General features: G+C 56.3%; 39 protein-coding genes and 1 pseudogene (1 of these 40 cut by a window edge). 19 read left to right on the top strand and 21 right to left on the bottom strand.

Features of this window, described 5'->3' with window-relative positions; translation table 11 throughout:
• On the bottom strand, positions 1-1,338 hold the 5' end (the start) of the coding sequence (locus tag OSO_RS0130495) for an efflux RND transporter permease subunit (protein WP_010586723.1). It extends 2,010 nt beyond the left edge of the window; only the first 1,338 of its 3,348 coding nucleotides appear in the window; its start codon is at positions 1,336-1,338; the stop codon falls past the left edge of the window.
• 276 nt (positions 1,339-1,614) lie between these two features.
• On the opposite strand from OSO_RS0130495, the gene OSO_RS0130490 reads away from it, so the two are divergent.
• Entirely contained in the window at positions 1,615-2,865 is a 1,251-nt protein-coding gene (locus OSO_RS0130490) for a bifunctional 3,4-dihydroxy-2-butanone-4-phosphate synthase/GTP cyclohydrolase II (RefSeq protein ID WP_010586722.1), read from the top strand.
• A gap of 166 nt (positions 2,866-3,031) precedes the next feature.
• Here OSO_RS0130490 and OSO_RS0130485 read toward each other — a convergent pair whose 3' ends face one another.
• The gene (locus OSO_RS0130485) at positions 3,032-4,213 is read right to left on the bottom strand and encodes a DUF6666 family protein (RefSeq protein ID WP_010586721.1); all 1,182 of its coding nucleotides are present in this window, start codon (positions 4,211-4,213) and stop codon (positions 3,032-3,034) included.
• A 407-nt stretch (positions 4,214-4,620) separates the two neighbouring features.
• Between OSO_RS0130485 and OSO_RS0130475 the strand changes: the two genes are divergently transcribed.
• Both OSO_RS0130475 and OSO_RS45825 read left to right on the top strand, forming a co-directional pair.
• Positions 4,621-7,482, top strand: coding sequence for a protein kinase domain-containing protein (locus OSO_RS0130475; RefSeq protein ID WP_010586720.1), 2,862 nt, complete (start codon positions 4,621-4,623; stop codon positions 7,480-7,482).
• A 40-nt stretch (positions 7,483-7,522) separates the two neighbouring features.
• Positions 7,523-8,623 (top strand): EAL domain-containing protein, encoded by a 1,101-nt coding sequence (locus tag OSO_RS45825; protein ID WP_010586719.1) that lies wholly within the window; start codon positions 7,523-7,525, stop codon positions 8,621-8,623.
• Positions 8,624-8,729: 106 nt separating this feature from the next.
• Here the strand turns inward: OSO_RS45825 and OSO_RS45820 are convergent, their stop codons facing one another.
• From OSO_RS45820 to mnmG, 4 genes are all read right to left on the bottom strand, one after another.
• Positions 8,730-9,752 (bottom strand): dihydrodipicolinate synthase family protein, encoded by a 1,023-nt coding sequence (locus OSO_RS45820; protein WP_010586718.1) that lies wholly within the window; start codon positions 9,750-9,752, stop codon positions 8,730-8,732.
• A gap of 186 nt (positions 9,753-9,938) precedes the next feature.
• On the bottom strand, positions 9,939-10,661 hold the full coding sequence (locus OSO_RS0130460; RefSeq protein ID WP_162130572.1) for a sensor histidine kinase: 723 nt from the start codon (positions 10,659-10,661) through the stop codon (positions 9,939-9,941).
• Between the two features lie 108 nt (positions 10,662-10,769).
• Positions 10,770-11,348 carry a response regulator gene (locus OSO_RS0130455; protein ID WP_010586716.1) on the bottom strand — a complete coding sequence of 193 codons (579 nt, stop codon included), beginning with the start codon at positions 11,346-11,348 and terminating at the stop codon, positions 10,770-10,772.
• A gap of 391 nt (positions 11,349-11,739) precedes the next feature.
• Positions 11,740-13,641 carry a tRNA uridine-5-carboxymethylaminomethyl(34) synthesis enzyme MnmG gene (gene mnmG / locus OSO_RS0130450; protein ID WP_010586715.1) on the bottom strand — a complete coding sequence of 634 codons (1,902 nt, stop codon included), beginning with the start codon at positions 13,639-13,641 and terminating at the stop codon, positions 11,740-11,742.
• 403 nt (positions 13,642-14,044) lie between these two features.
• Here mnmG and OSO_RS0130445 point away from each other — a divergent pair, with 403 nt between their 5' ends.
• Positions 14,045-14,557, top strand: coding sequence for a hypothetical protein (locus OSO_RS0130445; RefSeq protein ID WP_157605540.1), 513 nt, complete (start codon positions 14,045-14,047; stop codon positions 14,555-14,557).
• Positions 14,558-14,796: 239 nt separating this feature from the next.
• Here the strand turns inward: OSO_RS0130445 and OSO_RS0130440 are convergent, their stop codons facing one another.
• The 3 genes from OSO_RS0130440 to recQ all read right to left on the bottom strand — a co-directional run bounded on the left by OSO_RS0130440 (position 14,797) and on the right by recQ (position 19,735).
• Entirely contained in the window at positions 14,797-16,923 is a 2,127-nt protein-coding gene (locus OSO_RS0130440; protein ID WP_010586713.1) for a M56 family metallopeptidase, read from the bottom strand.
• Positions 16,924-17,110: 187 nt separating this feature from the next.
• A complete protein-coding gene (locus OSO_RS45815; RefSeq protein WP_010586712.1) occupies positions 17,111-17,500 on the bottom strand; it encodes a BlaI/MecI/CopY family transcriptional regulator in 390 nt (129 codons plus the stop codon).
• A gap of 381 nt (positions 17,501-17,881) precedes the next feature.
• A complete protein-coding gene (gene recQ, locus OSO_RS0130420; protein WP_010586711.1) occupies positions 17,882-19,735 on the bottom strand; it encodes a DNA helicase RecQ in 1,854 nt (617 codons plus the stop codon).
• Positions 19,736-20,081: 346 nt separating this feature from the next.
• Between recQ and OSO_RS0130415 the strand changes: the two genes are divergently transcribed.
• The 4 genes from OSO_RS0130415 (at position 20,082) to OSO_RS0130400 (ending at position 24,973) form a co-directional block, all read left to right on the top strand.
• Entirely contained in the window at positions 20,082-20,606 is a 525-nt protein-coding gene (locus tag OSO_RS0130415; RefSeq protein ID WP_010586710.1) for a GNAT family N-acetyltransferase, read from the top strand.
• A gap of 112 nt (positions 20,607-20,718) precedes the next feature.
• Positions 20,719-22,704: an alpha/beta hydrolase family protein gene (locus tag OSO_RS45810; RefSeq protein ID WP_010586709.1), complete on the top strand. Its 1,986-nt coding sequence runs from the start codon at positions 20,719-20,721 to the stop codon at positions 22,702-22,704.
• An 81-nt stretch (positions 22,705-22,785) separates the two neighbouring features.
• A complete protein-coding gene (locus tag OSO_RS0130405) occupies positions 22,786-24,075 on the top strand; it encodes a PQQ-binding-like beta-propeller repeat protein (protein WP_040593406.1) in 1,290 nt (429 codons plus the stop codon).
• 10 nt (positions 24,076-24,085) lie between these two features.
• Entirely contained in the window at positions 24,086-24,973 is an 888-nt protein-coding gene (locus OSO_RS0130400) for a bestrophin family protein (RefSeq protein WP_010586707.1), read from the top strand.
• 109 nt (positions 24,974-25,082) lie between these two features.
• Here the strand turns inward: OSO_RS0130400 and OSO_RS0130395 are convergent, their stop codons facing one another.
• Complete coding sequence (locus OSO_RS0130395) at positions 25,083-26,525, bottom strand: DUF1501 domain-containing protein (RefSeq protein ID WP_010586706.1); 1,443 nt, start codon at positions 26,523-26,525, stop codon at positions 25,083-25,085.
• 56 nt (positions 26,526-26,581) lie between these two features.
• Entirely contained in the window at positions 26,582-30,037 is a 3,456-nt protein-coding gene (locus OSO_RS0130390) for a PSD1 and planctomycete cytochrome C domain-containing protein (protein ID WP_010586705.1), read from the bottom strand.
• Positions 30,038-30,558: 521 nt separating this feature from the next.
• Here OSO_RS0130390 and OSO_RS0130385 point away from each other — a divergent pair.
• Positions 30,559-30,993: a response regulator gene (locus OSO_RS0130385; RefSeq protein WP_010586704.1), complete on the top strand. Its 435-nt coding sequence runs from the start codon at positions 30,559-30,561 to the stop codon at positions 30,991-30,993.
• Between the two features lie 258 nt (positions 30,994-31,251).
• On the opposite strand, the gene OSO_RS0130380 is transcribed toward OSO_RS0130385, so the two are convergent.
• Positions 31,252-32,310: a sigma-54 interaction domain-containing protein gene (locus tag OSO_RS0130380; protein WP_010586703.1), complete on the bottom strand. Its 1,059-nt coding sequence runs from the start codon at positions 32,308-32,310 to the stop codon at positions 31,252-31,254.
• Positions 32,311-32,896: 586 nt separating this feature from the next.
• Between OSO_RS0130380 and OSO_RS45800 the strand changes: the two genes are divergently transcribed.
• Entirely contained in the window at positions 32,897-34,462 is a 1,566-nt protein-coding gene (locus tag OSO_RS45800) for a DUF1501 domain-containing protein (protein ID WP_010586702.1), read from the top strand.
• An 8-nt stretch (positions 34,463-34,470) separates the two neighbouring features.
• Positions 34,471-35,334, top strand: coding sequence for a sialate O-acetylesterase (locus OSO_RS0130365; RefSeq protein WP_010586701.1), 864 nt, complete (start codon positions 34,471-34,473; stop codon positions 35,332-35,334).
• Between the two features lie 9 nt (positions 35,335-35,343).
• Here the strand turns inward: OSO_RS0130365 and OSO_RS0130360 are convergent, their stop codons facing one another.
• The 3 genes from OSO_RS0130360 to OSO_RS0130345 all read right to left on the bottom strand — a co-directional run bounded on the left by OSO_RS0130360 (position 35,344) and on the right by OSO_RS0130345 (position 41,261).
• Positions 35,344-36,237 carry a response regulator gene (locus tag OSO_RS0130360; protein WP_010586700.1) on the bottom strand — a complete coding sequence of 298 codons (894 nt, stop codon included), beginning with the start codon at positions 36,235-36,237 and terminating at the stop codon, positions 35,344-35,346.
• A gap of 308 nt (positions 36,238-36,545) precedes the next feature.
• A complete protein-coding gene (locus tag OSO_RS0130350) occupies positions 36,546-39,755 on the bottom strand; it encodes an efflux RND transporter permease subunit (protein ID WP_010586699.1) in 3,210 nt (1,069 codons plus the stop codon).
• A gap of 138 nt (positions 39,756-39,893) precedes the next feature.
• Entirely contained in the window at positions 39,894-41,261 is a 1,368-nt protein-coding gene (locus OSO_RS0130345; RefSeq protein WP_010586698.1) for an efflux RND transporter periplasmic adaptor subunit, read from the bottom strand.
• A 182-nt stretch (positions 41,262-41,443) separates the two neighbouring features.
• On the opposite strand from OSO_RS0130345, the gene OSO_RS45795 reads away from it, so the two are divergent.
• A complete protein-coding gene (locus OSO_RS45795; RefSeq protein ID WP_010586697.1) occupies positions 41,444-42,100 on the top strand; it encodes a TetR/AcrR family transcriptional regulator in 657 nt (218 codons plus the stop codon).
• Positions 42,101-42,177: 77 nt separating this feature from the next.
• Here OSO_RS45795 and OSO_RS45790 read toward each other — a convergent pair whose 3' ends face one another.
• From OSO_RS45790 to OSO_RS0130320, 4 genes are all read right to left on the bottom strand, one after another.
• A complete protein-coding gene (locus OSO_RS45790; protein ID WP_010586696.1) occupies positions 42,178-43,080 on the bottom strand; it encodes an SMP-30/gluconolactonase/LRE family protein in 903 nt (300 codons plus the stop codon).
• Between the two features lie 175 nt (positions 43,081-43,255).
• On the bottom strand, positions 43,256-44,488 hold the full coding sequence (locus OSO_RS0130330; protein ID WP_010586695.1) for a dipeptidase: 1,233 nt from the start codon (positions 44,486-44,488) through the stop codon (positions 43,256-43,258).
• A 67-nt stretch (positions 44,489-44,555) separates the two neighbouring features.
• On the bottom strand, positions 44,556-45,410 hold the full coding sequence (locus OSO_RS0130325; RefSeq protein WP_010586694.1) for an OB-fold protein: 855 nt from the start codon (positions 45,408-45,410) through the stop codon (positions 44,556-44,558).
• A 129-nt stretch (positions 45,411-45,539) separates the two neighbouring features.
• Positions 45,540-46,922 (bottom strand): DUF1501 domain-containing protein, encoded by a 1,383-nt coding sequence (locus tag OSO_RS0130320; protein WP_237729353.1) that lies wholly within the window; start codon positions 46,920-46,922, stop codon positions 45,540-45,542.
• 476 nt (positions 46,923-47,398) lie between these two features.
• Between OSO_RS0130320 and OSO_RS0130315 the strand changes: the two genes are divergently transcribed.
• The 5 genes and pseudogenes from OSO_RS0130315 to OSO_RS50175 all read left to right on the top strand — a co-directional run bounded on the left by OSO_RS0130315 (position 47,399) and on the right by OSO_RS50175 (position 53,650).
• Positions 47,399-48,853, top strand: coding sequence for a sulfatase-like hydrolase/transferase (locus tag OSO_RS0130315; RefSeq protein ID WP_010586692.1), 1,455 nt, complete (start codon positions 47,399-47,401; stop codon positions 48,851-48,853).
• A gap of 632 nt (positions 48,854-49,485) precedes the next feature.
• Positions 49,486-50,361 carry a hypothetical protein gene (locus OSO_RS0130310; RefSeq protein WP_157605539.1) on the top strand — a complete coding sequence of 292 codons (876 nt, stop codon included), beginning with the start codon at positions 49,486-49,488 and terminating at the stop codon, positions 50,359-50,361.
• 1,155 nt (positions 50,362-51,516) lie between these two features.
• Positions 51,517-52,827, top strand: coding sequence for a hypothetical protein (locus OSO_RS0130300; RefSeq protein ID WP_157605538.1), 1,311 nt, complete (start codon positions 51,517-51,519; stop codon positions 52,825-52,827).
• Positions 52,824-53,051 (top strand): annotated as a pseudogene (locus tag OSO_RS52735) (transposase); the annotation flags it as partial. The gene OSO_RS0130300 and the pseudogene OSO_RS52735, both read left to right, overlap by 4 nt.
• Before the next feature lie 56 nt (positions 53,052-53,107).
• Positions 53,108-53,650, top strand: a complete 543-nt coding sequence (locus OSO_RS50175) for an IS5 family transposase (protein ID WP_237729352.1) — start codon at positions 53,108-53,110, stop codon at positions 53,648-53,650.
• Between the two features lie 13 nt (positions 53,651-53,663).
• On the opposite strand, the gene OSO_RS0130290 is transcribed toward OSO_RS50175, so the two are convergent.
• Positions 53,664-54,212 (bottom strand): hypothetical protein, encoded by a 549-nt coding sequence (locus OSO_RS0130290; RefSeq protein ID WP_157605536.1) that lies wholly within the window; start codon positions 54,210-54,212, stop codon positions 53,664-53,666.
• A 242-nt stretch (positions 54,213-54,454) separates the two neighbouring features.
• Between OSO_RS0130290 and OSO_RS0130285 the strand changes: the two genes are divergently transcribed.
• Together OSO_RS0130285 and OSO_RS51070 are read left to right on the top strand one after the other, a co-directional pair.
• Entirely contained in the window at positions 54,455-55,069 is a 615-nt protein-coding gene (locus tag OSO_RS0130285; RefSeq protein WP_010586685.1) for a hypothetical protein, read from the top strand.
• Entirely contained in the window at positions 55,066-55,812 is a 747-nt protein-coding gene (locus tag OSO_RS51070) for a hypothetical protein (protein ID WP_010586684.1), read from the top strand. The genes OSO_RS0130285 and OSO_RS51070 overlap by 4 nt, the downstream gene beginning before the upstream one ends.
• Positions 55,813-55,905: 93 nt before the next feature.
• Here OSO_RS51070 and OSO_RS0130275 read toward each other — a convergent pair whose 3' ends face one another.
• The gene (locus OSO_RS0130275) at positions 55,906-56,616 is read right to left on the bottom strand and encodes a transposase (RefSeq protein WP_010586683.1); all 711 of its coding nucleotides are present in this window, start codon (positions 56,614-56,616) and stop codon (positions 55,906-55,908) included.
• Between the last annotated feature and the right edge of the window lie 1,055 nt (positions 56,617-57,671).

The following is a 57,671-nucleotide window of genomic DNA, read 5'->3' as shown; positions in this document are numbered from 1 at the left end:
CACGGCGATCACAGGACCGGCCACTTCGTCCATCGCGTGAATGGCTGCATCGCGCGGTGCTTTCCCTTCCTCAATGTGTCGTTCGATCGCTTCGACCACGACGATTGCGTCGTCGACGACGATCCCGATTGCCAGCACCAGTCCGAACAGCGTCAACGTGTTCAGGCTGAAGCCGAACGCCGCCATCGCGGCAAACGTTCCGACGACGGCGACTGGCACGGCAACCAATGGGATGACGGCGGCACGCCATCCTTGGAGGAACACCAGCACGACAATCGCGACGAGGATGATCGCATCGCGCAGCGCATGAAAGACCTCGTTGACGGATTCTTTGATGAACGGCGTCGTGTCGTAGACGATGTCATAGTCGATGCCGCCACGGAAGCCCTTTTTCAATTCTTCCATCTTGGTGCGAACGAGCTGCGCTGTCGCCAGGGCATTCGATCCGGGAAGCTGATAGACCGAAAGTGCGACCGAGGGTTGTGAGTTCAACGTGCACAGTTGATCGTAGCCGAGGGCCCCCAGTTCGGTTCTTGCCACATCCTTGAGTTGAACCAGCGACCCGTCAGCCTCGGTCTTGAGCACCATTTCCGAGAACTGCTCATCCTCGGAAAGTCGACCTAGCGTGGTCATGGTGAACTGAAAGACCTGGTCCTTGGGAGCCGGGGGCTGGCCAATCTGACCTGCCGCGACCTGCACGTTCTGTTGTTCGATGGCGTGAACCACGTCTTCCGTCGTCAGTCCGTGGCTGGCCAGCCGTTGCGGATCGAGCCAGACCCGCATGCTATAGTCGCGCTGTCCGAGGAAGGTGATATCGCCGACGCCGGGAAGACGTGACAGTTCGTCACGCAATTGAATCGTCGCGTAGTTGCTGAGGTACAGATTGTCGCGACTGCGATCGGGCGAGAACAAATTGACGATCATCAGCACGCTGGGTGATTTCTTTTTGACCGTCACCCCGCGGCGCTGCACCAGTCCGGGCAAAATTGGCTGTGCGAGGGCGACACGATTTTGAACCAGAACCTGTGCCAGATTCAGGTCGGTGCCTTGTCGAAATGTCACCGTCAGTGAATAAGCTCCGTCATTGGTGCACTGTGAAGACATGTACATCATGCCCTCAACGCCATTGACTTGCTGTTCGATCGGAGCGGCCACGGTGTCCGACACGACTCGTGAGTTTGCACCTGGATAAATGGCCGAGACTTCCACCGTGGGCGGAGTGATTTCGGGGTATTGGGTGATCGGCAGGGTGTACAGCGCGATGGCACCGCACAACGTGATCACAATCGACAACACCGATGCAAATATCGGACGATCAATAAAGAAGCGAGAAAACATGCATGCAGCTTTGGAAGGATGCGGGGGCGAGCAAACCTGACTCCGTCAAAGGAGACACGATTTGGGAAGGACGTTGGCACGCAAGATCAGGATATCGAATCGGCGGCAGTTTACGCGAGTGCGAACGAGCTTTCGTTTACTTTAAGTTTGGAACGGCATCCTGGCGAATCCATGGCAAAAATGCGGCCAATTTGAGGCATTGCTGCGTTTCATGGGCACAATCGCCTACAATCCTGCAATGGTTTATTTCCGTTTCCGACATGAGCGATCGCCAAGATGAATGTACCTGCGAACAGTCTCGACCAGTTTTCGCCAATTGATGAAGCACTGGACGCCTTGAAGGCCGGCCGACTGGTGATGGTTTGGGACGCGGAAGCGCGCGAGAACGAAGGGGATTTCGTCTGTGCTGCCGAGGCGATCACCCCGGAATTGGTGAGCTTTATGTTGCGGCATGGGGCCGGCGTCTTGTGTGTGCCGCTGTTGCAGGAGACGTCCGATCGATTGGGGCTGTCACCGATTGTCGATAACCACCGGAACACCGCCCCGAACCAGACCCCGTTCATGACTCCCGTTGACCATCGTGACGCGGGAAGTGGTGTCAGTACCGACAATCGCACGAAAACAATCCTGGCAATGGCCGATCCGTCGAGCAAAGTGTCCGATTTCGTCCGGCCGGGACATCTCATGCCGCTGCTGGCAAAAGACGGCGGTGTGCTCAGGCGAGCGGGTCACACCGAAGCGACCGTGGATCTGCTGCGGATGGCAGGCATGAAGCCCGTGGGGGTACTGATCGAGATTCTGAGTGAAAAAGGGGGCGGAATGGCGGACATTTCCGAACTTCGCCGCCTCTCACACGAATACGCGATTCCCCTGATCTCGATCGATCAAATTATTCGGCATCGCCGCCGCAGCGAACAACTGGTGACACGTGAGGTCGAGACTCCCTTCGAAACACGCAACTACGGTCGGTTCAAGGTGATTGCTTACAGCGTGCAATACGAAGAGCAACAGCCGCTGGCGATTGTCTGGGGTGATCTTCGATCGGTGCCCGCACCGCTGGTGCGCGTGCACTCGTCCTGTTTCACCGGAGACGTGCTTGACTCATTGCGATGCGATTGTGGCGACCAGTTGCATATGGCGATGCAGATGATTCACGAAGAGGGTGTCGGAGCGGTGATCTACCTACCGCAGGAAGGTCGCGGGATTGGGCTCTTGGCCAAGCTGAAGGCGTATCAACTTCAGGACCAGGGGTATGACACCGTCGAGGCCAATCACAAACTCGGTTACAAAGCGGACTCGCGGGACTACGGGATTGGGCTGCAGATTTTGAAAGATCTGGGGCTGGCCTCGGTTCGGCTGTTGACCAACAACCCACAAAAAATCAACGCGTTTCCGGGATTCGATCTTACGGTGGTCGAGCAGATTCCCATTATCGCCCCGTACGAAAAGCAGCGCGAGCCCTACCTGGCGACGAAGCGTGACAAGATGGGACACAAGTTGCCTGGGGGAGAAACTCCGAAGAAGTGAAGCCGATTCCCGCGCGTGCAAGGTCCCGCGGTAGGCGAGTCATCCGAAGCGGGCGCGCGGTTATCCGGAATCCTCGAAAACGCCATCGCCGCTCGTTCCGAGTGAATTCCACTCGAAATCAGCGGCGAATTGTGTCGTGTGAGGGGGCACGTGGCGTGAACAGTCGTCAGCGAGAGATGTTTGTCGAGAACATCGTGCTGTTCGCAAGGGCCAGGAATGGTGTGAACGGATTTCGCATTGTCGGGAAGGCGTGGCCACTGGGGTAGTACGCGACACCCAGATAGGAATCGACGGTTCCCGAATCGGCAGGGCTGACGAAGTTTGCTTGTCCATAGATGGCGAAGTAGCGATTCAGGGGAACATCGACTTCTGCACCGAACACAAATTGGGGACCCGTTTTCTTGAGGTCGCCTAACGCCAGATTCGCCTGTGCATGACCTTCGGATACGCCGCACCAGGCCATCGTGCGGGGGCCCGCCGACCACTGATGCTGCCAGTAGGCACTGCCTTGTGAGAGCGGCGTCAACGTCACGGGGATGGAATTCAAGAACAGGCCTGAATCGTGGTGCTGGCTGACGGTGAACCAAATTCCGAACTCGTCAGCGTCTGTAACCGCGTATCCGCCGCGGCCGCGCCACTGACCAAGAAAGAACGAGTCGTAGTACGATTCATAGAGGAAGTCGTAACCCAACCCCCAGCGCCAGCGGTCATATCGTTGAAAGAGGCCGACGGTCGAAAAACTTTGTGTCCGGTGTGCCGTCTCGCCAACGCGTTCAAACACCTGGACGGCATTGTCCGTCTGGTTGATCGAGGTTCCGATTTGTGCACCCAGGCCATATTCTGCAAGCAAGGGAAAGCCCCAGTTTGCGGCCCAGCGGCTGCCGAAATTTGCGTTAACTCCAAAGTCTTGTGGTTGCTTTGAGCCTTCCAGGCCGCCAAACAAAACTAGTGTGTCGAGCGGCTTCCAGCATCCTGCGTCCGTCACTTGACTGACATGGGTGATTCCATGATCGGTGGTTTCATCGTCCACGTTCGCGTCCGCTTCGTGGCTAACGAATTCCAGTGAGATCTTATCAAGCGATGACTGACTGCGCGCCGCACGACGCGCAAGGCGTTCTTGTTCGTCGCGCAGTTGTCGGGAAGTTCGGTGAATTGTCGGCAACGACACCGATGCGACGTCGACGGGATCCGCGTGTCCGTTCGCGAGTGATTCGTCTGAATCGAGATCGAATACGGACGGCGCGAGTGCGAATGTGGATCCGTCCCGCGACTCCCCTGCATCAGACAGGGCCGATCCGGCCGAGCCGATGCACATGATGATGAACAACGGCGAAAATAGCTTGATCATCTGCCCGACTCCTTGAGCGACGCGTTTGCGGCCGTTCAGATTCCATTGAACGGTGATAGCGATTGTGCGGGTTTTGACGGCCCACACGTGGTACCGCGAAACTTGCGATGCTAACCAGATCGACAGTTGTTGTGGCTGCTTTCAATGAATGCATGTTGATCGGAACAGTTGTCGACTTCCGCTCGATCAGGAAAAACCCTACACCCCGCAGGGTTCATAGAAGTCTGCTCAGGTCATTGCTGAAATGGCGGATCAGAGAATGTTGCATTTGCGAAACGCAGTGTCGCGAGCAAGGTTTCACATGATTTCACTCTTGTTGCGATGACGCTGGGTGGATTCGGCACGTCGTCCGAGATTGCAGGACAAGTTCGCTTTGAGCGGACTGTCAATGACGGGAAAACTGCGGAATGCACACCGTGACGCCAAAGTTGACGCTCGATGCGATGGGGGACGCCGATTCGCTCGAAGCGATGAAGACGATGTTTGAGCCGGTTTCCACCGATTTACCGCTTGATCAGACTCGTGCCGGTTCTGCTCGCATCGCCAGATGCAGTCCATTGGCACCGGCACAAATGCGGTTTGGTCGGTATGAGGTCGTGAAAAAACTCGGTCAAGGGGGGATGGGTGTCGTCTATCAGGCGATTGACCCAGTGACCGGGCAGGACGTTGCCCTCAAGGTCTTGTCCGCGGGGCTTCTGTCCCAATCGGATGCCATGCGTCGCTTTGAAAAAGAGGCGCGTCTCTTGGAGGAAGCCAAGAACCCTCACGTCGCCAATTTGCTCGACGTGGGCATGGAAGGTGAGTTTCGATACCTGGTCATGGAGTTTGTGCGCGGGGGTGATCTGCGGCGCTGGATGAAGAACGTTGAACGCGTCGACGAGACATCGGCACTTGAGGTTATCGGAGATTTGTGTCGCGCGCTCGTGACGGCACACGCCAAAGGAATGGTGCATCGAGATATCAAGCCAGAAAACGTGCTTCTGGATGACCGTGACTCTTCGCAACGACCGACGGTAAAGCTGACCGACTTTGGCCTGGCCCGACATGTTGATCAAACGGAATCACTCAAGTTGACTCAAACCGGCGCGCTCCTGGGGACGCCGTACTACATGTCGCCGGAACAGTTTACCGGCGCTCACGACGTGTCGCCGGCAACCGACGTTTATGCGCTCGGCGTGACGTTTTTTGAGCTGGTCGCGGGGCGTAGGCCCTTTACGGCGACGGATCCGATCCAACTTGCGACCGCACACTGCTTTGACGCACCAACGGACGTACGAACTTTGAACCCGCGGATCAGTGATGCTTCCGCTGACCTCGTTCGCCGGATGCTTGCCAAGCACCCAGGGCAGCGTCCACCAGACGCGTCGTCCGTTCTCGAAGAGATTCTGCGGATTCAAAGCGGGGATTCTTCGGCATTCGTTGTTCATCCCGTCTTGCCCACTCACGACGGGACGAGGCGATTCGAGGCGGAGTTCGAGTGGGAACTTGAGTCGAGCGCTGAAGCACTCTGGCCGTTTGTCAGCAATACCGATCGCTTCAATCAGGCAGCGGGTTTGCCTCCGATCACATACGAGACGACGACAGATTCCGATGGTCGGATCCGCAAGTTTGGGCAATTCCGCTTGGCGGGAATCGCCGTGAAATGGGAAGAGCATCCCTTTGAATGGATTGAAGGGCAACGGTTTAGTGTCCTCCGCGAGTTTCCTTCTGGACCATTCGTCTGGTTCATGAGCTCGGTCGAATTGGTGTCGTTGCCAACCGGCAAAACCCATTTGAAACATCAAGTCAAGATTCAGCCACGCGGTGTCTTCGGTCACCTGATGGCTCAGTTTGAAGTCGGTGCCAAGGGGAAGCGAAACCTCAATCGGATCTATCGCCGGATTGATGCCACAGTCAGCAAGCGACTCTCATCCAACCGGGTGATCAATGCATTTGGAGAGACGTCGCCATTGAAGCGAATTCAGCGCCAGCGGTTGGAGCGCCGCCTTGACGTATGGTCGGCGGTCGGAATTTCAACCGAGATCGTGGATGTCTTTCGAGAACTCCTCAGTCACGCAGCTCCACAAGATTTGGCACGAATCCAACCCTATGCGGTTGCGCGACGGTTTGACTTACCGGCGAACGACGTTGTTGACGCGTGCTTACGTGCTGTCCCTTTGGGTTTACTCACACTGCACTGGGACATTATCTGTCCATCCTGTCGATTGGCCGCGGATGCCAAAGGCACGCTTCGTGAAATCGAGCAACATGCCAACTGTTCGGCCTGTCAGTTGAAGTTCGATATTGAGTTTGGAAGTTCGCTGGAACTGGTGTTTCGGGTCCATCCAGAAGTGCGCTCTGCAGACGCGAAGACGTATTGCGCGGGCGGACCGGGAAACTTTCGGCATGTCATCGCTCAAGTCCGCATGTCGCCGGGCGAGCGTGTGCTGTTGCCCTTGTCGCTGAAAGCCGGTAGCTACATTGCAAGGGGGCCCATACTGCCCTATGCAGTGCCGATTGAAGTGGATGCCGAAGCAGGGCCAAGGCACGGTCAAATCCGCTGTGTGCCGGGATCGAATCGTACACCGTTGGCGGTGATGCGGGCTGGGTCACAGAGTTTGGCGATCGAAAATTTCTTTCCCAATGAGCAATTGGTTCGAATTGAACGTACGGCGTCACGTTCCGACGCGTTGACGGCAGCACATGCAACCGCCTTGCCCGTATTTCGCGAACTGTTTCCCGAGCAATCGCTTTCGCCAGGGATGTTGATCGAGATCGCCACGTCGAATTTCTTGGCGATTCAGATTGCTCGATTCGACGATCTGTTCGAGGAATTGGGTGACTCCGGAGCTTATTCACACGTCCAGGATTTTCAGCGAATCGCCGAACGGCAAATTCAACGTCGCGGCGGGGTTATGGTCGATTGCGATTCCGGAGCGGTCCTCGCGAGCTTCTCAGATCCGGTGGTTGCTCTGCAAGCGGCAAGGGAACTATGGACGGCGCTGACGACAGATCGAGCATGGGACAGGCCGCTGTCTGGGGCATTGCATCAAGGTGCTGCACTCGTCACCGGCGATCGACATGAAGTCCGTTATTTCGGTGCCACAATCAATCGAACCCGACAACTTGCGCGTGCTGCTGCTCCTCATCGATTGTTACTTACTCCCGAGATTTGGGCCGATCCGGGAGTAATGACAGCCTATCAGGACGAAATTCATCTGGTCGCTGCCGACACGCACAAATTCCCCGATTCGATCAGGCAAATTGGGTTGAATCCCATTCGAGTTTGAATTCACGGCGTATCGACGCCACAAATTAGGTCCGTTTGCGATGTTTTCCATGATGCCATTTGACACATCGAATGAGGTCTCAAGTTCTTGGTTCATTACCGGAGCTTGTGCTGATGGGCAATCTCAACGAATTTCCGTCCCGAGTGGGCGATTTCAAGTGGGACGCCGATCCGACTTGAATCTCAGTCTCCTCCATCCCAGCGTGTCGAAGCTTCATGCAGAATTCATTGCATCGGAAGTAGCGTTGTTCGTGCGCGACCTTGGCAGTACGAATGGTACGTTTGTCAACGGGGAACGCATCTCGGCCGACACGCCAATCGGTGAGCATGACCTGGTCCAATTTGCCGGGTTCGAATTCATGGTGGGGCGGATGCAGCTCGAAAACCCGCTGCAGACTATGGTGAGCTGCCCGCCTGAATGGCAGTCGGCGATCAGGCAATTCCACCGGCTCTTGTCTGATCGTGCCGTCGTTCCGTACTTCCAACCGATTGTTCAGTTCTCGGATTGCAGGACGATTGGGTACGAAGTTCTCGCTCGGAGTTTTGTGACCGGGCTTTCTTCTCCGAAAGACATGTTCGCTGCGGCGGAACGGGTCAGCCAGGCCGCGCGTCTTAGCGTCCTGTGCCGAGAAAACGGAATCGAATCCGCGAAGTCATTGCCGAATCCCGGAATCTTGTTCCTGAATACGCACCCCAGTGAAAAGCCGCATGCCGGATTGATCGAATCGCTGACGCAACTTCGCGTTACCGCGCCCGATGTTCAGATTGTGCTGGAACTGCATGAAGCCGCGATTAGCGAACCTCTCGAGATTGCCGACTTTCGCGATGAATTGCGCGCTTTGAGAATTCAACTTGCTTATGACGACTTCGGTGCCGGACAGGCGCGATTGAAAGAGCTTTCCGAAGTCGCTCCTGATTATCTGAAGTTCGATATCGGGCTGATTCGTGATATCCATCTGGCTCCCCAGCGCCAGCAAGTCGTTGCTGGACTGGTGCGACTGGTTCGTGATCTGGGGATTTATGCCTTGGCAGAGGGAATTGAGACAGAAGAAGAAGCGTGCGTTTGCCGCGAGATCGGCTTCACGCACGCGCAAGGTTACCTCTACGGAAAGCCCGCCGCGGCCGAATCGCTTGTCTCGTGAAATCTGTCTGGTGACAGCGTTGCACTCGACCGTGACGAGGTGTGGCGCGGCGTCGTCAACTGCCCTGTGGAGGCTTAGTCCGTCCAGGGCAGGGTGGCTGTGCGAGTTAGCTCAATCCACGGCGTTTGAGTTCCGCGACCACCGCCTGCACAATGGTTGAAACCTCTTCGGGTTTGCCTGAACCACTGCCGACGGGGCAGCCGCAAACCGGTTCATCTGTGAATCCATGTTCGGCCAGCATGCACTGCAAGGTGTTCGCCAGCTTGGCGAGATCGGTCTGCTGTTCATCGCTGAGTGGTTGTCGACCGACACCCGTGTCAAACCCACGCAGGCGAACGGCTGTACGGAACCCGTCCGGGAACTCACACGAATACAGCATCGCATCGAACAGTTTGACGATGTCGTACTGCAGGTCGCGGGCTTCATCAATCCGATAGGCCACCGTCAAATCGTACAGCTTTCGTGTCAACTCCGGAACGACGCCGGAACTGGCATTGGTGCCCCCGTCACAGCCAATCAGAATCATCGGCATGAGCGCGGCGTCCCATCCGGTCAAGAAGCTGAACTCCGGCCGCATGGGGCGGATCGCTTGAATCATGCGGATCATGTGGGGCAGATCGCCTGACGAATCTTTGATGCCGACGACTTTGGGACATTCGGCTGCCAGTCGCGTCACGGTGGGCACGTCGATCGGGCTGGCGAACATCGGAATGTTGTACAACGTCACGTCGATGGGCGTGTTGTCGCCGATTTCTTTGAAGTACGCGTAAACCGCCTTGGGGCTCGATTTGTAATAGTACGGAGCCACGATCGCGACTGCGGTCGCGCCCATTTCATAGTAGGCTTCGCAGGCGCGAATGGTCTCTTTAACGTTTGCTTCAGCGGCACCCGCCAGCACAGGGACGCGGCCGCGCACCTGATGGCAGATGATTTCCATGATCCGGATTCGTTCTTCCGCCGTGAACCGCGTGAACTCGCCCGTCGATCCGTTGGGATACAGGCCATGCACACCCTTGGCGATCAGCCAGTCCACATATCGTCGAAGTTCGCTTTCGTGGATCTCGCCCTTGTCGGTCAGGGGGACGATATTTGGCGTGAAGATTCCCTGCAGTTTGCCATTAGAGGCCATGTGGACGCTCGCTGATGTCAATTTAGTGAGGTTTGAGAGCTTTTCTGGTTGGCGTAGAATTTACCGGATTTCTCCGCAGCAGGCACCTGCATCGCCGCCGAATTTTAAGATCGGTTTTCGCTGCGGGTTGGCGTCAACTGTTTCGGGGGGAGTTTGGCGCGATCGCGGGCGTTTGTACCGCGCGTCCTACGCCGTCGGCCAAGTCACGTGCGCGATCGTGGGGCCGGAGGGAGTTGATCTGATTTTGATCGTACCGCCGTGTTGTTGAATAATTCTCCAACATTTCGGCAGGCCGAAACCCAAGCCACGACCGGCCTGTCGCCCTGAAAAGAAGGGATCGAAAGCGTGTCGACGCTCGCGATCGGTAAATCCCCGACCATGATCGTGAATTTCAATGATGGCGGATCCGGCCTGTACGAATGACGAGATCAGAATCTCTCCACCGTCGGGTTGAAGTGCCTGACGGCTGTTGCGGATCAATTCGCTAAGCACGACTGAGAATTGCGCGGGGTCGGCTCGAAGTCGGATCGATTCCCTGATTTCGACCTTCACGGAACATCTGTCGACCTTCAGTTCGTCGACTTGCTTGGAAACGACGTTTTCGACGGTTGTTTGCAGGTCAAGTTCCCGGACATCGGGGCGAGGTGGCCGTCCGAACAGCATCGTGTCACCGATCATGTCGCGGATCCGGTACGCCTGGGCACCAATTGTCATGAGCATCTGACGCCGTTCGGGATTCGTTTCATCCTTAAGCAGCAACTGCGCGCGGCCGATGATTGTGGCAAGGGGGTTGTTGATTTCATGCCCGGCACCCGCCGCAAACTCCGCCAGCGATTCCAGCTTTTCCGCGTCAGGCAGGATAAAGCCGTCACTCGAATCTGTCTCGACGGGGTCCGTGGAGTGTGACATCAGCAAATGGCCCTGCGGCAGCGCGGCACGAAATGCCATGAGGACGATGGTTGCCCATCGTCCTCATGGCGGATATTTCAATCGTACTGCTGAACGAACTCGTTCGCATTACGCTTCGACGGGTTCGACATCCAGTAACTTACACATGCGTTCGACGAGCGTTTCGACCTCGAAGGGCTTTTGCAGGAAGTCATTCGCGCCGCACTCTTTCAAGTCGGCGATCTTGTCGGCTTCCACCATCCCGCTGATGCAGATGATTTGCGTTCCATCGAGTGCCGAGTCCATCCGCACGCGTTGGCAGACTTCTTTACCGTTAATGTCCGGCAGCATCACGTCCAGCACGATGATGTCAGGTCGATATTCCTTGACCATCATCCCGGCATCAAATCCATTATTGGCAATCCGTACTTCGAAACGGCCATCCGCTTCGAGCGCGTCCCGGATCAATTCGACCAATTCTTCATCGTCGTCGACGATCAGGGCCTTACGACGGCCGCTTTCCAAGGCATCCGTAGGGATGCCGTTTTCTTTCATGAATCGATACAGAATGTCTCGCGGAATGCGTCGAAAACGCGAGCCCGGCACGCGGAATCCGCGAAGCTGGCCCGAGTCAAAACAACGAATAATCGTCTGTTGACTGACTTTGCAGATCTTTGCCGCTTCGCCGGTGGTAAAGACGGTTTTCATATGGCTGCTCCTCCATCCTTTGCAGGGGCATGCCCACGGATTGCCCGGGGGCTGGAAGTAAATCTCCCCACCATGAGAGACGACCTTCCACAGGTTTGAATCGAACAAGAAGGATCTGAATTCGTATTCCGTGAATTCTCCAGACCGCCAACTACCATGCCGAGCCTTCGTTAACCTCGGCATCGGTAGAAAACGCGGAACCTTCCAAATCTTCCGTGCGTACCGATTGTAGCTATTCTGACAAATCGGTCAACATTCGTTCGTCTTCTCAAAGCTCCAGGGGCGCAAACTCAACCGAGATTACCCATTAGGTTCGTTTTGTTGTCCCTGATGGCCTTGCTTCCGGATCATGTGTTACCGCATCTGCACAAAATCGTCCGCCCCTGTTCGACTATGCGTCGTTCGCGAGACGCTCTGGTTCTTTGAGATATAAGAGGAGAATTGTCAGGTCAGCCGGTGTGATGCCGCTGATACGGCTCGCCTGTCCCAGGTCGGTTGGCCGAATTCGGGTCAGTTTTTCTTTTGCTTCCCGGCGGAGCTGTGCCACCGCCTGGAAGTTAAATGAATCAGGGATTCGAACGACCTGGATTTTGGACTGGCGTTCGATCTCTGCCGATTGCCGTTTGATGTAGCCCGCGTATTTCGTCTCGATCACAAGCTGGTCCTGTGCCGGCTTGCCAATCGCAAGCGTGGCGACGTCCGACGAGATCGATTGCAACTCGGCCCAGTTGATCTCGGGCCGCCGCAGCCATTCCGCCAATGTCGCACCCTGGTGCCGAATGGCTTCGAGCAACTCCAGCCCGCGGGCAATTTCTCCTTCGTGTTGCTCAAGTCGATTCCAGCGCTCGTCCGTAACAAGCCCAATGCGGCGGCCGAGCGGGGTCAGGCGGCGGTCGGCATTGTCTTGTCGCAATAGCAATCGATATTCGGATCGCGACGTAAACATGCGGTAGGGCTCGTCGACCCCTTTGGTGACGAGATCATCGATCAACACGCCGAGGTAGCCCAAGCTGCGATCGATGATCAAAGCCGGTTTTCCCGCGAGCTTCAGTGCCGCATTGATTCCCGCGAGCAGGCCTTGCCCGGCGGCTTCTTCATACCCCGTGGTGCCGTTGATCTGTCCCGCGAAATAAAGGCCTTCGACACGTTTGGTTTCAAGCGTCGATCGCAGCTGCGTCGGTGGCGCGAAGTCATACTCCACCGCGTACCCGTACCGCATGATCTCGGCCCGTTCGAGCCCGCGGATCGAGCGGACCATTTCGTCTTGAACGTCGCGAGGCAGGCTGGTGGAAATTCCGTTGCAGTAATATTCCCAGGTATTCCGGCCTTCCGGTTCTAGGAAGATATGGTGTGACGGTTTCTCGGCGAACCGGACGACTTTGTCTTCGATCGATGGACAATATCGTGGTCCCGTGGATTGGATCTGACCGCTATACATCGGCGCGCGATGCAGATTGTTCCGTATCAGGCCGTGCATGTATTCGTTGGTTTCGGTTAGCCAACACGAAATCTGCGATTGTTTGATGGTGTCGTTCAAGAACGAGAACGGCTGCGGGACTGCGTCGCCGGGTTGTTCCGAGCAGACCGAGAAATCGATCGTTCGCCCGTTCAATCGGCAGGGGGTTCCGGTTTTGAATCGCCTGAGTTCAATGCCCAATCGCGTCAAACAATCGGACATCGTTCCCGTAGTGCCATCGCCCGCTCGTCCGCCCGCGGTTTTGGCTTCGCCCGTGTGCATGATGGCTTGCAGGAATGTCCCGGTGGTAATGATCGCCGCTCGACAGCGATAAACGCCTCCGCCTCGCACACGCACACCGGTCAGTTGAAACGCGGGTGTCGTGACGTTTTCCGTGGAATCAGTCGGAAGTGCGAGAGTGCCTTCGCCAGCAGGCCAGGGCTCGCTCAAAATCTCTTCGACCAGTTCTTGTCGCAGAGTGAGGCCCACCTGGTCTTCGATGCGGCGCTTCATTTCGAACTGGTACGCTTTCTTGTCGGCCTGAGCTCGCGGGCTGTGCATCGCCGCCCCTTTGCTCAGGTTCAACATGCGGTACTGGATGCCGGTCGCATCGATGACCTGACCCATTTCGCCGCCCAGAGCGTCGATCTCGCGGACGATCTGGCCTTTGGCCACGCCGCCGATCGCCGGATTACAGCTCATTTGTCCGACGCTGTCACAGTTCATGGTGAGCAGGGCGGTCTTTGCACCCAGGCGGGCGGCCGCCAATGCCGCCTCGCAGCCTGCGTGTCCGGCACCGATCACCACCACATCGAAATCGTAATAGCTTGTTATCATGTCTTTAGATTAGCAGATGCCTCAGGCGACGACAGTCAGGCCCGGTTTGGGCGGAACAACGTGAAGTATGGCGGGGCCCCTAAGCTCCGTCAAAATGCCCCGTCGATTTAATGGTGCTGCCCCGCCCGCATTTTTGTCGAGCGTTGCCTCAGTGCGAGGGGCCGCGCCGTTGCGAGGGTTCACAATCCATGGCGATCATCCAGGGTGGGCCAAGTTTCGCACAATGCAACATTTCCATCCAAAATGCCGGTGGGACTTTGGACATTCCCCGTGCGGTTGTGATTGCAATCTAGCCGCCTCGATGGAAGTGCAGTAAATTGTAGTCGAACGGATCATGCCGAACATCCGTTGGACAAACTGTCTCGGCGTCCGCATTCGACGGTACTGTTTGGAGGATCGATTGATGAAATCAAAGGCAAAAGAAGGTCGGCTGCTCTGGTTGGTGAGTGGAGTCATCGGTGGGCTCTGTCTGGCTTACTTTTGGCCCTACGAACACGCTTACGCCGTTGCGACGGATCGTGATGCGAAGTTTGCGATTTGTACGGTCGACGTTGCGCCGGGATTGCCCGAGGCGGTTTTTGTTCTCGATTTTGTGACAGGACGCCTGCAGGGCGGGATGCTCAATTCACAAACCAATAGTTTCACCAACTTCTGGTTTGCGAACGTTGCTGAAGACTTCAAGTCGGGCAAGGGTGGCAAGGCGATGTACACCATTATTCCCGGTTCGGGTTTTCTGTCAGCGAACGCCGCTCCTGGCGGCGGGGCGACCGTCGCGTTGGGCATGATCTATGTTGGGGAAATGACGTCGGGCAAAGTGGGCTGCTATCGCTTCTACTATCGGAACCAAGGACAGCCTGCACCGCCAGTTGAACTGGAAAAAGTCGACTACTTCGTCTTCCGCGAATCCCAGAAATAACGTCGCGCGGACGACTGTTTCAATCGTCTGATCCAACGCTCGTCAGTCAGGCAGATCCTGCGGATTGACGAGCGTTTTCATTTGACGGAGCGCACTCGGCGGCGACGCGATGGCCAGCAATGCGGATTGCGAGGCCCGGCAGGGGACGGGGCGTCCTCGACGCTGCCGAATCGGGATAGCGGCGTCAGGAGAGCCTGAAGCCGTCGTGCGGCCTCAGGTGGCTTGCTGGTGAGACCGCATCAGGGGTTGGCCGCCTTCAGCTTTGACGGTGCTGCGGTGCTGCCTGGGATGATCACGGACAGGCTATTCAGCAGCCACTCAAACTGCTCGTTTGGTGTCACGTCTTTCCACATCCGGGTGTCTTGCAGCTCGGGGACCTCGATTTCGGCGAGGACTGAGCCATTCGGAGAGAACTCGGCGAGTGACAGGAGTTCCATCTGACCGCTGGTCAAGCCGAGAAGTTCCCCGGTTGCAGTACTCCAACGGGCGATCCGTCCCTGCCAATCTCCACTTGTCAGCGACAGGCCGTCTGCTCGGAATGCGACAGCCGCAGCCGGAGAGTTCCAGTTCATCGAGATTCGCTCGTCCCACGATCCGACGTCGATCAGGGCGATTCGGCCGGTTTGTGGTGCGTTCCAATCACCCGTCGCGACGGCCAGCATTTCACCATCTGGTGAGAATCGGACGCAGTTGACCGAGGACAATTCGCGGGGTAATTCACGGAACGGTCGTTGGCTGGCGACACTCCAGATGCGGACGATTCCGTCGCGTCCCCCGGTGACAATCCACCGCCCGTTGGCAGAGATATCAACCGATTTGGCGGGGCCGCCCGGGATCTGCCAGGTTTGGATCACGTCGCAGTTTTCGGCGTCCCACAATCGCAGGAATCGATCACCATCGATTGTGGCGAACTGGTTCGAGTTGGGTGAGAACGCGATGGAAACGATGTCGAACGGGCTGAGGTCAAATTCCTGTCCAGACTCCATGTCGAGCAGAATTTGAGTCGATTTGTTTCCCAGCAGAATGAAACGTCGATCATGAGAGTGCGAGCGAACGTCCAGGCCCGTCCACTTGGATGAGAACAGCGAAGCGTCTTGCGGTGTCGATGCCGAAATGGACGCGACATCACCGAAGACGTCAGAACCTGTGCCGCTGTCAGGAGAATGCATGTCAGGTGACGGTGAGGCCCCAGGTTGCTCGACGGTCGAAATCGGTGGGGTTCGGGACGGCAAATGGGCCGCAAGCCAGGTCGGCTGCAGAGGCAGCGAACAAGCCAGAATCAGGCACAAAACTTTACCCGCGTGTCCAAAATCCTGTTTTCGCGGGCCGCGCATGATCCATGTCAGCCGTTGGCGTAAGAACGGAAACTGGCTCAAACCGGTCGCGAGCGGCGGCAGTCGGCTGGGAGTCTCGGTCAGGAAGTCGATGGCTTCCAGGATCGCTTCCGCATATCGCTTTGGCGGTGATGTGACCGACTTCAGAACGAGTGCATCGCAGCATTCTTCTTCGACGGCCTCAATTTCTCGCCGGGCCCACCAGACAACCGGATGCCACCAGTAGAAGCCCGTCGCCATCAATGCCGCAACTCGCACCCAATGGTCGCGGCGACAATAATGCGCCAGTTCGTGCGTCAGCAGAGTTTCAGTGGACTCTTGATCAAGCCGGTCCAGCAGGCGTTCGGGGAAGATCAGTAAGTTGACGTCGCCGTTTCCCCACAGCATTGGCGACATGATTCTTGGCATCAGCCAGACCACGGGTGATTTGGACAGTCCCATTCGATGAGCCAGGCGGTCCGAGAGCTGTTGCAATTCCGGTGGAGCCGCAGAGCCGTGGGCGAGCGACCAGCGGAATCGGACGCAACGAATTCCCTGAATGACGAACCAGGTCAAGGCCCCCAATGCCCAGATGATCACAACCGTTGCGGTGGCGGCCTGTGGGAAGACTTCACTTCGTACCCACTCGGCGATGATCAACAGCACCGAGTCGTTTCGAAGTGCGGCTGCTTTGTCCTGCCCTGCCAAGGTGCGAGGACGAGCTCCTTTGACCGCCACCTTGGATTCGTCTTCAGCCAGACTCGCCAGCCCTGGATTGAGGCGATTCAGCTCGCCCAAAGGGGCCGGTTCAGTGACTCGTTCGGACGCCGTCAGCAGATTCGGCAGAAGCTGTAACGTTGTCGATTGCAGCCAGACGCGGTCGACCATTGGAATCTGGCATACGGGCGGGGTCAGCAATTTGACCAGAATCAACACCCACAGCAGATGAGCGAGTGCGGGGCGTTGCGACAGCCGTCCCACACCGAAGGCGATGGCCGCCAGTGGCACGATCACGACGGCATTGATGAGCGCGATTTGCAGCAACGAATGCACGACGCCCCCCGACCCGAAGACTGGCGATGTGGTTCACTGAGATGCGATCCGCGAAACGCGGCGGACGAACAGATTCCGCGTGATACGGAAAATCATCACCACCCGCGTGACGCGGCAGACAAGCATCGTCCGCATGATGCGGACATCAACAGACATGTCGAAAATCAATCGGAATCAGGTCGCGGACTTATCGTCCTTTTTCTCGTTCCAGGTCATCAAGCAGATCGCGCAGCGAATTCAACTGATCAGGGTTGAGCTTCGCTTTGACCAGATGCGACAGCAAGGGGGCAAGTGAGCCTTCGCACAACTTGTCGGCCGTTGCTTGCAGACGTCGGCCAATCAATTCTTCCCGATCGATTTTCGGTTCGAACTGGTGTGGCCAAGGCTTACGATCGCGTTTGACGAACTTCTTCAATTCCAACCGCTCCAGCAACTTTTGCACGGTTGCGTAGTGCGCTCCTGTACCACCTGGGTACAGCGTGTCGGTCAGATCTCGGACGGTCGTTCGGCCGCGTTCCCACAGCAGATTGATGACCGCCAATTCAGCGTCAGTGATGTCTTGCGGTGTCCGTGCCATAAGTTCTTGTACCTCAATTTACGAAGAACGAAAATCGATAAAGCGCTACGATAAGACGCGATGTCTGCTGATGTCAATCGGTTGTACCCATTTCTTTCGGAATATCTTGTCGGGATTTTCCCGATTCCCATGCGGAAATCCACATGGAATGAAGTATTTTGAACCAAAATAGGGCGGGCACAATCTCTCAATTGTCGGCGGCAAACGGATCGACGCTCAGATATCGATTGGCTGTTCGTCAGGAATCGATGGAAAAGCCGAGCCCCCACAAGGAATTCACCGGATCACGTTTCAGACGCAGAATTTGCGTCGCAGTCAAATCACCTTGTTTCAGCGATGTTTGAGCCGCTGGTGATCGGCCATGTTGCTCGCTGGGCCGATCTACTCGTCAGAGAAGAGGTCGGCCTCCAGTGTGTTCGCCTGGCAATGCTGTCGAATGGCGTCGGTGAACCGGGCCCCGAAATCCGCCGTTTTTTTCTCGCCGATGCCGTGAACTTTCCGAAAATTGCCAAGCGATGTGGGTCGTCGCCGGGCAAGATCTCGTAAGGTGGTGTCGGCGAAAATAATGAATGGAGGAACGCTATGTTCTTCCGCGAGCGCGCGTCGAAGACCTCGCAGAACGTCAAACAGTTCGCGGTCGACGCCGTCCCATGTCGCCGCTTCCACTTTCGTCGAGCGTTCACGTGTCGATTTTCGTTTGGACGGTTTGAGAAGCCGCACGGTCATCTGTCCCTTGAGCAGCTTCCATCCCTCGGGAGTGACCCGTAGCGTGTTGTATTCGCCGACTCGTTCAAGAAAAGACTGCGAGCCGAGTTGTTCGATCCAATCGCGAACGGCTTCTTTCGGTTCCTCTTTGAGCAGCCCGTAGGTTGAGAGTTCATCGTGTCCGTTGTCGAGGATTCGGGCGTCTTTTGAGCCGACCAAAACTTGCGCGACGTAGTCGGCCCCGAACGATTCTTTGACTCGCACCACGCACGACAGAATCTTCTGACCGATCACAAGTGGATCTGTGACGAGATCCAACTGATCGAGGCAAACATCGCAAGCGTTGCACGATTCACTCGGATAAGTCTGTCCGAAGTGTTCGACAAGTTCCTTGTGCCGACAGGAAACACCCGTACAAAACCGTTCCATCCCTTTCAGGCTTTCTAAGGCCAGTGTTTTCGCCTCGGCAGGGAGTTCCTCTTGCATCTTTCGCCAGGTGATGAAGTTGGCCGACGACCACAGCAGCCAACATTCGGCTTCCAGGCCATCGCGTCCGGCCCGCCCGGTCTCTTGCTGGTAGTGTTCGAGCGATTTCGGTGCGCCCGTATGAATGACATACCGCACGTTGGACTTGTCGATTCCCATTCCGAAGGCGACCGTCGCGACAATGATTTGTGTCTGATCGTTCAGAAATTCATCCTGATGCCGGACTCGGTCGGCATCGGACAATCCCGCATGGTAGGGGCGAGCCTTATAGCCCGCCTGCGACAGGTATTCGGCGAGCTCGTCGACTTCGCGACGTGAAATGCAATAGACGACGCCCGCTTCCTGAGGATGAGCGTCGACGACGGCTCGCACTTGCTTACGCAGGTCGTTTCGTCGCTGGACGCGATAGACGAGATTCGGGCGATCGAACGAGCCGATCAGCCACTTGGGGTCACGCAGCCCAAGCTGGTCAGAAATATCCTGACGGACCTGTTCGGTTGCCGTCGCCGTGTAAGCATGCACGCCGACCCCGGGAAATCGTGTGCGGAGCTGCTGCAGCATGCGATATTCGGGCCGAAAGTCATGTCCCCAGGCACTGATGCAATGGGCTTCGTCGATGGCAAAGAACGAGACCTTCAGGGACTCGAGGAAACTGAGCATCCGATCGTTGCACAGCCGTTCCGGGGCGACATACAGCAGCTTCAAGGTGCCGCTACGAATGGACTCGGTCACCTTCAGCCGTTCGCTTTGGCTCATCGAACTGTTGACGCAGGCCGCGGGGATGCCGCATTCCGTCAGTGCGTCGACCTGGTCCTTCATCAGCGAGATCAGGGGCGAAACGACAACGGCCAACCCGGGCATGGCCACGGCAGGTGCCTGGAAACAGATCGATTTTCCCCCGCCCGTCGGTAACACGACGATCGAATCACGATGTTCCAGCACGGCCCGCATGGCCTCTTCTTGCAGCGGGCGAAATGCGTCATAGCCCCAATACTCTTTAAGAACTTGCGGTAGCGTCGGCGTTCGGGCGGCGGGCATCGACATGTGATATCGTTCTGCAGAGCGAGTGATCGCTGACGGAATGGGTGTGGGCGGGGTTCACTGAATACGATTCTCGTCGAGGACGAGAATTCCGTCGCATCCCGCCCCCATCGCGAATCGTGATGTGGCAGGATGATATCGCCGCAGATCCCTGAGTTATAGAAACACGGTAATTTCGTCGCGGTCGTAGGTTGTGTTTCGCGAGTGACAGCGCTGTGCCGTCAGTCGCACCCCGCGGTGTGGCCGTCTGCTCGAGCATTTGTTCCGTTCATCCGCGTCGACAATTGAGCCGACCGCTAAATTTAAGTCGACGGTGAAAGTCGACAGTGAATGAGTGAGGAGCCGCGTCATGATTCCGTCGGATTTGTTGATTCGACCCATTTCGGAATCCGATTCCCTCGAGCAACTAACGGAACTCTTGCATCGTGCCTATTCGCGGTTGGCTGCAATGGGCCTGCAATACCTTGCATCGCGACAAACGGTGGACATCACTCGCGAAAAGGTCGCACGCGGCGAATGTTTTGTGATGCTTGTGAGTGAGAAAGTGGTCGGCACGATCCTCTTGATTCCGCCCACGACGGTGGTCCCCTACTGTGATTGGTACAACCGTCCCGATGTTGCAATGGGCTGCCAATTTGCTGTTGAGCCTGCGCTGCAGGGGTTGGGGTTCGGAAGTCGCCTGCTGGAACGAATTGAGGAACGGGCCAGGACGCTCGGCGCATCTGAGCTCACCGTCGATACCGCGGAACAGGCGATCCATCTCGTCGAATTCTGCACACTGCGCGGCTATCGTCCGGTTGGCTTTGAACACTGGAATCACACGAATTACCGAAGCGTTTTGTTAAGCAAGCGATTGAGCGCTGATCCCGTTTAAATGGGCCCGGACCTGTTGAATCGATGTGTCATGCGGTGGGTTTTTTGTCTCGGACGGGTACACTCACGCGTGTTTTGTCGGGGCCTCGATTTTCTCTTTGAAAGTGCGCCTCATGTTGCTCGCATTCCCCGTTGTCTTGACGGTTTTGCTCGTCTGTCAGTTTCCGGCAACGGATGTCAAAGATCCCACCGCGGCAGACGACGCGATCATTCGCCAGAAGCTCGCGGAACTGGATCAGCAGGTCGCCACGCTGAAAACGGCTCGCGTCGATAAGGCGGACCTCGCCGATGTCGAACTCTTCGCGAAGGCGGCGGAGTGGTGTCTGCGTCATCACGAGTTTTTTGAACCCAAGTATGCAGAATGGACGATCGCCGCGCTTGAGGCAGGGTTAAAACGTGCCGACATGCTGCGTGCAGGGCGAGAAACGCGTCCAGGGAATGCGAGCTGGTTTCCCAAGGCGGGGTCGACCGTACTCGGGTACTATTCGCGGGTGGATGGATCGGTGCAACCCTATGCGGTCACGCTACCGAATGACTTCGATGCGAAGTCCGAGAAGCGTTGGCCACTGCATGTCGAATTGCACGGGCGGGGAGCCAACTTGAATGAAGTCCGCTTCATTCACCAGCACGATGGCAAAGAGCTCAAGGGAGAAATGTCCTGGATTCAGCTCGACGTGTTTGGGCGAACGAACAACGCCTACCGCTGGGCTGGCGAGACAGACGTGTTTGAAGCGATGGCCGACTTGAAGCGGCGCGTCCGGATCGACGACCTTCGCGTCACCCTGCGCGGGTTCTCGATGGGAGGAGCAGGGGTCTGGCATCTGGGAATGCACTATCCCTCATTGTGGTCGTCGATCGGAGCGGGAGCCGGGTTTGTCGATACGGTGCACCACTTGAAGCTGACGGCGCCGCTGTCCCCACTGCATCAGAAGCTGACGAAGATTTATGACGCGCAGGATTATGCGCTCAATGCCTTCGACGTTCCGGCGATTGGGTACGGTGGCGATCAGGACCCGCAATTGTTTGCGGCAAAGACCATGCACGAGAAGGCTGAAGAACTGGGGATCTCGATTCCGTTACTCATTGGGCCCGGGACGGGACACAAATTCCACCCCGACAGTTTAAAAGAATTTGTCGCATTCCTGCTGGAACGGTCGGATCGGGGGCGTCCTGTGTTTCCGCAGCCTTCCAGGCTGAAGTTCGTCACATACACGCTGAAGTACAATCAGTGCGAATGGATCACAATTGAAGAGCAGGATCGTCCGTATGAACGAACAGTCGTCGAGGCGGATGTCGACGCCGACAGGCAGACCGCCCGGATTGTCACGAAGAACGTGGCGATCCTGCGGGTATTGCGTGACGTTGCCGATACGGCGGTCATCGACGGTGAACGTGTCCAGGCGCTTCGCGGGGCGGGTGACATGCTCGACTCCGCAGTCTACTTTGAAAAACGTCCGGAAGGCTGGTTCAGCCTGGATCAGGATCATTCTCGCAACTACGTAGCAAGCAAATGGCCCCGCGGAGAACTTCGCAAGCGTCATGATTTGCAAGGGCCGATCGATGACGCCTTCATGGAACCTTTTGTGTGCGTCGTGCCGACCGGAATTCCCTGGTCCGATCCATTGGCCAAGTGGGCAGAGTGGAGTTTCGATCGATTTGCGCACGAGTTTGATCACCGCATGCGCGCCCGTGTGAGGGTCGTGAAAGACCTTGAAGTCACGAGAGAAATCTTGCTCAACAATCATCTGATTGTGTTCGGCGACCCGGGGTCCAATTCCTTCCTGGCAAAGATTGTGGACGATTTGCCGATCAAATGGATGCGCGAGGGGACCCTCGAAGTTCGTGGACAAGGTTATTCGACGGCCGAACACGGTGTCGCCATGATTTATCCGAATCCGCTCAGTCCGCAGAAATACGTCGTGATCAATTCCGGGCACACCTTCCATGAAGCGCAGTTCGTTCAATCGAACGCGAATCTGTACCCACGTCTGGGAGACATCGCGGTGATTCGATTTGCCCCAAAGATCGACGAAGGCTATCAAGAGTCCGTTTTACGGGCCGATCTGTTTGATGCACGCTGGCAGTTCACAGTAGAGTAATCAATCGAGACATTGCAAATGGACATGAACTGGAAGGCGCATCGTAGGATGTGCTGGGCTTTGCCGCTGAAAGAGGTCTGCATGCGATATACCGCGCTGGCATTGGTGACTTTGTCGTGGGGTCTGGCATTTGCTGACGACGAAAACTGGAATCAGTTCCGTGGCCCGCGGGGCGACGGAACGTCGAACGCGACCGGTTTGCCGATTACGTTCGGCGAAGGCTCGCCAGAGATTGTCTGGAAGGTGCCGCTGCCTGGCCGGGCCTGGTCCAGTCCCGTGATCTGGGGCAAGCAAATCTGGATGACGAACGCACCCGAGATTCAGAACACGACGCCTGAAAAACCGAAGCTCGACGCGCCCATCGTCTTTTCCGCAGTGTGCCTGGATCTCGACACCGGCAAGACAATCCATGATCTCAAACTGTTCGAGACGGATAGTCCTCAATTCACACATGCGACGAACAGCTATGGATCGCCCACCCCTTACTTGGAAGAGGGGCGTGCCTATATTCATTTTGGGGCTTACGGTACCGCGTGTCTGGATACGAAGACCGGCAAAACAATTTGGGAACGCCGCGATTTGAAATGTGATCACTTTCGTGGACCGGGGTCGTCACCTGTCATCTACGGCGGGCTGCTCTATCTGACGTTCGATGGGTTTGATTTTCAGTACATCACCGCGCTCGACAAGCTGACGGGAAAAGATGTCTGGCGCACTGATCGGAACATCGACTATGGCACGACCGACGGTGACGCGAAGAAAGCGTATTCGACTCCGATTCTGATCGAGTCGGAAGGGCGCGAACTGCTCATCAGTCCGTTTGCCAAAGCGACGATCGCATACAATCCGAAAACCGGGGAACCAATTTGGACCGCCTTTCATGGCGGCATGAATGCGGCGTGCCGCCCCTTGTTTGGCAATGGATTGCTGTACGTGACGACGGCGGATGGTCCCAATCTTCTGGTGGCCATTTCACCGAAAGGGCAGGGGACCACGACGGAAAATATCGTCTGGAAGACGAATAAGGCGCCTCCGAAGCGTCCTTCGCCGATACTGCTGGGTGATCTTCTGTTCATGATGAACGATGGCGGAATTGCGACTTGCATTGATGCCAAAACGGGTAAAGAAATTTGGACCAAACGCTACGGCGGGGACTATTGGGCGTCGCCCTTGTATGCCGATGGTTTGATTTACTGTTTTTCTCAATCAGGGACGATTCCCGTGTTCAAAGCCGGGCGAGAATTCGAAGAAGTCGCCGAGAATCATCTGGATTCGGGCTTTGTCGCCTCGCCGGCGGTGGCGGGGCGTTCTCTGGTCTTGCGCTCAAAGACACACGTATACCGCATCGAACGGAGCCCTTCCGCAAAATGAACGGAGATTCATGAGCTCATATGATCCTCATCGCTGGACCAGCCACCTGTTCGATGTCGAAGGGTCGATGGTCCGCGAGATCCTGTGTCGGGTTCTCGCGAGCGTTTCCTGGTCGATTGGGGTCGTGCTGGCCTATCAGTTCGGCCCCGAGTCTCTGCATCGGATCTCGATTCCTCCCACGGCACATTCGCTGATCGGAACCGCCCTTGGGCTGTTGCTCGTATACCGCACAAATTCGTCCTACGATCGCTTCTGGGAAGGCCGGAAGATGTGGGGTGGGATCGCGAACGAATGCCGAAACCTGGCGCGGCAAACGGGGGTCTGGTTGGCTGCCGATCGCCCCCTGATGCAAGAAGTCATCCGCTGGACGATGGCCTTTCCGTACTCAACGATGCAACGGATTCGGGGAGCGGCCGGAATTGGAACGGTGCTGGACGGCATTGATGAACGTGAGATTCAGCGCGTCGAAGCGTCACGTCATGTTCCGCTTGCCGTCGCTCGAAATATTACCTCACGGCTATTGCTCGCCCGTCAGCGGGGTGTGATCGACGGTCTGCAACTGGCGTCACTCGACAACAATGTGCAGTTGCTGATGGACTATTGTGGTGCGTGCGAGCGAATCCGGACGACTCCTCTTCCATTTGCCTATGCCGTGCACCTGCGGCGAGTGCTGATTGTCTACTGTTTCACGCTGCCGTTTGCACTGGTCAAGGATTACGGCTGGACCACGGTCCTGGCGACACTGTTTATCTCTTACATACTTTACGGCATCGAAGAGATCGGCGTGGAGATTGAAGACCCCTTCGGTTTCCACATCAATGACCTGCCGATTCGTTCGTTCTGTGAAAGCAACGAGTTTGTCTTGTCAGAAATTCGCGATCAGATTGATCCGATCTGAATTCGGCTTCGCAACCTGTTGAAGTCAGGGGGACAGGCACCTTGGCATTCACGATGTCATCGCATTTTTGAATCTGGCCGCAGCCAGTCCCCGTAACTTCACCACGCTGCTATGTCAGGATCTCGTGAACGACATGGCCGTGGACGTCGGTCAGACGCATATCGCGACCGCCAAAGCGGAACGTCTGTCGCGTGTGATCGACGCCCAGCAGATGCAACATCGTGGCGTGCAGGTCGTGGACTTCGACCTTGTTTTCGATGGCGCGATAGCCGAAGTCGTCGGTGGCGCCATGGATCACGCCGCCCTTGATTCCGCCTCCGGCCAACCAGATGGAAAAGCCAAACGGATTGTGATCACGTCCGTCGCTTCCCTGCGCGAACGGCGTCCGACCGAATTCACCGCACCAGACGATCAAGGTCTGATCCAGCAGACCCCGTTGTTTCAGATCTTTGACCAGCGCGGCCACAGGCTTATCGACCGAGCGGGCGTTCTTGGTGTGTCCGTCGACAAGCGAGGAATGCTGATCCCAACGATCGCCGTTTCCGGCAGGGCAGGTCAGCTCGATGAAGCGGACCCCGCGCTCGATCAAACGGCGGGCGACCAGGCACGACCGTCCGTATGTTCGCGTATTGGGGAACTCATCGAATAACCCGTACGCCTCTTGCGTTTCCTTCGTTTCGCGGCCGAGGTCCATCAGTGCGGGAACTGCGGTCTGCATCCGTGCAGCCAATTCATAGTTGGCGATCGCGGATTCGAGTGCGTCGACATGTCCCAATTGGTCCAGTCGTTGTTTGTCCAGCCGCCGCATCAGCGCGAGTTTTGCATCCTGAAGGTCGCGGGTTTTCTCGTTCGGTCGAATGTTCGCGACGGGGGCTTCGCCTGAGGTGAAGACCGACCCCTGAAACGCCGCGGGAAGAAAACCACTGCCGAAGCAGTCCATTCCGCCGGGGGGAATCAATCCACCGTTCAGAATCACAAACGCCGGCAGGTCATCGCATTCCGAACCCAGTCCATAGCTGACCCAGGCGCCATGACTGGGCCGTCCCTGCTGGCCGTGACCGGTATGCAAGAAATAGTTCGCGAACGTATGTTCCGAGAAGGGCGAAATCATCGAACGGACAACCGCCAAGTCATCGGCGCACGACGCGATGTGGGGAAACAGGTCGCTGACCGGCATGCCGCATTCGCCGTACTGTTTGAATTTCCAAGGCGATTTCAGAATCTTGCCGATATTGGCGAACTGAGTTGGTTCGACCTTTCCAATGACTTCATGGGGAGCTCGTCCGTCGTACTTGTCGAGCACCGGTTTGGGGTCAAACGAATCGACTTGAGACGGACCGCCATCCATATACAGAAAGATGATGTGCTTGGCCTTGGCCGGAAAGTGCGTGTCTTTCGGCATCAACGAATTTGTGGCGGGGGCCGTCGATGCCGATGCGAGTTGATGTCCCAGCATGCTCGACAACGCCACGGCCCCGAATCCGTGGGCGGCTTGCGAGAGCATTTCGCGTCGAGTCAGTGGTTGAGCGATGTAGCGTTGGCAGGGAAACATGGCGTGTCTCGTGCAAGACTTGTGTTCGACAAAAACGTGATGGCTGACCCAACGAGTTACTCAATGAAGACAAATTCTTTGACGTTAAACAGCACGTGGCATAGGTGACTCCAGGCCTCGCGCTGACTTTCCACGGTCTTGACGCCTTGAGCGTTGACGAACCCGATTGCATCAGAGACCTCGACGGCAGACGGCTTTCGTGCGAAGGCCGTGAGATACAACTGATGGATGCGCTGTGTGTCTGTGGCGTTGGCATCGACCAATGCCGACATCGCCCACGCATGAGCCTGTTCGACGACGAAGGGATCGTTCATCAGGATCAAGGCCTGAGCTGGCACATTTGAAACGGTGCGGCGCCCCACGGTCGAGAAGGGCGAGGGCGTGTCGAAGGCCAGCATCATCGGCGACAGGAAGTTCCGTCGTACGGAGATATAGATGCTGCGGCGGCGGTCGCCGTTCAAGGGGCCACTGGCTCCGGGGCGCCCGCGTCCCTGCATGAAGTCCGTCAAATGGATCGGAACACTGGGGCCAAACAGTTTCGGATCGAGCTGTCCTGAAACGGCGAGCAGTGAATCGCGGATGATCTCGCCCTGGAGTCGTTTGATGGGCATGCGGTGCCAAAGTTCGTTATTCGGATCGGGCGCGTCGGCGGGTGTCGGGTGGCTCGACATTTGATAGGTGCGGCTGAGTACCAGACTGCGAATCATCGACTTGGTCGACCACCCTTCGCGGACGAATCGGGTCGCCAGATGATCCAGCAGTTCGGGATGGGACGGGGGCAGACCCAGGACGCCGAAGTTGTCGACGGATGGCACGATGCCGCGTCCGAACAGATGGTGCCAGATACGATTCACGGCTACTCGAGCTGCCAACGGACTACCCAGCATGTCTTCGGCGAGTCCGACTCGACCGCTTCCTGTCAGCGGTTCGGCGGGCGTCTGAGCCACCTGCGTCGCGACATCCGAGCCCGTCTTCGCTCCGGCGCCACAGGCTTCGAGAAAGCGGCGAGGAATGGTTTCTCTGGGGGTAATCGAATTGCCGCGAACCAGCAAATGTTCATCGATACCGTTCCCGTCAAGGATCGACGGAGCGAGTGACGAGTCCCAACGCACTTGTTTTGAAAGTCGCGATTCCTGATCGGCAAGGTCGACGCGAATGGATTGATCGTCAGGGGAGAACAGATGCAGGTGTCGGACGAACCAATCGGCCAGCTCGACCTGCTCCTGTGCCGCTCGCGCAGACGAGGTGGCCCCAGATGGTTTTGAAGTCAGCCTCTGAGCCACCTGCTGAAATGCACGCTGAATGATCGAAGCACGTTGGTCATTGGGGACGTTCTGCAGCGCGGCAGTCAATCCGCTCCAGCCTGCCTTGGGCAGGGACGGTTCCGTCTCACTTTGGACGATCATGGCCACCGTACATGGACCGTCGTCGCCGGGAGAAAACTCCACGTGCAGACGATGGCCCTGGTAGAGTTCCAGTCCGTGCGAAACCCAGTGCCAGTCGTGATCGGAATGCTTGAATTCACGCAGCAATGATCCATGGAGCGGTCCCATCACGATCAAATGCGAATTCACAGCGGCATAGGCACGAACGGAGCCGCGGACCAGATACCAGATCTTGTTTTTCGTCAGAAGGAATTCGGGCGAGCGGACCATGCGACCGTACGGTGCCCAGGCGCCGATCGTACCGATATCGACTTCGGTACCTTGCGAGAGCGAAATCTTGTTCCAGAACGGATCACGCCTCCAACCGCCAATCGTGCTGACGCTGAGCTGCGTTCCATCGGCCGACGGAACGACTTGCAGGTCCCCACGCGATGTCGGTCGCAAACCGAACGAGACGCCATCTTGAATGGGCAGAAACGTTTCTGTGTCGCTGAAGTCAACGATGAGCCCGGGGACTTGAGCTTCCTGGCCGGCGGCGGGGGTCGCATCCTCGGTCGTCGAGGCTGGGGGCTCGGGTGGTGTTGCCGATGGGGGATTCATGAAGCTGAATAACGGGTGCTGGGTCTCTTTCCCTGCGAGTTCCAGTTCTGTGCACCAGCGGCCCAGCAAGGTTTTATTCAAGTCGTGTTTCGTCGCCATTGCCGCCAGGCGTGGATCGTTCTCGGCGATCGCAGCACCTGGATCAGAGTTCTGTTCGATCAGTTGTTTTGCGCTTGTGAGATAGAGGTTCAATCCATCTTCGATCACGCCGTGGGTGCGATCGAAGATGGATTTCGCGACCTGATCACGGGCCGCCTGGCGGGTCTGATCGAGTTCGACGGCAACGCGGCGATGCTGTTCTGCCGTGTCGACGCGCGTCAGGCGATAGCCACTGCTGATGGCGAAACCGGCAAGTGCGTAGTAGTCGCGCTGCGAGATGGCGTCAAACTTATGGTCGTGGCAACGCGCGCAGGCGACCGTCAATCCCAGAAACGTCTTGGAGAGCACGTCGAGTCGGTTGTCCATCCGGTCGGTTTCATCTTTGCGAATGTCGACCGGTGAGTGGACTTCTTCACCCAGCAACCAGAACGCGGTGCCCAGCAGAGATTCATTGATCGGAGTCGCAGTGGCGTGGGATGAATCGCGCCATCGCGGTTCGATCAAGTCGCCGGCGACTTGTTCCTTAAGGAAGCGATCATAGGGAACATCCGCATTCAGTGCTCGAATGACGTAATCCCGGTACTGCCAGGCGTTCGGGATGACCGGTTCAAACTCGTGACCGCGCGTTTCGGCGTAGCGGGCCAGATCGAGCCAGTGGCGTCCCCAACGTTCGCCGAAATGCGGGGAATCCAGCAGGCGATTCACGACACGCTCAAATGCCTGGGGCGAGTTGTCGTTCAAGAAATCGTCCAGCTCTGTCGGTGAAGGGGGCAGGCCGATCAGATCGAAGTAGACGCGACGCAGCAAGGTCGCCTTCTCGGCGGGAGGGGCGGGTATCAGTCCGCTCTGTTCCAGTTTTGCCAGAATGAACTGGTCGGCTGTCGACTTCGGCCAGTCGTGTTGTTTGACCGACGGCGGTGGTGCGTCTTGAATTGGTTGCCAGCACCAGTGCTCGGCGGCGCGGGCGGCCAGATCAAATGGTTTGACCTGGCTGGTTGAGGATGCGGATTCCTTGGGCCACGGCAGTCCCTGTTCAATCCATTTGGTTAAGGTGGTGATCTCACTGGCGGGCAGCCTCGACTTTGGCGGCATTTGATACAGGTCGCCATAGTTGATGGCAGACAGGAACAGGCTGGTGGCGGGGTCGGTCAGCGAGACCGCCGGACCCGTGTCACCCCCTTTCAGAAATCCGTCGCGCGAATCCAGTTGCAATCCACCTTTCGGGCCACCGCCTGCAGAGGAATGGCACTCAAGACATCGTGCGGTCAAGATTGGACGAACTTCCTTTTCGAAGAACTCCAGTGACGATGCGTCGAACTCGGTTGTGGTGGGCGCTGGTGCGGCAGGCTCTGCACACTTCGCCGAAGAGCAGGCCACGAGCCCCAGGCAGATCAGCCACTGAATCGATCGTCGGAAAAATCGTTCCATCACCGGTTCCTTGCATTCACCCAATTCAGGCGGCCTCAACTTGGGAAGTCGAATTGGAATTCGATCACAGTCGGGGCGTTACTGTCGTCGATGAGTGCGGGTCTCAGATTCTGCGGTAGGACAATTGGGCGGGCGTTCATTTATCGTCAGGCAGGATTCCTCAGTAGGTTCGCCAGCACAATCCCACCGAGTTTCCATCAGCAACAGCATATTCGTCATACCCCGCAGACGACAAGGACCCCGATTTGACCTGCAGAAAACAGGGTTCGAAATTCCCAGCGTTCGGGAATTGGAAGGTGAGGGAATCTCCCTGAAGTGTCGACCGGAAAAATCGGCATGATCGGACGGGGGGATGGGTCGTCCGGTGTGGTTTTTCGTAAACCTTCGCAACGCGAAAGCGCGGTTCGGGAACTTCGATCTAGATTAGTAGAGGAGACTGCTGGACGTGTGTTGGGCGTGTCTCCCGCAGGTGATGGCCGACAACTGGTCGGCGTTTTGTCATCGAAAAGGATGAGACGATCATGACCCCACAAATCCTGGTTTGCGACGATGAGCCCCATGTCATTCGTGCGATTTCTCTCAGACTCTCACGAGCGGATTTCGACGTAAAGGGTGTGCTGGATGTGGATTCCTGCTGGCGATGGCTCGAGCAGCATTCCGCGCCGGCGCTCCTGATTATCGACGATGCATTGCCGACGCCCGCCGCGACTGCGGACTTTTTGGCGCGCATCCGCCGTGAACAACGTTTTGCCGATCTTTCTGTGATCCGCCTGGTTGCGGGCCAAGACGAGTCGTTCCATGAACAGTTCGAGTTCGAAGACGTTCTCGCGAAGCCATTCAGTTCGCACGAGTTGTTCGAATCGGTGTGCCATATGCTTGGATGCGATTCGGGAACACTGATGGCAGCATCTCAGGGCCCGACATCGCGAGGTCGGGGTGCATTCGCGACCGTCTAGCCATTGCGGGAACTCACGTACAGCCGATGCCTGGCGGTCCGCGTCACGAGAAGAATCCCGCCACAGGATTCATCGTTAACAAGCTCCCGCCTGGTGACGCCTCTTGACGCATCGCATTTTCGAGATCGCGGAAGCGTGTGCGCGTGGCCCAGGACACGTTCCTTTTCGACCGCACATGAGGGCGTATGAAGCGTTGCCAAGCAGGAGCTTGGCAACGAGGAAAAGCTTGGTGACGAGGAACGTTCGTCATTTGGGGGCCTATCGCGCCTCGGACTGCAGGCTGTAATCCTCGATCTTCTTGTGCAGTGTGTTCCGATTGATCCCGAGACGTACGGCGGCCTTGGTTTGTGTGCCTTGGCAGGTGCGCAAGACCTGCAGCAGCACTTCTTTTTCGACCAGCGACACGATCTTTTCGTGGATGTCCTGCGCATCGTCGCCGGCTTCCATCAGGCCGAGTGTGACCAGTTCGCTGCACATCTTCTGGATGCCGCCCGATTTGGCGCGGCTGATCCGAACGGGAGCGAGCCCCCGAACGTGAGGCGGAAACAGGTCCATCGTCAGGGTTTCCGACGTACAGAGCACTGTGGCCCGTTCGATGTAGTTTTGTAGCTCGCGGACATTTCCAGGCCACGAATAAGCCTGCAGCATTGAAATCACATCGCTGGGAATCCGCGGGATTGGACGGCCATTGGCCGCCGCGTACTTCTTGGCGAAAAAAATCACCAGGGATTCGATGTCTTCGGATCGATCGCGCAACGGTGGTAGGTAAATCGGTACGACGTTCAGGCGGTAATAAAGGTCTTCCCGGAAGCGGTCCGCGTCGATTTCGTCCAAAAGGTCGCGATTGGTCGCGGCGACGATCCGGCAATCGACGCGCACCGTCTTGGTGTCACCCACGCGCTCAAATTCCTGTTCTTGCAAGACTCGTAAAAGTTTGACTTGCAGCGTGTAACTCATCGAGTTGATTTCATCGAGGAAAATCGTGCCGCCGTGTGCGGCCTCGAATCGCCCGGTACGGTTCTCGTGAGCGCTCGTGAAGGCCCCTTTCACGTGGCCGAAGAGTTCGCTTTCCAGCAGGCTTTCGCTCAAGGCGCCACAGTTGACGCGGATGAATGGGCCCGACGCGCGGGGGCTCAGTTCATGCAGCGCGCGCGCGACCAATTCCTTGCCGGTCCCCGTCTCTCCCATCAGCAGCACAGTTGCCGACGTTGCGGCGACTTGACGCGTCAGCCGATAGACATCCGTCATCGCCGTGCCGCTACCAATCATGCCTTCCAGCACAGGTGAAACCGACTTGCCATTCCCGCCCGTACTCATTGTCACCCACCGTTTATCAATTTGTCGTGCTCCTTCGCCGTTGAGTGCTTATCAGTCGCACAGTGTGCTGGCATTATGAGCCACAATCAAAGACCTCAAAGGGATTTTGAGGAATTTTGTTCTGAGAAACAACCACTGACCCCCTCTTGTTTTTGTGTTTTGTGCACATTTATTAAGCGTTGCGGCGATGTTTTTGAGCGTGTTGTCGATAGGGACGATGAAATAATCCATGTTTCTGACTGCAAAGCAAGCAACATGCCCGATCGGCCTGGATGTTAGGCAGTGATCAAAAAAATTGCGCACTGCTGCCTTCGGATCGTCAGCTGAAATCGGTTCTACGGGTAGGCCCGAACAATTGAATCGACGCCAATGCCTGCCGTGATTTCCATGTGCCACATCAGTCACCACATTCGGGGCGAACATCCTGATTCGTTCACAGGTAGTCCGCGTTTTTCGGGAAAATTCCTTCGTGCGCATTCATCAGTGAATGTTGTTATGATCCGTTGCACAGCGTAGACGTGCCAATGTCTTCACGATCGACTCGAACGCATTCAGCTTCATCAGGATTCGCAGCAAGGCGGGCCGCATGTTGAATCAATCCGGTTGTCGACCGAGCGATCATCCTGGCATGCCCCGCCGTCACTTGTTGCAAGTGGGGGGACTCGGGCTGATCGGTGCCGGAATGTCGGATCTGGCAAAACTAGAGGCTTGTGCTGCAGGGGGAGCCGATCGGATCCTCGGGCGCGCAAAGTCTGTTGTCCTGATTTTTCAAGCAGGCGGGCCTTCGCAGCACGAGACGTTTGATCCTAAGCCGGAATCACCCAGCGAAATCCGTGGCGAGTACGGAACCGCACAAACGGGTTTACCGGGAGTTCATTTTTGCGAGTACCTGCCGAAACTCGCGGCGCGAACGAACCTGTTTTCGCTCGTCAGAACAATGCATCACACGGCGGAAAGACAGTTCCGCAATGAGCACAGCAGTTGTTTTTACCTGCTTCACACCGGCACCACCGAATTGCCTGTGGGGGATACGAACGCCTCGATCTCTACGGCCAGGGCAGGAAGGATCTCCTGGCCCAATATCGGTTCGATGATTGCCTATGCGGCTCCGCCGCCGCCCGCAGTGGGATGGCCCGCCGTCGTCGAGATTCCCCGTATCAATCAGATGAGCTATCCGGGGCGCGAACCTGGCATGTTGGGGCCTCGATTTTCGCGTTGGGGCGTCGACCTGGCGCCGAAGTGCAACGCGAAAGATGCAGGCGGCTCCTGCCCGAACTGCTACAGCCATGACGATCCCAATGATCTGGCGCGCGCACCGGGAACGGGACCTCACGCCTGGTGGGACAACACAAGTTGTCGAAATCCTGACTTTCATTTGCCCGATCTGGGAAGCGGATTTGCCGTCTCTGGAGCGCAGATCCAGCATCGATCGCAACTTTTGCGGCAACTGGATGGATTGCGCCGGGCGGCGGAACAGGGGGCGGTTCCGCGTTCTTCGCTTGAGTGGGACGCGCACCACGAACAGGCGCTGCGGTTGTTGAATGCCACGCGTCCTGGGCGTCAAAATCCATTCGATCTGACGCACGAGACGGATGCCACCCGCGATCGATACGGTCGGGAAGAATGGGGACAAGGTTTTCTGGTGGCGCGGCGTTTGATTGAGGCCGGGGTGCGGATGGTGCAGGTCAATCTGCGTGGGTGGGACACGCATCAGAACGCATTTCGTGATCTCAAAGGAAAACTGCTGCCTTCCATTGATCACTGTCTGAGCGGGTTTCTCGACGATTTGTCCGAACGCGGCCTGCTTGAGCAGACGCTGGTCGTCATGTGCGGAGAAATGGGGCGAACTCCTCGGATTTCCCCGATCTCGCCGGGCGGAAAAAACGCGTCGGGTGAACTGTTCACTCCAGGCCGGCACCACTGGGGCGATGTCTTTCCGTGCTTGCTGGCAGGGGGAGGAATTGTCTCGGGGCGTGTCATCGGCGCGACCGATGCCCATGGCGGAGTTCCGATCACCGAGGCATATACCCCGGCGGATCTCGCCGCGACCATCTTCCAGCAGTTGGGAATCGGACCTGACTGCGAATTCCACGATGCCACCGGACGGCCGTTTCGTGTCTATCGTGGTGAACCAATTCGCGGTTTGTTTTAGGATTTTTGATGAAGCGTATTACGCGATCGTGTCCTTGGGGGCTGGCACTTCTAATTGCATTGTACGTGGCTCCCGTCATCGCCGACGACAAGCCCGTGTTGAACGTGTTTGTGCTGGCCGGGCAGTCGAACATGGCGGGGGCCGATTCCGAGGTCGCCATTCCGCCAGGATTTGTGCAAACCACTGCGGATCGGGAAACTCGCTTCACAATGGCACCGCTGCCGGACGGTGAAAAGTCTCCACAGTATGTCCCTTGGGGCGAAATTCGGGGGCACCAGGCGAAGGGGAAGCTCGTCCACGGTCCCGAGGTCGGGTTCGCTCGCACGCTCTACGCCGCGGGGTGGCGTGACATGGCTCTGATCAAGGTTCATGCCAATTTTGGGCGAGACGCACAGTCGTGGCCTTGGGGGAAGGGCGAGGCGTTGCATGAAGCCTGGACGCGTTTTGTGGATACGCGACTCGAGGAACTCAAGGCGGGTGGCCACCGCGTCAATGTGTGTGGATTCCTTTGGCATCAGGGAATTGACGATGCCATCCACGGACGACTGGCCGCCGAGTACCAGCAGAACTTGAGCGATTTGATCGGCGTGTTGCGGTCACGTTATGCGATAGAGAACACGCCGTTTGTCCTGGCAAGGAGCGTCAAATCGCGCATTGCACAGCGGGCACCCGATCCGGACGGAACGGCGCCGATGTCGGTGGTGCGACGGGCTCAGGTGGCCGTCGGTGAATCCGTTCCCTTTGCGGCCTGGATCAACGTTGACGATCTCCCAAACGTGAACACGCATCATTTCAGCGCTGACAGTCAGTTGGTGATCGGTGAACGCTATGGGAAGGCGTATTTAGACCTCAAGCAGACCGACGGCGACTAACGTCACTCATCAATCCATTGACGTTCGCTTTTTGACGAGTGTCACCTCGTTGCCGCGATCGTTGTAGACGACAGAGTCCATGAACGCGTGCATGAGCATCACACCACGACCGGACGGACGGCTGATGTTTTCGGGGTCCGTCGGGTCAGGCAGCTTCGAGACGTCGAATCCATTTCCGCCATCACGAATGATGTACCGCGTTTCTTCGGAGGTGGTCTGAACGGTGACATCGATTCGGCGTTCGCTGTATGGGTGCTCATTTTGCCGCAGCGTGGCCAGTTCGTAAAAGCTGTTGTCCTGGCGTTCTTTCAGTTCGGAACTGATTTCCAGGTTGCCGTGGTAGAGGGCGTTCAGCAGTGCCTCTTCGACGGCAAGACCGATTCGCAGACGTGCTGCGCGATTTAGACTCCAGAACGTTGCCAGTGAGGACTGGAGATAGCGCGACATTGACCGGCATTCTTCCGTGCGATTCTGTAGGGAAAACGATTCGCAGTGCGAAACCAATCGTCCCATCAGTGTGGATTGCTCGCGCTCCTCGTTCGCACTGGCGAGGACCATCCGTGCCGTGTCGATCAGACGCTTATTCAATGAACGCTTTGCGACATAGCTCGACGCACCGACTCGCAGTGCTTCCACGGCGAGTTCTTCACTGCCGGTGGCGGTCATCAGAATGACCGGCGTCAGGTTCGTGTCCTTCCTCAATCTGGCGACCAGTTCCAGGCCATTCATGAGCGGCATCTGCATGTCGGTCACGATCAGATCGGGTTTGCAGTCGCGTATCGCGTCGAGCGCCGACTGACCATCGACGGCGAAGACCACACTGCACCCACCTTGTTTCTCCAATAGCCCACCCGCCAAGGCTCGATCGATCGGCGAATCATCCACGATCAGCACGAGGGTCATGGTCAGTCTACCTTCAATCCGCTTTCGTGGGCCTGGCGTTAAGGATGGGCAATGTCGTCACGTGAACAGAACCTTGTTCTCAACGAATGGCGTTCGTCGGCGGTCAGGTTTGATTCTCAAGTGGCCGACGCTCTGATGAGACGGCCAAGACACTCCGATCAGACTGACTCAATTCTGGCCAAAACGCAATGACCTCGTCGAGGCGGCGTGGCCAAATTGTTGGCCGATCGCCGGGGAGTTCGTGCCAGAACGCGACTCCTTAAGTTTCACGATGGGTGTTCATGACAACGAAATCCGATCGCGGCAGATCAATGCTGCACGAGCGCGGTAGCGGCCATTTCGATGGAGTGCGCGTCGTCTTTCGTGGGTTGCTCTGTGGCGGGGTGGCCAGCGGCCTGTGGGCGTCGACGGAGTTCGCTCAGTCGTTGCATGACCACATAAAATACGGGAACGAAGAAGACGGCGAGCACCGTGGCTGCAAGCATTCCTCCGAACACGGCTGTTCCGAGCGATCGCCGGCTGGCGGCACCGGCACCCGTGGCATTCACGAGTGGCAAAATACCCAGAATGAACGCGAACGAGGTCATCAAAATCGGACGGAATCGCAAGCGCGACGCCTCGACGGCGGCCTCGAGAATTCCCATTCCTTTGTGACGCAACTCACGTGCAAACTCGACAATCAAAATCGCGTTTTTACTCGCCAGGGCGATAATCAGCACGATGCCGATCTGTGTGTAAACGTTGTTGTCCATGCCTCGCACGGCCACGGCAGCCACCGTACCCAGCAGGGCCAGCGGCACGACGAGAATCACAGCGGCTGGCAACAGCCAACTCTCGTACTGCGCGGCCAGCACCAGATACACCATCAGCACTGCCAGGGCAAACACGTAAACCGCCTGACCGCCAACTTTCTTTTCCTGATACGAAATCCCCGTCCAGTCAAAACCCATGGAAGTGGGCAATTTCTGTTTGGCCATCTGTTCCATCAAGGCCATCGCATCACCCGAACTGAATCCGGGAGCCGCCTGACCATTGATCGAAGCCGAGGGGTACAGGTTGTAACGCGGAATGATTTGCGGGCCGCTGATCTTTTGGACGCTGGCAAATGTTCCCATGGGAATCATTTGACCTGTGGCGTTACGAACTTCCAGCAGCTTGATGTCTTCGGGACGCAAGCGGAATTGCTCGTCAGCCTGGACACGCACCTGCCAGGTGCGGCCAAACTTGTTGAAATCGTTCACGTAAGCCGAGCCGAGCGATGCCTGCAGGGTGTTGAAAATTGTCGCCAGCGGGACGCCCAGGCTCTTGGCCTTGGTACGATCGATGTCGACGAACAGTTGCGGCACGCCGGATCGAAACGATGTCTGCAGTCGTGTCAGGCCCGATTGGGCATTTCCGTCACGAACGATTTCGTCCGCAATCTGCTGCATTTCCTGCAGACTAAGGTTTGCTTTATTCTCAAGCTTCATTTCGAAGCCGCCTGCGGTTCCTAGACCCATGATGGCAGGTGGTGGGAACGCGAAGATCATCGCTTCCGGGATCTTCTGGACCTCCATCATTACATGCCCCAGAATCCCTTCTAGAGACTGCTCGGGATGCTTGCGCCGTTTTTCGAACGGTTCAAAGTCGAGATAGAAGGTTGCGGCGTTCGAGACCGTGGCGCCGTCAAGTAGCGAGTTTCCGCCGATCAGGAACCAGCCCCGGACACCCGGTGTCTTGGCGAGAATGTCGCTGATCTTGGTCGTCACGGCGCGCGTGCGCGTCAACGAGGCGGCATCAGGAAGCTGTGCTCCCATGATTGCGTACCCCTGATCTTCCGTCGGCAGGAAGCCGACAGGCAGTCGCGTGAACCAGTAGCCCGTCACGACGCACAGCGCAACGAACACCATCATCGTGACCGCCGTGTTGCGCACCAGCCGCGAGATGATCGCCGCATAGACGCCTTCGCAGCGATCGTAGATCGCATTAAACCAGCGATAGAACCAGTTCTTTTTCGTGGGGGTCGCACGCAAGTAAACGGCACACTGTGCCGGCTTCAATGTCACGGCGTTGATCGCGCTGATGACGGCCGTTGCGGCGATGGTCAGCGAGAACTGTCGATACAACTGACCGGTGATTCCCCCCAGAAACGCGGTCGGCAAAAACACCGCCATCAGCACCAGCGTGATCCCGATCACCGGGCCAATCACTTCGCTCATCGCTTTGATTGTGGCGTTTTTCGGATCGAGTTTGCCACGATCGATATGATGCACGGCGTTTTCGACGATCACGATGGCATCGTCGACGACGATCCCGATCGCGAGCACCAGGCCGAACAGCGTCAGCATGTTGATCGAAAAACCCAGCATCGCCATCACGGCAAAGGTTCCGATGATCGTGACGGGCACGGTCGTGGCGGGAATCAGCACCGCCCGCCAGTCCTGCAGGAAGACCAGGATGACGACCAGCACCAGAACGCCGGCTTCGAACAGTGTCTTGTAAACTTCATGAATCGATTCTTCGACGAACGTCATCGGATTGAAGGGAACCGAGTAGTCGACCCCTTCCGGAAACGTCGGCTTCATCTCTTCCATCACCTTGAGAACGTGATGGGCCACGTCGAGCGAATTCGCACCGGGGAGCTGGAAAACCCCGATCCCGGCCGCAGGACGGCCTTTGATTTCGGTCCACGAATCATAGCTTTGAGCGCCCAGTTCGATCCGTGCGACGTCTTCCACACGCGTCAACCGCATGCGGGACGGCGTGTCGGCGACCGCCTTGACGATAATATTGCCGAATTCTTTGGGATCGCTGAGTCGACCTTGTGTGGTCACGGTGAACTGGGACGTTTGGTCGTCAGGTGAGGGAAACTGACCCACCTGACCGGCTGCAACCTGGACGTTCTGTTCGGCGATTGCAGCAAGCACATCTTCCGTCGTCAGTCCGCGAGCCTTCATTTTTTCTGGATCGAGCCAGACGCGCATCCCGTAACTGTTGCCGCCGAAGACCATGATGTCGCCGACGCCGGGAATCCGGCTCAGTTCATCCTTCACGCGCAAAGTCGCGTAGTTGCCCAGATACAGGTTATCGTAACGCCCATCGGGTGAAATGAGACCGATCACCAGGATGATGCTGGTCGATTGCTTCTTGGCGGTGATCCCCTGACGCTGCACTTCAGAAGGCAGTCGTGGTTGGGCGATGGACACGCGATTCTGGACGAGAATTTGAGCCTTATCGAGGTCGGTACCGACCTCGAATGTCACGGTCAGCGTGTACGTTCCGTTACTGGAGCATGTCGATGACATGTAGAGCATGCCTTCGACGCCGTTGACCTCTTGTTCGATCGGTGCGGCGACCGTATCGGAAAGTACCTGAGCGTCTGCTCCAGGGTAGGTAGTGACGACCTGAACCGTGGGGGGCGTGATCTTGGGATACTGCTCGACCGGCAGGGCGAACAGGGTGACAGCACCGACGAGCATCGTCATGATCGCGATCACGTTCGCGAAGATCGGTCGCTCGATGAAGAACTTCGACAGCATAATCTTTGGGCCAGTTTGTGCAGTCTGTGGAAAAATGAATTCTGGGCGATCGTCGAACGGCAAACGGCAGGGCTGGGTAGTCGGGCAGGGGAGGACTCCTCAGCTCCTGCCGAGCCGCTCATCGATCAGTCATCAAGCTCAGTTCATCGTGGATGAACGGCTCGGAGATGTTCGTTTCGCCGTGGTAGGCGGCGTTTCTTCTTGTTTCGGAGACACTTTCAGGCCAGGACGTGCCCGCAGCAATCCATCGACCACCACGCGATCGTCAAGACTGATCGAGCCGCGAACTTCACGCAGGCCCTCGATTTCTTCGCCCGCTTCGACTGTCCGGCGCTCCACCTTGTCATCGGCACCGACGACCAACAGGTACGATCCGCCTTGATCCGATCCGAGTGAACGATCGGGGACCATGATTGCGGTTTCTCGCCGCTCGGCCGGGATGCGAACTCGAACAAACAGACCAGGCAGAATCGCTCCCCCCGGATTCGAAAAGACGCCGCGTAAGCGAATCGTTCCCGTACCGGTGTCGACGCTAGGGTCGATGTAGTCCACATGCCCCTGATGGGGATATCCCGTTTCGTTACTCAGTCCCATCTCCATCGGCAGTGTGGCCGCAGTAGAATTGGCATTGGCCTGCTGAACGCGAAGCAGATCGTCTTCGCCTGGGCTGATGAAGGTGTAGATTGGATCGACTTTGACGATCGACGCCAGGACCGTTGACTGACCATCGCCGACGTAGTTTCCGACGTCGAACTCACGGGCATTGATTCGGCCATCAATGGGGGCCGTGATTCGGCAGTAACCTAGGTCGATTTCCGCCATCTTCGCGTCAGCTTTCGCCGCTTCGAGCGTCGACTTGGCAGAAAGAATGTTGGTCTGATAATCCGCTTTGACTTGATCCAGGTTCGCCCGGTCTGACGCAACTTGCGCTTCCGCTTTTTTCAGCGTCGCATCGCTACGGTCGAGTTCTTCCTTCGAGATGGTGTTCTTCTCGTACAAGCTGCGAACGCGAGCATCAGACAGTTTGGCCAACTCGAGATCGGCTTGATCGAGGTCCAACTTAGCGCGGTTGATTTCGCGAAGCTTCGATTGCTCGGCTTTGGTCAAGGCAGATTCCGCCTCGGCAACTTTGGCATTCAGTTGCGCAAGTCGCGTACGGAATGGTTCTTCGTCAATCACGAACAGAAGCTGCCCCACTTTGACCGCTTCGCCATCTTTAAACGCGCGCTGGGAAAGAAATCCTTTGACGCGCGCTCGCAGTTCGACTCGTTCTGACGCCTGCGCTGTTCCCGTTTGCGTCAAGTAACTGGTCACCGACCGCTGAACAGGTTTCGTAATCACGACTTCGGGTGGCGGTGGTTCGTGATAGACGTTTGCGTGACCACAGCCGGTCACAAAAATGGTGAGCAGTGTGGCCCACGATCTGCTCGATTGATTCCAGGTCGACGTCTGTGGACGCAACGTGGAATTGTGCAATTTGACACGAGGAAATCGAACGACCGACATCACAACCTCCGACAGATAATTGACTGATCGATCAGTAAATAGTAGGATATAGTGACATTTCCGTCAATTCCGTATTGATCGTTTGACCAACAATCTGCAAATTTGTTTAGCTTGATGACTCCACATCAGAACATAACCCCAATCCAAACAATGACCTGCAACCCACAGGCGGGGGAGCGGACATGACTTTGCACGAAGAACACACACGGACTCGCAACGCCGAAAGAACCAAGCGGTTGGTTCTCGATGCAGCAGAGAGACTCTTTGCTGAGCGAGGGTTCGTGGGAACTTCGATGCGTGACATCGCAGATGCATCTGGAGTGTCGCAGCCACTGATCCAATATCACTTCGAGCACAAGGATGGACTGTACGCGGCCGCGCTACGCCGCGCGGTCGAGGCGTACGCCGCGCGATTTCCAGAAGCGGCGCATGTGACGGATCAGCCCGTCGACTTCTCGTGCGAGATGCATCGTTTGTTCACCTTCCTGCAAGAGAACCGATTGCAGATTCGGATGATCGGATGGGCTCGCCTGGAAGGGAAACACGAGCTGGTCACCGGTTGCGAGAATCTGCGACGAGCGATGGTGCAGCGAATTGAGTTCGCGCAGCAACAGGGGCATGTTCGGACGGACATTGATGCCCGCTCGCTGGGGGTCATGCTCGAAGGGCTCTTGTTCTCGTGGTTTGAGAATCGGGCACTGAACGAGATGCTGTTCCCCGAGGGCATGGACGACGACGCGTTCTTGCGGAGTGCGATCGCCATGCTGGAACGGGGCGCCGCGCCCGCGGTTCATGAAGCCGGTATGGAAGTGGCCGCCATAAGCGAAGGGCAGCGATAACGCTTGTCCTGTTTGCGGTAAGCGTTTCGCTGCCCTTGTTATTCCGTCTTGTCCGCTGATTCGACGCGATCCAAACGTCACTTGATCGGCAGGAACACCAACGTGCCGCTCAGCATGTCAGGCACGACGAGCTGTTTCTGTTTGGCGTCGTAGTAGAAGTCGGCGGCGGATTTCAAACCGTCCAGAATGACGGTCAGTTCCTGGGTCTTGCGATCCACTTTCCAGACTTTGCCCTGCGTCCAACTGGAAGCATAGAACGCGTCTTTTGTGACGGTCAGGCCATCAATGCCCCGCATGCCGGTGGCGACGGTCGTGTACTTCCCCGCTTCGTACGAGACAATTTCGCCCGAGAAGAAATCGCCCACGTACAAGTGATCCTGGGCTTCGCTTTCATCGACGGTGACTCCATTCGGAAACCGAATTTTCTCGTTGCCCGCGGGGACGGCGACACTCACTTTGCCGCCGAGCGTGACCTTGTAGATACAGCCTTTTCGGGGCAGGTCTTTCCCTTGAGGGCTATCCGTGGCCCACAGCTTGCGATCGGCCTCGAACATCGGGCCCGGGGTGCTCATGTCCGAAACATAGACGCTGCTTCCGTCTTTGCTCGCGACAACGTCGTTCAGGAATTCGATCGGATTCGGAAAATCTTTGGCGTCGGCCAGCTTGGTGACCGTGCCCTTCTTGTCGATCTTCCACATCGTCGTTTCGTCGGCCGTGACCAGATAATCTCCGACAAACGCGATCCCCTTCGGGGCGTTCAGCCCTTTGGCGAATTCGGTCGCTTTGTCGCCATCGATCACGACGACGGTGCCGTCACCCAGAACGTCACCGTTGATCATCGTCACATACAGTTTATTGTCGAAGCCACGACAGGCACTTTCGGGGCTTTGGCCAACGGAAATCGTCTTGGGTTCGTCTGCGTGCAGCGGCAGGCACACGAGGGCGGAAAGGATCAGGCAGCTCAGCATCAAGCGGGGCATCAGTCACTCCGGGGGCGATATGGGAAATTAAGCACGTTGAGCACGACCAGCATAGTCGCCCCAACCGTGATTTCAAGACGACAGGCTTTCTGCGGCCGCCACCTTCATTTTGCGCATCGAACGCGGCGTCCAACCCGGGCGCCACCAAGATTTCGGTATGACACGACATCCTGCGTTACGGTTTTGGGGCGGCGACTTTCTCGGCCTGACGCATCACACGCAGGATATTGCCGCTCATCACCTGATGAATCTGTGCCGCGGTGTAGCCTCGATTGAGCAGCTCCTGCGTGATCACGGGATACGTCGACACGTCGTCCAATTGACGGGGCAGCAGATCGATGCCGTCAAAATCTGAACCGATTCCGACATGATCGATCCCGGCGATTTTGACCACATGGTCAATATGGTCGACGACATCATGAACGTCGCCGCGTTCGATGGGATTTTCAGCTTCCCATTTCTTCCGGGCGAGCTTGTAGTCAGATTCTTTGGGGAACCGCGCGTGCAATTCGCGACTGACGCGAAACATGCCCGCCCGCCGGCGTGCGGATTCGGGATGCACGAACCCCGAATAGAAATTGATCATGACGACCCCGCCATTCTCTTTGACGAGCCGCAGGATGTCGTCGGGGACGTTCCGTGGATGATCGGCAATGGCTCGCGCAGACGAGTGCGAAAAGATCACGGGGGCTTTGCTCACGCGCATCGCGTCACGCATCGTCTCGGCCGAGACGTGAGACAAATCCACCAGCATTCCGAGGTTGTTCATCTCGCGGACGATTTCCTCGCCAAAGGGTGTTAATCCCCCATGAACCGCTTCGTCAGTGGCCGCGTCGACCCAGGACAAGGTGTCCGAATGAGTCAGCGTCATATAGCCGGCGCCCATGGCATGCAGCCGATGCAAGTTCGCGATCGAGTCTTCAATACAGTGGCCGCCTTCGACTCCGATCAATGAGGCGATCTTGCCCGCCGCGCGGATGCGTTCGATGTCACTGACGGTTCGTGCCTGCTCAAAGGTCTCGGGATACCGCTTGATCATTGACCGGACAAGTTCAATTTGTTCGATCGTCTTCGCGAAGGCCGTTCCATCCTTCCCGGTTTCTGCGGGAACGTACACCGACCAGAACTGGGCACCGACGTTTCCTTGTCGCAAGCGAGGAATGTCGGTCTGCAGCTTTGCGACATGGTTGACGAGATCGGCCTGATCGAATGACGACGAAAAGTCGCTGCGAAGAGCCCAGGGCAGGTCATTGTGACCATCGAAGATGAAGCCGGCCGCGTGCACCTTTTTCGCCTCGTCCGTGACAACAACGGGTGGACGGTCCGCCGCAAGAAGGGCGGCACTGTTCGTGTAACACACGATAATCAAGCCGAAGATTGGCCATCCACAGAGATTTCTCGATTTCATTGGAACTCCTTTTCCCACTATGGTGATGATCGGGGGGGAGGGCGTGGCTGGCAGCATTCTCTCAGGATTACTCGGGCATTTCGTAAACATTAAACAGTGAGATCTGCTTTTCGCGAACCAGGATTTCCGTGGATTCCACGAACAGCGTGATCGGGGCACCGATCGGCTTGGCCTGGATTTCAACCCAATACGGATGCGACTGTGGAACTCCGCTGCTGCACTTCACCGCGATGTCCGCCTGGGGTGATTTCAGCATCAAGAACGGTTGGCTGGCTTCGATCAGCGGCTTTCCAACACTTTCGATATTGCCTTGGATGATCAGCGACCTTCCGTTGTACTTCGTCTTGGTCTCTTGAGGGTTCTTCCGGAACTGCCGGACAAGGTCGTCCGCAGTCACGGACGGAACGGGACGATTCAGCGGCAGCGACTCGACCAGTTCGGCCTGTTGCAGCGTCAATTGAGGCGTCAGCAATTCGGGCTGGTACGCTTCGTCTTTCGGCTGACCGATTCCTTGCACGCGAATCGATTGGCCAGGAGCGAGATACTTCCACGGACGCGACGTTTTCATTTCACATTCGACACCAAATTCGGAACCACCCACCCGCTCCCAGATGTTGACGGTGTCGACATACGTCGCGAGGTCCGGCGCGGTCGATTTTGAGCCAAAGCCGATGATGGTTCCTCCGCTCAGTTCAACACTCTTCCCAGCGTATTTCTTTTGCATCTGCTCGACACCCGCGACCAGATCCGCGTGCAATTGGGGCATCGAGACCGTCACGTCGGCAGGAGAGATCGGAGCCTTCGGAGTGTAGGACGTCGTCTTCGGCGTTGAAGAGGAGGGACTCGAAAGGCCGTCGCAACCCGTCAGGGCGATCACGGCAAGCAAACAGCAGGCTGAGCGGTGACGCTCAATAAACAACATCTCATATTCCTTGCGGGTGAGTTTTGGCAATCAGGTTCAAAGGTGAGGCTGCGTCAACCGCGTCACGGAGCTCCGAAGCCTGGCCGTCGGGACGAACGCTCACACATCGGACTCGAGCAGGCGAGCCAATTATGAGAGAAGTTCCCGAATGGGAGAACCGCCAGGCAGGATTGGAATCGGGCGGCCGGAAAAATCGATCAACGATTGCCGAGGATCAATCCCAAGATGTTGATAGATCGTCGCCAGCAAATCCTGAGGCGTATAAGGCCGCTCGGTCGGGTATTCTGCTTTCGAATTGGTGGCTCCGACGACTTGTCCCATCCGCAAACCTCCGCCTGAAATCAACGCGGATTGGGCCTGCGGCCAATGATCGCGCCCCGTCAGTCCGCCTGCGTGCGACAGGCGCGGTGTGCGACCAAATTCGCCCATCGCGACGACCATGATTTTTTGATCCAGTCCCCGTTCGTAAATGTCTTCGATCAGAGCCGACAGGGCAGGGTCCATGTCCGTTGCCCGAAGCATCATGCCCGGGGCCAGATCCCAACCGTTCAGCGGGTTCACATGGTCGTCCCAACTGAAGTAAACCGGCATTCCCGGCTTCGGAGCCAGGGCGTCGATCGTGATCACCGCCGAACCCGCTTCCGCCAGCCGTCGTGCCAGCAGGCAACTCTGTCCCCATAACGTGCGGCCGTATTTGTCTCGTGTCTGCGGGGTTTCCGCTTCGAGATCGAACGCCCGCGCGACGGAGTTGCTAGTCAAGAGCTGAAATGCGTGATCGCGGATGCGGTCGTGCCCATCGAACATACCTTGGATCTCGCGCTGCCGCTGCAGACGATCAAGCTGTCCGACCAACCCGCGGCGATCACCGAGCCGCGAGGCGTCCATACCCAGATCAAGGCTGAGATTCGGCGGGCGAAAATTGGCCACGGACGGATCGCCCGTCACATACGCATTGCAGTTCAGTCCAAGGTACGTGGTGTCGGTCATGAACGGCTTGGTCGGAATGCCGATGTATTGCGGCATCCCGTCCGCCGGGGCCGGACGCAGGCGGCTGGTGATCATGCCAAAGTCGGGGTGTAGCGAACGTGCTGTGGATGTGGGGTCGGGGCGATCGGGCGTCTTTCCCGTCAGCAGCTCAATCGATCCATCGTTGTGGGCAGACATCTCGTGATGCAGCGACCGGACCAGCGAAAATCGATGGGCATTCTGTGCCTGTCGCGGAAAGATCTCGCAGATGTCCATTCCCGGCACTGTCGTCGAGATGGGTCGGAACGGTCCCCGGTATTCCGAGGGAGCATTCGGTTTCATGTCCCAGGTTTCGAGCTGGCTGGGTCCACCCCACATCCAGAACAAGATCACAGACGTGTCGGGGCGACGAGTGCCCGATGCCGATTCCGCCGCCAAAAGATCGGCGAGACTCAGGCCGCCCAGACCCAGTGCGCCGATCCGCATGACGTCACGCCGGCTCATGGGGCCAGAGCAAACCATTCGATGAGGCTGGGCGGGAGCCATCAAGCGTTCCTCATTCTGCAAGGTGGGGCTGGTTCGTCTTCTTGCCTATCGCGGGGTGAGCGTCATCTGCGTGTGGCGGGAATTGGTCCACCACGAAATTCGCGCGGCGGGGACACGAGCAGCGCAGGTCTTACTCTACTGACATTGCACCCGCCCCGACAAGAACAAGGTCGCGCATTGGGGGGATGTGGCCATTCAGTACGAACTCGATCGATAGACAGACCAATCACAGGGCGGGAACTGGCTCGTTTTCCCGCGTCGACGGAAAGGAGCGCGTTCGGCTCTGGACTGTGGGTTCCAATGAACCGAAAAAATGGATCTGCCCCCCTCTCTTCGCCCCTGAAGTCAAACGATGAACCGGGGCATCGTTTGACGTTGTTGCCCAGGAAACGCATGTTACTGGTCTGATTTCTGATCACGGTCTGCGATCGCCTTTTTCCGTCGAGTGAAAGTGAGCGTTCTTCATGAGATGCACAATGCCAAATTGCGTTCGTCGAGCGTGTGCGGCGGTATTGGGGCTTTTGTTTGTGAATCTGACGGTCAGTTCCTGGGCCGCCGAACCCGAGTCGCTGCCGAATATCGTGATCATCTACGCGGACGACCTGGGATATGGAGATCTCGGTTGTTATGGCGGGCAACCGAGTGTCACGCCGCACCTGGATCAACTCGCGAAGCAGGGGGCGCGTTTCACCGATTTCTATGCGGCGCAACCCGTCTGTTCCGCATCGCGCGCGGCCCTGTTGACCGGTTGTTACCCGAACCGTTTGAGCATCGTGGGGGCATTGTCTCCTCGGCAAAATTATGGTCTTAGTCATCGTGAGATGACGCTGGCTCAACTGCTCAAACAACAGAACTATGCGACGGCGATCTACGGCAAGTGGCATTTGGGACACCACGTCAACTTTCTGCCGACAACCTTCGGCTTCGACGATTATCTGGGACTGCCGTACTCGAACGATATGAGTCCCGCTCCCGAAGACAGCCCCGGGGTCCCACCCAAGACACAATTTCCACCGCTGCCGTTGATCGACGGAACGAAGGTCGTCGCCACGACACCGGATCAATCGCAACTGACGACGCAGTACACCGAGCGGGCGGTGAAGTTTATCGCCGAACACCGCGAGCGGCCGTTCTTGTTGTATGTCCCTCATTCGATGCCGCACGTCCCCATTCGCGTGTCGGACAAGTTTCGAAACAAGACGGGGCAGGGGCTGTATGCCGACGTCATCGCCGAGATTGACTGGTCGGTGGGACAGATCCTCGCTGCATTGGATCAGCATCAACTTGCCGAACGCACGCTGGTCATTTTTTCCTCGGACAATGGCCCATGGAAGATCTACGGCAATCACGGCGGTTCGGCCGGCCCGTTGCGAGAATCGAAAGGAACCGTCTACGAGGGGGGAATTCGCGTGCCATGCCTCGCGCGTTGGCCGGGGCGCATCGCAGCCGGAACGGTGATCCATGAACCGGCGATCATGATCGATTGGTTTCCGACCATCGCGGGGCTGACGGGAACCAAACTGCCCGAACAGCCCATCGACGGCCACGACATCTGGCCACTGCTGACACAACCCGCCGCGAAAAATCCGCATGACGCCTTCTTTTTCTACTATCGAGACGGTGAGTTGCAGGCGATGCGCCTCGGCTCGTGGAAGCTGCTATTTCCGCATGATGTCGGCAGCGTTGAAGGGGCCGAACTGGGACGCGACGGTGCCCCAGGAAAGGGCGTTCGCCGCAAAATCGGACTGGAACTCTACGACCTTTCCAATGATCTCGGTGAACAACACAATCTGGCCGAATCCCGCCCGGAAATCGTGGCCACGCTCCAGTCCCGCGCCGACCAGATGCGAGAGGACTTAGGCGACCGACTCCAGGGTAAAACCGGCAAGGGCGTTCGCACCCACGAAGAATTCCCCGCAGCCAGCCCCTGATCCCGCGATATGACGGCAGCCTCCCCAAACGGGGACTGGCTCCGCCAGGTGCCTGTCCCCGTTTGGGGAATCCGCCCGTTTAGTCTAAACAGACAATGTGCCAAGTATTGTGGACGACTCAAGTATTATGAACAACTTTTGATTGTGGGCACGATTGTGTTCCTCGGAACTCAAACCCTCTGCAACACACGATGAACCTCGCCGACTCGGAAGTTCGGAAACGAAGAACTGTCGCTCCGGCATTGTCCGCCCCAGAGCGGGCGGGTCCAAGCCCAGGGTTGCGATCGTTTCGATCGCTGCCCTCGGTCACGAACTCCACCGAATTCGCCGCCCTGCAAGGGCGGCAGGAAGCAATCATGGTGCGATGCGGATCGTCCGTCCGCTCTTACAGGGGGGGGGAAGGAAAACTAACAAGTCGTAATAAAGCCTGTAATATTCGCTACGACAACGCATGACAACGAATGTGTGCTCGCGCACCTGATCCGTCGGCTTTGAGGTGAAACGAAGCGATGGATGGGTTTGGGAAATGCGGGACGAAATCTGATGGTGACATGCTGTGATTTCACTCAATAGCATGCTCTAATATCATGCCGTAATAACGATCTCGTGGGACAGTTGAAATGACATTGTTGATGGCCGAAAAAAATATCTTTCCAAGCATTGCTGTGGCGATTTGCGTTCCAATCGCATTCGCCCTATTTCGCAGGAATTCTTGGTTCCGTTTTGTTACCACGCCGGAATTCATCGCGACGCGTGAATCGTTGATCGAAAAATACCGGCGAACCGAGAAGATCGTCAATCTTGTTTCCCCGGCGGCGGCATTCGGATTGACCGGACTGATTTTATATTTGACGGCGCATCCACTGATGAAACTATTCAATTCGGCCGTCCAGCCCGATCCTGATGATTTGTTTTTTGCTCGATACACTGGTCCTGCGGTGCTGATGCCGGCCTTGTTCTGGGCGATGTTGTTATCATTTGTGATTGTATTAAGCCTTTGTTACGTGGTGCTCGGTCGACGAGTTGTGCGCGATCTCATGCTCCTTAGTGATTCACGACTGGGATTTCAAACGGGCCGAGTCCTTTCGTTCCTGGCGCTGTCGATCTTGATCATTACTGGCATGGGCACCTGGATGATGGTGGACTGCTGGATTCGCTTGAAGCCGGACAGAATTGAGGTCAATCGATTTCTGACACTGGGCACGCGGTCGTGGCCTTTATCGGATGTTCAGAGACTGGTCGCAGTCCATTCGTTCAAAGCACCGTCGGGCAACGTGATCTACCGCCCCAGTGCGAAAATTGTCATGAAAGATGGCACGGTCATCAGCACGGAGCAGGTGCTGCATCTGGCCTATTTTCGTCGGGGCGAATATGACAGGATGCCCGTGTTCGAAAGCGAACGCCAATTGTCGGCACGTAGAGCTGAGATCGTACTGGAAATGTTAGAGACGATCAGCGAATCGGCCGACGTTGCCATCGAAATTGAAGATCCCTATCCGGCAGAATAAGCGGCGTTTCCGATGCCCTTGTTTCTCCCTCTCGCTCTAAGATTGATGCACCTATCTGATTGGTTGGTTGATTTCAGTCTTGTTGGCTACGTAGGTGTAACCTTTCACTGTCCGAAGAGAGGGGTACAGGCACATTTTCCCGGTTCGATTGGAATCCACGGTGCATCCAATAGGTTTATCCTTCCCCTTACCGCGGGAAAATGAGCCAGTCCCCGGCCTGTGGAAGCGTCGTCTTCACCGCTCAGTGGATGGCAACTGTTTTTTGTACCGGATTGCCAATTCACAGGGCCGCCCCCACAGATTTTTGATCACCTTGATCCATTTGATCATTTCGTTTCAGATCCTCTTGATGGAATACAACTTAAGTCATCTTGCTCAAGCGGCTCACAGGATCGCCTTGAGCAACCTGATTCTGCCTCGTGTTCATCAAGGAAGTGGAGTTTTCTCGCGAAATCGCGGCCGCCCTCAATGCGGCGAGGCCCATCCCTGGTGAGAGAACATGGATGCTGCTGCGTGTGGTCAAGAACACGATGAAAAACTCCCGTCGATGAGGTCTCGCCCCAGCAACCGTTCGAAATAACGGGGACTGGCTCCGCCGAGATTCAAAAACGCCTCGATCTGATGAGCGACCAGGGGTCTGTCTGTCCCATTGGCTTCAACAGACTGCGAGAGAAAATGGCTGCTGGTCGATCTTACGGTCTCCCACGATCATGTCACGACCACTTCGGTCCTATCTTCCAAACGTTTAGAAGACTCGTCAGACGTAAAACCCCACCGGGCGAGGATGCCCCGACCGGCGCAAGGCCCGCCGCGCGACAAAGGAAAAAACCTCTCTTCGGGCTATGAACGGTTGCCGGTGATTCAAACACCGTGTGGTTTATTCCGGGACGCGAGCGGCTGCGCCGGCCTCTCCGCAGGGATTCAGAATGGTACTGCCTGAATGCCTGTGCATGAAGATTGACGTTTCATGGGTCGGATTGTGTAATACCGCTTCACGATACCTGAACAAACGACGTCTTCGAAACTGTTTCAAACTCGCGTTGGACTCGCAGAATGGCTCGGACCAAATGGCAATGCCCCGGTTGTAAGAATTATTTCGCCGTTTCCGATGCAGCGGACATGGTTCTTTGCCAAAAGTGCAGAATCGATCCCGCGATGAAACCGCGCAAGAAGAAGCGGGCAAGCTGGTCGCCGTCCGACATCGGGTTCGTCGCAATTGCCTTCGTCGTCGTCACTTCGGCTGCATTGTACGCAGGAAGTTGGGCCTGGAAAGCGGTTCCCACGTCGGACCCAGACAAGGCGTTGGTCGAGATCTGGTTGAAAGAGAATCTCAATGACGGAAAATGGGAGGAGGTGAAATGGTATCCCGCTCAAACTCCCAAAGGGCTCTTCCATCTGAATCTCATCCATGTCGTGGAGGGGGCTGAGGTTGCGAAGGAGCTTTATGAAAAAGGGCGCGGGGAAGACAGCAAGGACGCCTGGCAAAAAATCTACGACACCGTTCGTGAATCCGGGCTCCGAACGTTCTGCGCCATGAGTTTTCGAGTTGTGAGTCTGAACGGCGAGGGAAAAGTCCTGCGGAGACAAGTTTTTGAAATCGTGAATGGCGCCGCAAGAGTGTGTCACAGCAACGATATTTGCGAACTTCAATCGATGCCGTCCACCAAGGGGAACACGAATCCCGCCCGTGGGCGTTATGACGGCTGGCGATTCTTTGACGAGAAGGATTTCGATCCGTTTCTTGTCGAGCTGCCCACAGACATCGAAGAGCGATTCAAGGCGGCAATGGTCTGGAAGGAGCCGATTCCGACACCAGTTGTTCAGGTGGCGCAACCAGAGCCGCCCAGATCGCCGCCTGTCGTTGTCGCCGCGACGAGCCCCAAAGCCGAGCCGATTGTCGTGGAGCGAATCCCCATCAAGATTCGAGAGTATCTTGACCGGGTGAGGGAGGCGAAATCCGCTGAAATCAAAGTGCTTGAGAAGCGGATTGCCAGTTTCGAATCACGCCTGCGTGAGGTGAAAGTCCAGCAACAGGCATCGACTCGGGAGCGGATTCAGCAAAGCGAAGACGCGATTTCGCAAATCAAGCGATCGAAGGGGAGTGCTTCCTTTCCGGAAAAGCCTGAAGTCGGTGACATTGGATCGTTCCTCGTCGTGAAAGTGATGGACGTTATCGACGAGCAAACCCTGCAGGTTCGCTGGTTTGTGAACGGGAAGGGCCGCCTTCCGCAGGTCGACGCAATCATTCATCCCATCGACACCACGTCTATTAACACAGGCGATGAATCCATCGGAATCGACTTCTACCGAGTCACAGCCACCAAAGAGGAACCGTCAGAAGCACTCACAAACCTGACCAGCGTCGGGAAAAAAGTCGAGTTCGTTGCCGAGCCAACAGATCAAACCGAAGTCGAAAAGTGGCGATCACAGCACGAAAAAGAGAGCAACAGTAAGAATAAGAGATGACGAAACGAAAAAAGGTTCCTGTCACCTTTTTCCCCATTCTCGCCGGATATACGTATCTCACTGACGCACAATGGGATCGCATCGCGCACCTGATTCCCGCCCCCGAGGAGCAACCTCGCGGTGGGCGCCCTTTCCACTCGTCACGCGCGTGTTTGGAGGGAATCTTGTATGTACTTATTACAGGTTGCCAGTGGTCAAAGTTACCAAAGTGCTTTCCATCCCCGAGCACGTGCTGGCGGCGCTTCGATGAATGGACTCGAATGGGCATCTTCGAAGGGCTTTGGTTCGAACTCCTGCACGAATTGCAGGAGCGTGGCAAAATCGATTGGTCGGAGGCTGCGGCGGACGCTTGGTTCGCACGAGCCAAAAGGGGGGAGACGGAGTTGGCAAAACGAAATGTGGCAAGGGAACCAAGATTGTCGATGTTGTCGATTCGAACGGAACTCCTCTCGCCGTCCATCTGACCAGTGCCAATCACAACGAAGTGAAGTTGATCGAGCCAACGCTGGATCGGCTTCAGATTCCACATCAAGTCCCCGAACATCTCATCTATGACCGTGCGGCGGATAGTGATCCACTTCGCAATCGAGTACTGAACGAACGCGGCATCGAGTTGGTTTGCCCGCATCGTAAAAGCCGTAAGAAGCCGCCCACTCAAGACGGGCGTGCCTGTCGCAGATATCGCCGACGATTCGTAGTCGAGCGAACCCATAGCTGGTTCCATAATTTCCGTCGTACTGTCGTCCGCTACGAAACCACACTGGCTCGATTTACGGGATGGATTCATCTTGCCTGCGCGCTCATTACAATGAGGCGGTTATGAAATGCTCTCTAAATCATGCCCCGCTCTTCAATGACTCATCAGAAATGTCTGTGGTCACGTGTCGATGCGGATTCCAAACGCGATCCATTATCTTCAAAACCGAACGAAACCGCTCAATCTCTAGTTCCAAACCATGGAGGAAGCCAGCACATAAAGCTCCCGCATTCGCCAGTGACACGTGTTTCGGCAGCTCTTGATCTTCCGCCTGGCCGATCGTTTTTTTGTCCAAAGGGGCGAACATATTCAAGACGTCATCAATTTTTTTGTCCCGCTCAGGAGACCCCGTTTTGTGGGCACAGTCATTCCGAAGTCGATTAATACTGTTGATGAGGTTCCAGATCTCGCCATCGTGCTCATCGAGCGAAATGGCTCTCGCAAATAAAACCTTGTCGGCAAACGACAACCGCATTTTCGTGAGATATTCCGGGTGGAACACGAACCTTTCAAGAATTGAATTGAGCCGCTCTTCGATGAACAAATGCACTTTCAAAATGACGACCAGATCAAGGTCAACGTATTGCAATGCATCGCAGAATTCTCCAGCCAAGTTTTCCATCGGCAAACACTAAGCTCCAAGTCCGGACAAAACGAAGCGGCCTGAACTGGCATTATGAAGCCGGAGATTCGAAAAGGTTCACCGCAGACTGGATGTAATATTGATTGACCACACTCCCAATTGAGGGCGAATTTGATACAATCCCACAGCCACTGGCTCATTCTGCCGCACTTCGGAGTGCGACTTAGAGGCAGTGCGTTCAGCGGTAATACCCGATGTCAATCTTCGCGTCAAAGAGAAACCCGACAATGGCCAAACAGAAACCACAGTTTACATCCCAAAGTAAAATGACGGTAATGGTTTTTCAATTCGAAGGTGATGATGCGACTCTACAAGAGGGCCTAAAGACTGTCTCAGCGGCACTTTCAAGAGCCCTCCCTAGTCCGCAACGTCCTATTGCGAATATCGCACAGACTACAACACTCCCTCGGAACGACGATGAGAGTGTTAGCGATGAAGCGGAGTACTCAGAAGTTGTGGAGGAACCCAGCCCAACTTCGACCAATATAAAGGCCGCGAGACGAAGCAAAGCCAGGTCACCGGTGATACTCGACCTTCAGCTCAGCGGTGATGACCCGTTGGCTGATTTTATGAATCAGTACGCTCCTGAGGCCGTTAACAAAAGGTACCTACTTGCCGCTTATTGGCTTAAAAAGTACCATCAAATCGCAGAAGTGTCGATGGATCATATTCACACCTGTTTCCGGCATATGAACTGGCCAACACCGAAGGACGCTGTTCAACCGCTTCGCGTCTTGAAGAGCAAGGAAGAGTGGTTTGACAAAGGTGACGAACAAGGGCACTACAAGATCAACCACATTGGGGAGAATGTAGTGATGAAAATCATGGAGAACAACGAATGACGGTGTCAGAGTTCGTTGCATCAGTCTCCGGATTCGAGCGACTAAATTTCACCGAAAAGATAAAGAGGTATTGTTGGTATTTAACCAGTCACGCCGGAAAACATAGGTTTTCTGCATCAGATATAGCGAAGTGTTTTGACGATTCGCTATGTTCGAAGCCTTCGTCAATCGGTCCGTTTTTAAAGTCCCTCACCGATCAGAAGCCTGCATTTCTGCATCGGCGTGGCAACGTCTACGAATTGAGTCGCCAAGCGATTATCAAATTAGAGGCAAAACTGGGTCAGAGGGCAACCACTGTCGCGGTGCATTCACTTCTACAGACCCTTCCGAGCCGAATTTCAATCCTCTCCGAACGTACATATCTTGAAGAAGCATTAATATGCTTTCGCAACGGTGCCTTTAGAGCGACTGTAGTTATGACATGGAATGTCGCTTACGACCATTTGTGCAACTTGATATTGAACGCTCACCTCGCACACTTTAATTCCCAACTACCGAAGTCGTACCCCAAAGCCGATATTCAAGCCGTGGCTGTGCGTGACGACTTTGAATGCCTGAAGGAGTCACAAGTCCTTCAGGTGGCAAAATCGGCAAACGTGATTTCAGGAAGCGTTCATAAGATTATGAAAGAAAAGCTTGATCGGAGAAATATTGCTGCTCACCCTTCGGGGGTTATTATCACACAACTTACTGCCGAAGATTTCGTAGTTGATCTTATCCAGAACGTGGTTCTTAAGCTCTAATGAACATTTGATCCTGGCACGTAAGACGCAGGCAAAGCTCAAGAATACGTAGTTTTTAAATGACGAGTCGTGTTCCAGGGCAAATCAAAGGGGTCAGGACTCAATGTTGGTGTTTTGGTCGTCGATTTCTGGAAAGTGGATTCTTTGCCGACCTCGATTTCTGAGAGTCGAGGCCAAACCCAGCCGTACGGCGGTCTGTTCGATCCATTCGAGCGATCCGTGTGGGCTGCCTTTCTGAGCGGATTTGCGGATGGCAGAAAGTTGCTGCTCCGTCAAAGGCTCGTTGACCCGATGGACCCAATTGGGTGACCGAGGGATTGGCCACGGCGACAACAATGCCGGATCGGGGTCAGCCGGTTGCATCCATCGCCAAAGTGAACCCCATCTCCAGTCCTCCGCCTGCTTGACTAGCCCAGCTCGAACAGCATTCCGCTCGACGTAACGGCAAACCGTCAGAAAATGCGCATCATCCTGAATTGGAAAGCTTTTAAATCGTCCCTGGTAAACATGCCCTTCGCCCGAGGTGCGGTAATGAGCCCGGTAACGCATCGTGTGCGTCGCGGTGATCCAGCGCATGAACCGACTTAGCTCACCATCAGCGTTCGGACGCAGGACAAGATGCCAATGATTGGGCATGAGTTGGAAGCAAAAGAGCGTGACATCATAAGAAGCTAACCCTTCCGCAAGAACTCGCTCAAATGCGGCAAAGTCCTCGGATTTATGGAAAATCTCCTGCCGTCCATTGCCTCGGTTCAAGGCATGGTACAGTCCGCCAGCTTCATCGGCGCGGGGTGATCGTGGCATGAAAGAGAAGATAACAGCCCGTCAAACAGAATTCAATGAGTCCTGACCCCTTTGTTTTCCCCACCCCGCCGCCGCTCAACTGACTCAATCGAGAGCGTCTTGGCCAGTTTCGAAAGGGAACAAGAGTGACTACCATCTGCGTTGCGCAATGGCAAGTAAACATGCCTCACAATCCCTCGAGATCCATTAGATTGTGTATTCGATAGCCCACAATAACGCCACCCGGCTAGTGAGCAATCGCTCTGCGGCTCTCAAGTGGTCTTGCCGAGAGTTTTCTATTGTGATGTTTTCTTAATGCGTCCCCCAGCCGAAAGTTTTGCCACACCGTTGACAACGAGCGCAAGGCCTATAAACGGAGACATTAAATATGGCCCCCAGAATATATATGGACAACGCATCAATTCGCCAATCAACATGAGGGTCGCACATAATGGATAGAAGTATCCAGCGTTGGGATTCACAAGCATTGCAGCGTACAAACTGCTCTCGTATAAGACATACGCCCCCAAACACACACGCGACATCCCAGATCGGCGGTAGGATGCTTGCCTATGATTATCAATTTCCGAAGATTCATTCACGTTAAGCACATTCACGTTAAAACGATGTAAGATTGCGTACGCAGGTGCGTATTGATTTCTTGATCTTAAAAGAAGTGGTTCGTCACCAGTTTCTGTGGGTGAGTAAGGATCGTTTGAAGATGAGCTGCGCTCAGGTTCGGCAAAAGGGTGTCGCCCCTTCCGCCATCGCCTTCGATCGCCACTGCAGGTGTGAGGGCGATGCGAAGGCGATGGCGGAAGGGGCTGAGCGAATCCTTTGATAGAAGGAATGCATCCTGTGATCCAGCGGTTACGATTTGAGTTACCACACTTAAAACGTCACCGGGACACACAGGATGCAACTGAAAACGATCCTCAACCACGTCGAGAAACACAAGTCATTTGTCTATGGAACCATCGCATTTTGCGGGAAAGGAGACGATTTGGCGATCGAGGTCAGTATTCAGAGCCGCCGAAACAGTCGCCCGATCTGCTCAGGTTGTGGTCGTCCAGGTC

Origin of the sequence: Schlesneria paludicola DSM 18645 (assembly GCF_000255655.1) — a bacterium.
Lineage (GTDB): Bacteria > Planctomycetota > Planctomycetia > Planctomycetales > Planctomycetaceae > Schlesneria > Schlesneria paludicola.
The sequence above is the reverse complement of the archived record's forward strand: the minus strand, read 5'-3'. Positions and strand labels throughout refer to the sequence as shown.

Bases quoted from the DNA above. Each gene is read 5' to 3' on its own strand.
- OSO_RS0130345 (WP_010586698.1), bottom strand. From the start codon at position 41,261: ATGTCGGTCGTTCGATTTCCTCGTGTCAAATTGCACAATTCCACGTTG.
- OSO_RS0130395 (WP_010586706.1), bottom strand. From the start codon at position 26,525: ATGTTTCCCTGCCAACGCTACATCGCTCAACCACTGACTCGACGCGAA.
- OSO_RS0130300 (WP_157605538.1), top strand. From the start codon at position 51,517: ATGAAACCGCGCAAGAAGAAGCGGGCAAGCTGGTCGCCGTCCGACATC.
- OSO_RS45815 (WP_010586712.1), bottom strand. From the start codon at position 17,500: ATGGCACGGACACCGCAAGACATCACTGACGCTGAATTGGCGGTCATC.
- OSO_RS0130400 (WP_010586707.1), top strand. From the start codon at position 24,086: ATGAGCTCATATGATCCTCATCGCTGGACCAGCCACCTGTTCGATGTC.
- OSO_RS45820 (WP_010586718.1), bottom strand. From the start codon at position 9,752: ATGGCCTCTAATGGCAAACTGCAGGGAATCTTCACGCCAAATATCGTC.
- recQ (WP_010586711.1), bottom strand. From the start codon at position 19,735: ATGTCGATGCCCGCCGCCCGAACGCCGACGCTACCGCAAGTTCTTAAA.
- OSO_RS45795 (WP_010586697.1), top strand. From the start codon at position 41,444: ATGACTTTGCACGAAGAACACACACGGACTCGCAACGCCGAAAGAACC.
- OSO_RS0130310 (WP_157605539.1), top strand. From the start codon at position 49,486: ATGGCCGAAAAAAATATCTTTCCAAGCATTGCTGTGGCGATTTGCGTT.
- OSO_RS0130325 (WP_010586694.1), bottom strand. From the start codon at position 45,410: ATGTTGTTTATTGAGCGTCACCGCTCAGCCTGCTGTTTGCTTGCCGTG.
- OSO_RS0130415 (WP_010586710.1), top strand. From the start codon at position 20,082: ATGATTCCGTCGGATTTGTTGATTCGACCCATTTCGGAATCCGATTCC.
- OSO_RS45790 (WP_010586696.1), bottom strand. From the start codon at position 43,080: ATGCCCCGCTTGATGCTGAGCTGCCTGATCCTTTCCGCCCTCGTGTGC.
- OSO_RS0130330 (WP_010586695.1), bottom strand. From the start codon at position 44,488: ATGAAATCGAGAAATCTCTGTGGATGGCCAATCTTCGGCTTGATTATC.
- OSO_RS0130350 (WP_010586699.1), bottom strand. From the start codon at position 39,755: ATGCTGTCGAAGTTCTTCATCGAGCGACCGATCTTCGCGAACGTGATC.
- mnmG (WP_010586715.1), bottom strand. From the start codon at position 13,641: ATGATAACAAGCTATTACGATTTCGATGTGGTGGTGATCGGTGCCGGA.
- OSO_RS0130445 (WP_157605540.1), top strand. From the start codon at position 14,045: ATGAAATCAAAGGCAAAAGAAGGTCGGCTGCTCTGGTTGGTGAGTGGA.
- OSO_RS0130385 (WP_010586704.1), top strand. From the start codon at position 30,559: ATGACCCCACAAATCCTGGTTTGCGACGATGAGCCCCATGTCATTCGT.
- OSO_RS45800 (WP_010586702.1), top strand. From the start codon at position 32,897: ATGTTGAATCAATCCGGTTGTCGACCGAGCGATCATCCTGGCATGCCC.
- OSO_RS0130315 (WP_010586692.1), top strand. From the start codon at position 47,399: ATGCCAAATTGCGTTCGTCGAGCGTGTGCGGCGGTATTGGGGCTTTTG.
- OSO_RS0130275 (WP_010586683.1), bottom strand. From the start codon at position 56,616: ATGCCACGATCACCCCGCGCCGATGAAGCTGGCGGACTGTACCATGCC.
- OSO_RS0130475 (WP_010586720.1), top strand. From the start codon at position 4,621: ATGCACACCGTGACGCCAAAGTTGACGCTCGATGCGATGGGGGACGCC.
- OSO_RS0130460 (WP_162130572.1), bottom strand. From the start codon at position 10,661: ATGTCACACTCCACGGACCCCGTCGAGACAGATTCGAGTGACGGCTTT.
- OSO_RS0130390 (WP_010586705.1), bottom strand. From the start codon at position 30,037: ATGGAACGATTTTTCCGACGATCGATTCAGTGGCTGATCTGCCTGGGG.
- OSO_RS0130365 (WP_010586701.1), top strand. From the start codon at position 34,471: ATGAAGCGTATTACGCGATCGTGTCCTTGGGGGCTGGCACTTCTAATT.
- OSO_RS0130490 (WP_010586722.1), top strand. From the start codon at position 1,615: ATGAATGTACCTGCGAACAGTCTCGACCAGTTTTCGCCAATTGATGAA.
- OSO_RS0130380 (WP_010586703.1), bottom strand. From the start codon at position 32,310: ATGAGTACGGGCGGGAATGGCAAGTCGGTTTCACCTGTGCTGGAAGGC.
- OSO_RS0130320 (WP_237729353.1), bottom strand. From the start codon at position 46,922: ATGGCTCCCGCCCAGCCTCATCGAATGGTTTGCTCTGGCCCCATGAGC.
- OSO_RS0130360 (WP_010586700.1), bottom strand. From the start codon at position 36,237: ATGACCCTCGTGCTGATCGTGGATGATTCGCCGATCGATCGAGCCTTG.
- OSO_RS0130285 (WP_010586685.1), top strand. From the start codon at position 54,455: ATGGCCAAACAGAAACCACAGTTTACATCCCAAAGTAAAATGACGGTA.
- OSO_RS51070 (WP_010586684.1), top strand. From the start codon at position 55,066: ATGACGGTGTCAGAGTTCGTTGCATCAGTCTCCGGATTCGAGCGACTA.
- OSO_RS0130405 (WP_040593406.1), top strand. From the start codon at position 22,786: ATGCGATATACCGCGCTGGCATTGGTGACTTTGTCGTGGGGTCTGGCA.
- OSO_RS45810 (WP_010586709.1), top strand. From the start codon at position 20,719: ATGTTGCTCGCATTCCCCGTTGTCTTGACGGTTTTGCTCGTCTGTCAG.
- OSO_RS0130455 (WP_010586716.1), bottom strand. From the start codon at position 11,348: ATGAAAACCGTCTTTACCACCGGCGAAGCGGCAAAGATCTGCAAAGTC.
- OSO_RS45825 (WP_010586719.1), top strand. From the start codon at position 7,523: ATGTTTTCCATGATGCCATTTGACACATCGAATGAGGTCTCAAGTTCT.
- OSO_RS0130485 (WP_010586721.1), bottom strand. From the start codon at position 4,213: ATGATCAAGCTATTTTCGCCGTTGTTCATCATCATGTGCATCGGCTCG.